The sequence below is a fragment of the Nitrospirillum goiasense genome, assembly GCF_034427435.1.
In the GTDB taxonomy this organism is placed as follows: domain Bacteria; phylum Pseudomonadota; class Alphaproteobacteria; order Azospirillales; family Azospirillaceae; genus Nitrospirillum.
In genome coordinates, this window is the sequence record NZ_JAXQNP010000003.1 from 1,658,637 (window position 1) to 1,715,712 (window position 57,076).

The window sequence follows — 57,076 nt, forward strand, 5'->3', positions numbered from 1 at the left end:
CCACGGCACCGACGGAGAAGCCGGCCAGGTCATAGTCGCCATCAGCGTACATGCCCGGCATTTCGGCCGTCTCGCCGCCCACCAGGGCGCAGCCGGCCTGGCGGCAACCCTCGGCGATGCCGGCGACGATGGCGCGGCCAGCGGCCACGTCCAACTTTCCGGTCGCGAAATAATCCAGGAACAGCAGGGGTTCCGCTCCCTGCACCACCAGGTCGTTGACGCACATGGCCACCAGGTCGATGCCGACCGTGTCATGGCGCTTGGCGTCGATGGCGACTTTCAGCTTGGTGCCGACGCCGTCGGTGGTGGACACCAGCAGCGGATCGGTGAAGCCGGCGGCCCGCAGGTCGAACAGGGCGCCGAAGCCGCCCAGGCCGGCGTCGGAACCGGTGCGCGCGGTGGACTTGGCCAGGGGCTTGATCGCCTCGACCAGGGCGTTGCCCGCGTCGATGTCGACACCGGCGTCCTTGTACGAATAGGTGCTTATGGCGTCCTCGCAGGGCCTGGGCTAAGAAGGGGCGTCCATCCGGGGGCCGCTGCGCGAAGGCCGCCGCCCGCCACCGTCGTTTCAAGACGGTTCCGTGACCCGCCCGGGTTTCGGCGCCGAACATAGCAATATCGGAAGGCTTTGCAATGCCGCACCGCTGCATCCCCCTCTTGCGCCGGACCGGGTTCCGGGGCGCCATTTTCCTGGCCCTGGCCGCCGGGGTGTGCGCCAGCGGGACCTTCGCCGGGCGGGCCCATGCCGAGGCCGGCGGCGCGACGGCGGCGGAGCAGGCCTTCGTGGAGCGGGGCGTGGACGTGGACGTCACCGCCGGCAACGCCAACCAGGCCCGCGACCAGGCCATTCTGCAGGCCCAGCGCGAGGCGCTGGCCCGCCTGTTCCGCAAGCTGACCCCCGCCGCCGATGGCCGCCAGCCCCCATCCGTGGGGCAGGGGGATCTGGAGGCCTTGGTGGCCGGGTTCGAGCTGGAGCAGGAGCGCGCGTCCTCCGTCCGCTATGTCGGCCGCTTCACCGTCCGCTTCCGCCCCGCCGCCGTGCGCCAGCTGCTGCAGCAGAATGGCGTGCGCTATGCCGAGATGGTGGGCAAGCCCGCCCTGGTGCTGCCGCTCGACGCCACCGGGACGGAACCCGCCCTGTGGACCGATGGTCCGTGGCGCCAGGCCTGGGCGCAGATGGGGCAGGTCGACGGGCTGGTGCCCGTGACCCTGGCGCCGCCGGACAACGCCGATCAGACCGACCTGCCGGCCAAGGCCGCGCTGGCGCCGGATGCCACCGTCCTGGCCCGCATCGCCGCCCGCCATGGCGCCGGCCAGGTGGTGGTGGCCCGGCTGGAGGGCGACGCCGCCAAGGGCTATCAGCTGACGCTCACCACCTTCATCCCCGGTGAGGGGCAGTCACCGCCGGAATCGGTGCCGCAAGGGGCCTTCGTCAGCCGCCCGCTGCCGTCGGCCACCCCGGATGCCCCGCCGGCCGCCGCCGTGCCCGCCCCGCTGGCCCTGGCCGTCGCCACCACCGTCGACCGGGTGGAGGAGGGGTGGAAGCGCCGCGTGGTGGTGGACAGCCACCAGTCCGGGCAGGTGTCCGTGCGGGTCCCCCTGACCGACCTCGCCACCCTGGTGGAGGTGCGGCGGCGGCTGGCCGGCGTGCCCATGGTGACGCAGGTGGACACCAGCGCGCTCAAGACCACGGAGGCGCTGCTGACCCTGACCGTGCTGGGGGATGTCAGCCACCTTAAGACCGCGCTGGCCCAGCGTGATCTGACCCTGTCGGAGGTGGACGCCGGAGCGCCCGCCGGCAAGGGCCCGGCCCCGGCCGGGCAGCTGCCGGGCCAGCCGGAGGCGCGCTACCAGATCGGCCTGGCCGGGACCCAGGCGGCCCCTCTGCCATAAGGCTGCCTGATTCCAGGGCCTTGTCTGCTACACTCCGAACTCGGTTTCGATTCAGGCACTATCGGGGGGACGATGGCGGAGACGCATGCGGGGCGGCAGACACGATTCTGGCTGATCGGTCTGGTTCTGGGGATCGCCCTCATCTGGCTGTTGCGCGGCATGTTGCTGCCCTTTGTCGCCGGCATGGCCATCGCCTATCTGCTGGATCCCGTGGCCGACCGGCTGGAGGGCTTCGGCCTGCCCCGCCTGGCGGCCACCTGCGTGGTGTTGCTGGTCTTCGTCGTCGCCGTGGCGCTCGCCATCCTGCTCTTGGTGCCGCTGATCCAGCAGCAGATCAGCCAGTTGATCGAAAGCCTGCCGGCCATCATCACCTGGGCGCGGGATGAGACCATGCAGCGCGTCCGCAGCCTGATGGCCGCCCTGCCGCCCGATGACATCGAGCGGCTGCGCGGCGCGGCCAGTGAGTATGTCGGGACGCTGGTCGGCTGGGGCGCGGACTTCATCAAAAACCTGTTCTCGGGCGGGGCCGCCCTGTTCGGCCTGGTCTCCCTGCTGTTCATCACCCCGGTGGTGGCCTTCTACCTGCTGCGCGACTGGGACCGCATGGTGGCGACCCTGGACGGGTGGCTGCCGCGGGAGCATGCCGAGGTCATCCGCGAGCAATTGCGCGCCGTGGACCGCACCCTGGCCGGATTCGTGCGCGGCCAGGCCACGGTCTGCCTGGCGCTGGGCGCCTTCTACGCCCTGACCATGACGGCGGTGGGCCTGAATTTCGGCCTGGTCATCGGCCTGATCGCCGGCGTCCTGTCCTTCATCCCCTATGTCGGCACGGTGGTGGGCTTCGGCGCCAGCGTGGGCGTCGCCCTGTTCCAGTTCCACGACGTGTGGCGCGAGGGGCTGGTGGTGGCACTCTACATCCTGGGCCACCTGCTGGAAGGCTATGTCCTGACGCCCAAGCTGGTGGGCGACAAGGTGGGCCTGCATCCCGTCTGGGTCATGTTCGCCCTGCTGGCGGGCGGCAGCCTGTTTGGCTTCACCGGCGTGCTGCTGGCGGTGCCGGTGGCCGCCATCATCGGCGTGCTGGTGCGCTTCGCATTGCGTCAGTACCTTTCCAGCAGCTATTACACCGGCGTCCCTCCCGAGGAGGTGACGCGCGTGGATCCGGCCCCGGAAGGCCGGGTCCCGTCGGGGATGGAAGCCGGGGCGCCGCCGCCGGTTCCCTGATCCGGCGCCCCTTTCTCTCGCCTACAGTGCCCGCTGCCGGTAAGACCCTGGAATCATGGCCGACTTGAGACAATTGCCCTTGGACCTGGGGCACCGTTCCGCCATGGGGGAGGCCGACTTCCTGGTGGCGCCGGGCAACGCCGACGCGGTGGCCTGGCTGGACGCCTGGCCGGACTGGCCGGCGCCGGCCCTGGTGCTGTACGGCCCGCCCGGCTGCGGCAAGAGCCACCTGGCCCAGGTGTGGCGCGCCCGGTCGCGGGCGCCGCTGCTGGGGCCGGAGGATCTGGACCCGGCGGAGGTGCCGCACCTGCTGGGCCCCACCCGCACCGCCGTCATCGACCGCACGCACGAGATCTCGGGCGACACGACGCGGGAACGCGCCCTGCTGCACCTCTACAACATCACCAAGGAGGCGGGCGGGCAGTTGCTGCTGCTGGCGCACTACGCCCCCATCAACTGGACCCTGCGCCTGCCCGACCTGCGCTCCCGCTTGGTGGCGGCGCCGGCCGTGGGCATGGCCGCCCCCGATGACGCCCTGCTGATGGCCGTGCTGGTCAAGCTGTTCGACGACCGCCAGGTGCGGGTGGGCGAGGACGTCATCGCTTGGCTGATGACCCACACCGAACGCTCCTTCGATGGCGCGCGGCGCACCGTGGCCCTGCTCGACCGCGCCGCCCTGGCCGCGAAGAAGCCCATCACCGTGGCCTTCTGCCGCCAGGTGCTGGAGCCCAAGGACAAGCCGACGGAGGCGTAGGCACTCCTCCGGCCGCTACCGCCCGACGATCCAGAACATGCGCCGCCGGCTGTAGCCGCGCCAGGTCGCCGGCAGCTTGGCCAGCGCCACCGCCTCCTCTTGCGCCAGGCGGGACAGCAGGCGGGTGCTGCGGGCCTTGGGGCCGGTGGCCTTGGTCAATTGCGCCACCAACTGGGCTGCCTGGCGGGCCAGGGCGGGGGTGGTCACGGCGGCGTGAAGGCGGGTCAGGGGGGCCAGCGGATCGGCGGCGGGGCGCTTGCCGGCGGCGGCCTTGGCGCCCGTCTTGGCGCCCTTGGGCTTGGCGGCGGTCACGGGGTAGAGGCCGCGGCAGACCTCCGCCGTTTCATACAGGCGCTGGGCCCGGCGGCGCAGGCGTTCCAGCGCGTCGGTGTCGGGTGGGGTCTTCTGCCCGGGGGCAACGGCCTTGGCGCCCGGCGAGGGCGGGGGCGGCAGGTCCAGGCGGGCCAGGGCCTTGGCCACCTTGTCCTGCAAATCGGCCAGCAGGCGGGGCGCCACCGTCCTCAGCGGCTGGTCCAGGGCGGGAGAGGCCCAGCCGCCACCCTCGATCCAGGCCGCGAGATCCAGCATCAGGGCGGTGTGGCTGGCGCCGCGCAGGTGCTTCATCACCCGGCGGCGGCCCTGGTTGGCGGCGTGGTCCAGCGCCAGCCGCTGGCGCTTGCTGAGGCCAGCCGCCCCTTTGCGGTCGGGCAGCAGGGCGGCGCGTTCGGCCAGGCGGTCCCAGGCGCGGGCGGTTTCCAACAGGGTGCGCAGCGGGATCAGGCGCCGGCGCAGGGCGTCCGCCATATCCGCGTGCGGGTTGGCCGTGGCTTTGCTCCAGGCCAGCCCGGCGGCGGGCGTCAGGCCAATGACCACACGCAGCAGGCGCAGCGCCGTGTCCAACCGCCGGCTGGCGGCCGCCATCTCGCGCAGGGCCTGGGGATCGCCGCTTTCCAGCAGCACGGTGGCGTTTTCCAGCAGGTGGCCCACCGCCTGGCGGGTGGCATGGCGGAAGCCCTCCGCCACCGTCGTCACGGGGGTCAGGGCGGCGGGATGGGCGGGGACGGCCGCCGCCGGCTTGCCCGTCAGTAGCCGCAGGCCCGCGTCCGCCTTGCTGCCCGTGGTCAGGCGCAACGGGGCGTGGTGGTGCAGGGCGGCGGCCACCTCGAACAAGGCCGCGACCCGCCCGCCCTTCAGTTCCAGTTCCACCTCGGCCACCGGCCAGGTCGTCTCATCGCTCGCGCCGGGGACGGACAGGCGCACCTCCCCCTGGTCCAGCGCCAATTCCACCGAGGTGCGGGGGTCGGGGTGCAGCAGCAGGGCGGTGCGGTGGATATCGGTGGCGAAGCGGGCGGCGACCTGCGCCCACTGCTCCTCGTTCAGCAGGCCCGCGATGGTGGCCGGCAGCAGGGTGCGGTCCGGTCCGTCCCCATCCGCCGGCAACTCCCATTCCCATTCCCGCCGGCCGGCGGCGGCGGCGGTGCCGGCGTCGGATGCCCAGGTCTTGACCGTCTGCACCCGCCGGCCGCCCTGCCGGCGGACGCGCAAGGCCAGGCCACGGGCGGCCAGCGCCAAATCCGGCGTGTCATAGTAGGTGGTGACCTGATGGCGGTGGACGGCGGGGCCGTCCGCCATGCGCGCCAGCAAGGGCAGCGCTTGCAGCCGCTCCAGCGCCGCCGGCGTCGTCGCCAGCTTCACCTCCACCTCGCGCACGGCCAGCGCGCGCTTGGGCCGGGAACCGGACGGGGGGGCGGGTGGTTGTGCCGGGTCTGGTTCAAGAGCGGCGGGGGGCATGGCAACGGAGGGCGTGGCAACGCCGCCCACCGCCTCGGCCGGGGCGTCGGGACCACTGGGTGGGGAGCCACTGGGTACGGGGGTGGGGCGGTCGGGGCCGTTCGTCATCCCGAATGGATAACCGAAGATGGCGGCTGCGTTAAGGTCGTGTTGCGGAATTACATCGATTCGGCGCAAACGGTAAAATTCTTTCCCCCAGGTTGCTTTGCGACGCACAGTTGCGATAGTCTCAGCACTCCGTTGCGTCACAATAAGTCGCCACCCCGATCCCGCCCCCGTAAGCCCTCCGCCCCGGCCCCTCATTTCGCCTGTGCGAGGTAGGATAATGACTCACTGTCATACCTAACACCGGTGGAATGCGGATCGGATGGACAGGCGGTCCGGCGCGACAGGGATGAGCAACCAAACTGGGCACCGAATCATCATGACGTCATCGCTGGCAGCGTCGCGGGCTGCTGAAAAGTCCGCGGAAAAGTCCCCCGACTCCGGACAGCGTCCGGGCGAGACTGCGCTCACCCAAACCGGGACTCCGGCGACGATGTCCAAACCCTCTTCCGCCAAAACCGCCTCCACTAAAACCGGCTCCGCGCCGGCGGCCACCGCCACCCCGGGGGTGGACGTCAAGGCGGCCGATGCCGCGACCCTGGCGACCTTGGCCAAGGCTGGCGCCCTGCTGGCCCGGCCGGTGGCCAAGTTCGCCGCCACGGGCGGGGCCGCCACGGATGCGGTCGGGCTGACGGCGGATCTGGTGGCGCGCCTCAGCCGCTATACCGAACTGGCGGATGCCGACCCCTTCGCCAACCCGGTGTCGCTGCTGGCGCTGGATGTCTCCCGCCGCCTGCACTCGGGTGAGTTGGATTTGGCGGCGGTGGAGCAGGCCATCCAGTACCTGGGGGCGGAGGGCTTCCTGGCCCGCGCCCGCCGCCTGGGCGCCTATCTGGGGGAGGCCGATCCCGCCGCGAACGCCGCCCGCATCCGCGCCCTGATCGATGGGCTGGCGGTGGGCGCGGACGGCAAGGCCGTGCCCTTCGACGCCTTCCGCGCCCAGGTGGAGAAGGAGATTTTCGGCATCGTCATCACCGCCCACCCGACGTTCAACCTGACGGGTGAGCTGATGGACGCCATGGCCAAGCTGGCCACCGGGCGGGACGCGGCGGGCGTGCCCCTGACCGCGGAGGCGCGCAAGGCCTTGATCGCCGCCGTCGCGGCGACGGAGCTGCGACCCGGTGAGCTGTCGCTGGTGGATGAGCACCGCCTGTCGCTGGCGGCCATCACCAACATCCAGGCGGCGCTGCGCACCGTCTACGACATCGTGCTGTCGGTGGCCCAGGACCGCTACCCCGACCAGTGGGCAGAGCTGACGCCGCGCCTGCTGACGGTGGCCAGTTGGGTGGGCTATGACCTGGACGGCCGGTCGGACATCCGCTGGTCCGACACGCTGCACAAGCGCCTGGTGGTGCAGGTGGGGCAACTCCGCCACTACCTGGCCGAGGTGCAGGCCATCCGCAAGGCGGCGCCGGTGCAGGAAGACCTGCGCAACACCCTGGACCTGCTGGAATCCCGTCTGGCCCTGGCCATCGCCCAGGTGACGGATGAGGTGGCCGCCTTCGGTAGGGAGACGACCACTCAGAAAGATATCGAGGCCATCGCCCAGCGCATGCACGAGGGCCTGCCCCTGCGCCTGGTGGAGGCCGCGCACGCCATCGAGCAGGTGGACCGCGCCATCCGTCTGGCGACGGCGGCCGGGACTGGCAAGGACCGCAAGGGCGACGACGTGGTGCGCCGTCTGGCCATCCTGAAGGCGGAACTGTCCAACTATGGCCTGGGCCAGGCGCACACCCATGTCCGCATCAACGCCACCCAGTTGCACAACGCGGTGCGCAAGACGGTGGGCATGGAAACGGCGCCGGACGACCCGCGCTATCGCCAGTCCTACCTGAACGCCATCACCGGCCTGCTGGATGAGGTGCGGCCCGTCCGCATCAATTTCGGCAGCATCATCGCCGAACGCACCTCGGCCAAGCGGCTGTTCATGGTCGTGGCCCAGATGCTGAAGTACGCCGACGCCTCGGTGCCCGTCCGCTTCCTCATCGCGGAGTCGGAATCGGCCTTCACCGTGCTGACGGCGCTCTACTACGCCCGTCTGTTCGGCGTGGCCGACAAGGTGGACATCAGTCCCCTGTTCGAGACGGAGCGGGCGCTGGAGGTGGGCAGCCGCGTCATCGAGCAGCTGCTGGACAACCCGCATTACCGCGATTACGTGAAGCGGCGCGGCCGCCTGTGCATCCAGACCGGCTTCTCCGACGCCGGCCGCTACCTGGGCCAGACGCCGGCCTCCGCCAGTATCGAGCGCCTGCGCCTGCGCATCGCCCGCCTGTTCACCCGCCACCGCCTGGACGGCGTGCAACTGGTGATCTTCGACACCCACGGCGAATCCATCGGCCGCGGCGCCCATCCGGCGGGCTTCCCGGAACGCCTGGGCTATGTCGCGGCCCCGGCCACGCTGTCATTCATGGCCCACCACAAGATCGCCTTCAAGCAGGAGGTCAGCTTCCAGGGCGGCGACGGCTATCTCTACTTCGTGACCCAGCCCGGCGCCCTGGCCGTCGTGACGCGCATTCTGGAACACATGCTGGGCGGCAAGCACACCACCCTGGACGATGACCCGTTCTATGGCGACGCCGACTACATCCGCGAATTCTTCACCACGGTGAAGCAGTTCCAGGTGTCGCTGGTGGAGGATCCGAACTATGGCGCCCTGCTGTCGGCCCTGGGCACCAACCTGCTCTATCCCTCCGGCAGCCGGGCCATCAAGCGCCAGCACGACGGCAACGCCGACGATGTGGACCAGAGCCGCGCCTCGCAGTTCCGCGCCATCCCGCACAACGCCATCCTGCAGCAGATGGGCCTGCCGGCGAATACCGTCAGCGGTGTGGGCGAGGCCATCGACAAGGATCCGGAACATTTCGCCGAGCTGTACCGGACCTCGCCCCGATTCCGGCAGCTGCTGGGCATGGTGGAATACGGTGTGGCCATCGCCAGCCCCGATGCGCTGAAGGCCTACATCGATACCCTGGACCCGGCCTTCTGGCTGCTGCGCGCCGCCCACACCGCCGACCCCGCCCGGGTGGAGGAGATGCGGCGCCTGGCGGCCATCCTGGAGGACAACCCGCTTCACAGCCGCCTGATCCGTATCTTCCGCAAGCTCTACCGCGACTTCGACGTGCTGGAGGAGGGGTTGGCCCGGGTGGAGCGTCATCCGGTGCCGGGGCAGGTGGCGCCGCCGGATGAGGCGCTGAGCAACGGCCTCTTGGTGCTGCACGCCCTGCGCATCGCCCTGATCCAGGAGGTGTTCCTGCGGGCGACGCACATCCCTCAGTTCTCCAGCCAGCACAACATCACCCACCGCCGGCTGATGGCGCGCCTGATGCAACTGGACGTGCCCTGGGCCCTGGACCTGTTGTCCCGCATCTTCCCCGTGGCGGAGACGGCGGGCGAGGGCGATTTCGGCGAAAGCGCCACCTACGTCAGCGACGACAGCCAGAACTATGGGCAGGAGAACGAGCGCATCTTCAAGCCCATCGCCAGCCTGTACGACCTGGTGCGCCGGGTCGGCAACGGCATCACCCAGCGCATCGGCTTCTTCGGCTGACACGCGCCGAGAGAGAGGCGCCTTCCCCGGCGGGGGGAGGGCGCCCTTTGCCTTTTTACGGAGGGTTCACAGCCCGGTGACGGCCGTGCGTTCTTCCATCAGTTCCGCCACGGTGCGGTCCAGCATGCGGCGGGCGAAGGCGTCCAGCTCCAGGCCCCGCACCCGCTCGATCCCGCCGTTCCGGCACAGCGCGGGCACGCCGCAAACCAGGCCCTGGGGCAGGCCGTAGTCCCCTTCCGACGCCAGGCCCATGGAAACCCAGCGGTCGCCGCTGCCGTGCACCCAGTCGCGCATGTGGTCGATGGCGGCGTTGGCGGCGGACGCCGCTGAGGACAGGCCGCGCGCCTCGATGATGGCGGTGCCCCGCTGGGCCACCGTGGGGATCAGGGTGTCGCGATACCAGGCGTCATCGCCGATCACATCGGGCAGGGGCCGCCCTTGGACCAGGGCGTGCTGCCAGTCGGCGAACATGGTGGGGGAGTGGTTGCCCCAGACCACCAGCCGCTCGATGGCCGTCACCGCCACCCCGGCCTTGGCCGCCAGTTGCGCCTGGGCGCGGTTGTGGTCCAGCCGGATCATGGAGGTGATGGCGTCATGCGGCAGATCCGGCGCGTGCTGGATGGCGATCCAGGCGTTGGTGTTGGCGGGGTTGCCCACCACCAGCACCTTGACCGTGCGCTTGGCCTGCTCGTTCAGGGCGCGGCCCTGCGTCTTGAAGATGGCGGCGTTGGCGGACAGAAGATCGCGCCGTTCCATGCCCTTGCCGCGCGGGCGGCTGCCGACCAGGAAGGCGGCGTCGATGTCGCGAAAGGCGACGGACGGGTCATCGCTGGCGTCCATGCCGCGCAGCAGGGGGAAGGCGCAGTCCTCCAACTCCATCATCACGCCGCGCAGGGCCGGCAGCGCCGGCGTGATTTCCAGCAGGGAGAGGTGGACGGGTTGGTCCGGGCCGAAGACATCGCCCTTGGCCAGGCGGAACAGCAGGGAGTAGGCGATTTGGCCGGCGGCGCCGGAAACGGCGACACGCAGGGGGCGGGTGATCATGATCGGTGTCCTTGATGCTGCGGGATGTGCTTGCCCACAAGGCTGCGCCCGATTGGACGATCACTCAAACAGAACGTATAGAACGGAATGATCTAATAATGGGATGATTTGCGCGCCCGGCGCAGCCTGCGCCGGGCGATGCGTGGATGGCCGCTCAGCTTTGGCCGGGCGGATTGTGGACCAGGACGCCGTACCAGCCCAGCCCCCGGTACGTCTCATACCCCGGGGTGCGGGCGAAGCCGATCAGCCGGCCGTGGCGGTCCATGTAGTGGCCCATGGGTTGGCCCTGGGTCACCAGGTGGAAGCTCTCCGTCAGTTCCCCCCGGCCGTCGCTGGCGGCGATGATGCGGCCGGCGGCGTCCAGCAACAGGCAGCGGGTGTTGGTCCGTTCCGACGTTTCCAGGCGGACACCGGTTACCACCGCGCGGGCCTGCGGCGCCCAGTCGAAGAAGATGCCCAGCGCGCCCAGCACCTCGCCATCCTGGGCGCCGTCACGGCGCACGGCCGTGGAATAGGTGGCGACGGTGCGATTCTCCAACACCGGGTTGGGGCTGACATCCTCCACCGCGAAGTCACCGCCGTCGCGGGTGCGCAGGGCGTCGATGAACCAGGCCTCGTTGGCGACGTTGGCGCCGATGGCATGGGGGAAGCGGTCGGGGCGCCCAGTGGCGATGACGCGGCCGTTGCGGTCGGCCACCCACAGGTCGAGATAGACGGTGTAGCTTTGCAGGATGACGTTCAGCCGCTCGCTGGCATGGCGGGCCGCCTCGTGCGACGGGTTCTGCAGGCCCGCGACCACGGCGCTGTCGGTGGCCCACCAGCGCACGTCGCAGGAACGCTCATAGAGGTTGCGGTCGATGATGTCGATGCTGTTCAGTGCCAGGTCGGCCAGGCGCTGGCCGCGGAAGCGGGTCATCAAATCCTCGCCGACCGTGGTCATGCGGTCGACCAGTTGGCCGATCTCGCTACGCAGTTCGCCCGCCACGACGCTGACGCGTTGGGAGATGGAATTGACCTCGTTGGCCACCACGGCGAAACCCCGGCCGGCGTCGCCGGCACGGCCGGCCTCGATCAGGGCGTTGAAGGCCAGCATCTTGGTGGTCCGGTTGATGTCCTCGATCACCGAGACCTTCTGGCTGGCCACGTCCAGAACGTTCTTCGTCAGGTCGATCAGGCTGTTGTCCATCGGCTCCCCCACTCTCTTGATTAGCTTTTGTGCGGCGCAACAATTACGTCACGTCATGACGCTATCGCAAAAGGCGTGCCGACCCGTCGCCGCGATGCAGCGTCGTTAATAAGTCGTTAAGAAATATAGGGAATGGGGGTGTCTCTCACGTCAGGGGTGCTGCCGTGTCCCTAACCCAAAGGACAGGGGTGGCGAAAATCAGGGCAAATGGCTGCTCAGTCGGTGTGCAACCAATAGGCGGTGATCGGAAGTGAAATCGGTTTCGTTTTCGTCCTTGCGTCGCGGAGATCCAGATGCTGCCGAAAGCCTGGAATAGCTTGCTGTTACTTACTTTTTTGATGAACTTTCCGGATTTGAAATGAAGGTGGTTTAGTCTTCATGCGCGCCGCATGATGGTATTAATTATACAACCGCAAGATGGGATGGCGCCTTCAGCCCGGGCCCACCCCGCGCGGGGTGGCGAATTCGGCCAGATGGCCCCGGCCGGGAGCCAGATCGGCCCATCGGTCCAGGGCGAACTCCAGCCGCGCCAGCCCGCCGGTCGGGTATTTTTCCATGATGCGGGTGCGAAGGGCGGGGTCCGCCTCGGCCCCCGCCAGTGACAACGCCAGCTCCTCCAGACCCGGATTGTGACCGATCAGCAGGACGGTGGCGGTCGGGTCGGGCAGGGCCCGCAGCCGGTCGGCCAGCGCCGGGGCCGACGCCATGTAAAACGCCCGGTCCACACACAGGGGCGGCGGCTCCCGCCACAGGGGAAGCAGGCCGGCCAGGGTCGCCCGCGTGCGGACGGCGGTGGAGCAGAGGATCAGGTCGGGCCGGGGTGTTCCACCCTTGCGGTGCCGGAAATAGTCGGCCATGGTCGCAAGCGCGCGCTCCCCCCGTGCCGACAAGGGACGCTCATGATCGGGGACGCTGTCGTCGTCCCAGGAGGATTTCATATGCCGCAGCAGGAAAAGGGTTTTCACGAGACATCCCCCAGGGTGGACCGGCTGCCCGCGCCCGCTGTCGACCTGGCGACCCCTGAGGCGGACAAGAACACGACCGGCACGGAAGCGAAATCAACGGGATCGGCGGCACCGGAACCAGAAACGGTAACGTTGGCTGTTTATGATGAACGACCCGATACCCATGCTGCGAATGAGGCGACCATGTCCACGGCGGTGGAAACCCCGACCCGCGAAGTTGATCCGGCCCCCTTCGATATGACGTCGCCGGATCGGTTCATCAATCGCGAACTGTCGTGGCTGGCCTTCAACCAGCGCGTCTTGGAAGAGGCGTACAACGCCCACCACCCGCTGCTGGAGCGGCTGCGCTTCCTGTCCATTTCCGCCAGCAACCTGGATGAGTTCTATACCGTCCGCGTCGCGGCGCTGAAGGCGCAGGTGACCGCCGGGGTGGCCACCCCGTCCGACGACAACCTGACGCCGGCGCAGCAGTTGGCGGCCATCAACGCCCGCGCCGCGGAACTGATGCGTGAACAGCAGGCCTGCTGGCTGATGATGCGCGCCGACCTGGCCAAGGCCGGCATCGCCGCCATCGATCCCACCGAGCTGACGCCGTCCGAAACAGATTGGCTGGAAGCGAAGTTCCTGGACGACATCTTCCCGGTGCTGACGCCCATCGCCGTCGACCCGGCCCATCCCTTCCCCTTCATCGCCAATTCCGGTTTCTCGCTGGCGGTCCAGCTGTTCGACCCGGCGCGCAACATCCACCTGGACGCCCTGGTGCTGCTGCCGGCGCAGCTGGATCGCTTCGTGCGCCTGCCGGGCAGCGACGTGCGCTTCATCCTGCTGGAAGAGCTGGTGCTGCTGTTCATTGACCGGCTGTTCCCGCCCTTCACCCTGAAGGGCCACGGCTTCTTCCGCGTGCTGCGCGACAGCGACATCGAAATCGAGGAAGAGTCGGAAGACCTGGTCCGCACCTTCGAAAGCGCCCTGAAGCGCCGCCGCCGGGGCAGCGTCATCCAGTTGTGCGTCAACGCCGGCATGTCGCGCGACCTGCGCGACTTCCTGGCGGGCCAGCTGCATGTGCCCACCGACGACGTCTTCGTCCTGGACGGCCTGATCGGCCTGGCCGAGACCAAGCAGCTGATCATCGATGAGCGGCCGGATCTGCTGTTCCAGCCCTACAACGCCCGCTTCCCGGAGCGCATCCGCGATTTCGGCGGTGATTGCTTCGCCGCCATCCGCCACAAGGACATCATCGTCCACCACCCGTTCGAGAGCTTCGACGTGGTGGTGCAGTTCCTGCGCCAGGCGGCGCAGGACCCGTCCGTCCTGGCCATCAAGCAGACGCTGTACCGCACCTCCAAGAACTCCCCCATCGTCGCCGCCCTGATCGAGGCGGCGGAGGCGGGGAAGAGCGTCACCGCCATGGTGGAGCTGAAGGCCCGCTTCGATGAAGAGGCCAACATCCGCTGGGCCCGCGACCTGGAACGGGCGGGCGTGCAGGTGGTTTATGGTTTCGTCGACCTGAAGACCCACGCCAAGGTGTCGCTGGTGGTGCGACGGGAACAGAAGGGCCTGCGCTCCTACGTTCATTTCGGCACCGGCAACTACCACCCCATCACCGCCAAGATTTACACCGACCTCAGCTTCTTCACCTGCGATCCGGCGCTGGTGCATGACGCGGCCCACATGTTCAACTACATGACCGGCTACGCCACGCCCAAGGCGTTGGAGAAGATCGCCATCGCCCCCATCGGCCTGCGCGACCGGCTGGTCAGCCTGATCGACGCCGAGATCGCCCACGCCCGCGCCGGCCGCCCGGCGCAGATCTGGGTGAAGCTGAACTCCCTGGTCGACGCCCGCATCATCGACAAGCTGTACGAGGCGTCGCAGCAGGGCGTCAGCATCGACATGATCATCCGCGGCATCTGCTGCCTGCGCCCGGGGGTCAAGGGCCTGTCGGAAAACATCCGGGTGAAGAGCATCGTCGGCCGCTACCTGGAGCATGGCCGTGTGGTCTGCTTCGGCAATGGCGTGGGCCTGCCGCACCCCGGCGCCAAGGTCTTCATCTCCTCCGCCGACTGGATGCCGCGTAACCTGGACCGTCGCATCGAAACGCTGGTGCCCATCGAGACGCCGTCCTGCCATCGCCAGGTGATGGATCAAATCATGGTCGCGAACCTGAAGGACGAGGCGCAAAGCTGGCAGCTGAGCCCCGATGGCGAGTATCATCGGGTGGAAGCTCCGCTGGGCGCCTTCAACGCCCATACGTTCTTCATGACCAACCCCAGCCTGTCGGGGCGGGGCAGCAGCGCGGTGACCGATCCCAAGGGGCCGGCCAAGCTGTTGCTGAAGGCGGCCGCCAAGGCCGCCAAACGCGCCGACTGAACCGCTTTGCCTTGAGCCCGCGCCGGATACCCATGCCCGTAAAGTTCGACCGACCCGCCCCAGAACGCCATGTTGGCTCCGACCGGTTGGCGGTCATCGACATCGGTTCCAACTCCATGCGGGTGGTGGTGTACGATCGCCTGGAGCGCTCGCCCATCGCCATCTTCAATGAGAAGATCATGTGCGGGCTGGGCCGGTCGGTGGAAAAGACGGGTAAGTTGCACCCTGAGGGCGTGAAGCTGGCCTTGGCCAACTTGGCCCGCTTCCGCCGCCTGATCGAGGGCATGCAGGTCGGCCGGGTGGACATCCTGGCCACCGCCGCCGTGCGCGACGCCAAGGACGGCGCCAAGTTCGTGGCGGATGTGGAGGCCTTGACCGGCGTGCCCGTCACCGTGCTGGCGGGGGAGGAGGAGGCGCGGCTATCCGCCATGGGGGTGCTGTCCGGCACGCCTGGTGCCGATGGCCTGATGGGTGACCTGGGCGGCGGCAGCCTGGAACTGGTGACCCTGGACAAGGGCGTCATCGGTCGCCAGGCCACCTTGCCGCTGGGCCCCCTGCGCCTGATCGAGGCGGTGGACGGCAAGCCGGGGTCGGCCGCCAAGCTGATCGATGCCCAACTGGCCAAGCTGCCCTGGGCCCTGGAAGGCCGGGGGCGCGACTTCCACCCTGTGGGGGGCGGCTGGCGCGCCTTGGCCAAGATGCATATGGAGCAGATCGGCCACCCGCTGCACATCATCCACCATTACGTGGTCGACGCCCGGGTGATGGCCGATTTCGCCGGCCTGGTCGGGCGCCAGAGCCGCGCGTCGTTGGAAAAGATGCCGGGCGTTTCCCGCCGCCGGCTGGAGACGCTGCCCATGGCGGCGCTGGTCATGGAGCGCCTGCTGCGCGCCGTCCAGCCCTCCAACGTGGTTTTCTCCGCCTACGGCTTGCGGGAAGGGTTCCTGTTCGACCAGTTGTCGGCGGAGGAGCGCCGGCGCGATCCGTTGATTGACAGCTGCACCCAGGTGGCGGAGCGCCTGGGCCGCTTCGGCGAGGCCGCGACGCTGACGCAGTGGACGTCCCCCCTGTTCGCGGGTGAGGACGAGGCCGCCGCCCGGCTGCGCACGGCGGCTTGCCTGTTGTCCGACCTGGGATGGTCGGAGCACCCGGACTATCGGGCGGAGCATGCCTACCTGCGGGTGCTGCGCATGCCCTTCGCCGGGGCCGATCATGCGGAGCGGGCCTTCCTGGCGCTGGCCTCCTTCGTGCGGTACGCGGGTACGGCCGATGGCCAGCCCCTGGGGCTGACCCGGACCCTGCTGTCGGAGGCGCAGCTCAGCCGCGCCGTGATCGTGGGCCTGGCTCTGCGGCTGGCCCACACCTTGACCGGCGGCGCCGCCACCCTGCTGCAGCGGACGGCCCTGCGGCTGACGCCGGATACCTTGACCCTGCTGCTGCCGCGGGATGCCGCCATGCTGGACGGTGATGCCGTGCAGCGGCGCCTGGATGCGCTCGCCAAGACCTTGGGCCGCAAGGGCACGGTGGTGGTCCAGCAGGCCCCGACGCTGGCCGACACCGGCGCGTGAGGTCTGGCTTTCGGTTGGAAAGTGCGGCGGTGGCCTCATATAATATTAACGGCACGAGATGTTGACTGGTGCCGCTGTCGTCCGCGACTGCGGGCGCCGGGGCGGCATTTGAGCGAGCACGCTAAAATGCCGCGCGTATAAGTTTGACGCCGTTTTCCCCTGTTCGGATCGCAGCCATGGCCTTCATGACCCGCCTTGCCCTTGTCCTGGGTGTCCTGCTGAGCGCGGCGGGGGGCATGATGCCGGCGCGGGCCGATTTCCTGCCCCCGGGCCGCCCCGGCGATACCGACCCCATCATTCAGCAGGTGCTGAATTGCTGGAGCTATGGTCATCGTCCCAATGCCAAGGGGGCCGGTGTCGGGGTGGGCGGGCAGAAGCTGGTTTGCGCCCATGGCGAGGCCAAGACCGCCGTCATGAAGGACGCCATCGCCCGCATCACCGCCCTGGACGCCCAGACCCTTGTCATCTGGTCGCAGGGCGGCGGCGACCCCCAGGCCGCTGCCGAGCTGGCGCAGACCATCGTCGACAGGGGCATCACCGTCATTATCGACGGCCCCTGCGCCGGCCCCTGCGTCTGGTGGCTGGCCGCGTCGCCCAAGCGCCTGGTGACGCCCGAGGCGGTTTTCGATTTCAGCGCGGGACCGGAGGCGCCGGAGGCGGTGGCCGACCGTGTTCGCCAAGCGAACGGCATCGACCTCAACGCCTTGCGCCAGACCGGTGGCCCGGCCCAGCGGCGGGATGAGGCGGCGTTGCGGGCGCTGGGCCTGGGCGTTACCGTGCTGCCGCCCATCGTGGCGGTAAAGCCGACGCCGACCTGACCGTCCTACCGCCCGGTGGGCGGCGCTTCCGCCAGATCCTCCCGCGCTTGGTCCAGCGCATACCGCAGGGCGCCCCGCCGCTCCCGCTCGTCCGGGATGGCGATTAACCGGTCATAGATGCGGCTGATCAACTGTCCCTGGGACGCCGGACTGGCTTGCAGCCCGTCCTGAGCCTGAAGGGTCAGCACGCCGTCAATGATCTGTCCCAGAAGGTGCGCGTCCAGTCCGGGGCGGTTGCCGGTCATATGCATGTCGCCGTGGCCGGTCAGCAGCCAGTCCACCGAAATGTCCAGGTTCAGCAACTGGGCCAGGGTTTCGCCCTTGGGCAGTTTGCCCAGGCGTTCATACCCCTGCCAGGTGTTCACCCCCAGGTCGAACCGTGCGGACATGCTTTTCTGGGTTTCCCCCAGATATTCACGAACCTGGCGCAGCCTATCCTTTAGCCCCCTCATGGTGCGGCGCGCAGCCTCGATACAGGGGCGGCGATGGACGACCAATGGCACGGAATTTTGTGCTTCATTGGCACGAAAAAACGTGCCATGTTCAATCTCGCGTTCAGTCGGAACACTCCGTGACCACTCCTGATGTCATGGGGGCCGCACAAGGGCGCCGGCATCCAGGCGCTGATTGGCGCCCGGGTTCCGTCTCTGGTGGGATTTGGCGGTTGAAAAGGGGCGTCTAGGCACACTCCACCCCGTGCGTGGGGCAGGTGCGTGTTGGTGATCCCCGGGGCTTTAACGATGCCTGTCCGGCCGGCAATCCTCCATGGGCTTAGCCCCAATATCCAAGTAAGCGAGCTTTCCACCTGAGCGATAACGCCGCGCAGGTAAAAGTTTAATTAAGATCTGATAGAATAAAGCTCCCTGACCTGATCGCAACGTCCAATCCGTATCAAGACAGTCAGCCGGAGCTTTTGTCTATCGCGGCAGGACAGGGCTTATGCACAAGGCTGATTACCAGCTTTTCCCGAAATTGCGTCTGATATGCATCATCTATAGTGGCGATGTGGACGGGAATGAAATAGCCGATCATATATCTGGCCTGATCCAAGATGGCAGGGTGGACCCGTCCTGGAATTGCCTGGTTGATCTGCGCTCATTTATCGGAAATGTTCACCACTCATCCTTGGAGAGGATGTCAAAGCTGCTGAACAAGAAGCAAATTCCTGGTTTTTATAGTCGAAAAGAAGAAAATAACCAAGGTAGGGTGGCTATCGTAAGCTACAATGCGGGTCAAAAGTTCTTGATCAATCTGGCCCGTGTCTACATCCGGGAATACGAACTTCAGCACTTCTCTGATATGCGGCAAGGTTTCGCCTGGGCGTCTGGGCGGGATGCCTTGCCCCGGCACATGATATCATTGGACTGGCATTTGGAGATGGCTCTGCAAGATGAGGACAGTGACCCTGGGCGCTAGATCATGAACAGGTCAAGCCGTCGCGAACAGACCGGGGGCGCGCCATCTGCGTCTGTTTAACGCAGATGGCTCAAGCCCCGGGAAAGCATCCCGCGAGAATCGAAACGCCCCCGGAAGGCCGTCTTCCGGGGGCGTCACGACGGTGGAAAGAAGGGACAGGCCTCAGGCGCGCCGCTCAGCCAGGAAAGCGACTTCGCCGCCGGGCGTGCCTTCATAATCGGTCAGCGGGATCGGATAGTCGCCGGTGAAGCAGGCGTCGCAATATTGCGGACCGCCGGTGTCACGGCCGCTATGCCCCAGCGCCTTGTACAGCCCATCGTTGGAGATGAAGGCCAGGCTGTCGGACCCGATGTAGCGGTTCATTTCCTCGACCGACAGCTTGTGGGCCAGCAGCTTTTCCTTTTCCGGGGTGTCGATACCGTAGAAGCAGGAATGACGGGTCGGCGGGCTGGAAATGCGCATGTGCACCTCCTTGGCGCCGGCGGCCCGCATCATTTCCACGATCTTCACCGAGGTGGTGCCGCGCACGATGCTGTCATCCACCAGGATGACCCGCTTGCCCTGGATATAATGGCGGTTGGCGTTGTGCTTCAGCTTCACGCCCAGGTGGCGGATCTTGTCGGTCGGCTGGATGAAGGTGCGGCCGACATAGTGGTTGCGGATGATGCCCAGCTCGAACGGAATGCCGCTCTGCTCGGCGTAGCCGATGGCGGCGGGCACGCCGCTGTCCGGCACGGGGATGATCACGTCGGCGTCCACATGGCTTTCCTGGGCCAGGTGCGCGCCGATGGCCTTGCGCACCTTGTAGACGCTGGACCCCTCGACCAGGCTGTCGGGCCGGGCGAAGTAGATGTACTCGAAAATGCAGAAGCGGCTCTTTTCCGGCTGGAAGGGGCGCAGACTCTGCACGCCGGCGGCGGTCAGCACCACCATTTCACCCGGCTCGATGTCGCGGACGAAGTCGGCGCCGATGATGTCCAGGGCGCAGGTTTCCGACGCCAGGACCGGCGCGTCGCCCAGCATGCCCAGCACCAGCGGGCGCACGCCGCGCGGATCGCGCACGCCGATGATCTGGTCCTTGGCCATGGCGACCAGGGAGTAGGCGCCCTCGACCTGGCGCAGGGCCTCGACCATGCGGTCGATGACGCTGCCGCCGCGGGCGGTCGCCATCAGGTGGACGATGACTTCGGTGTCGGTGGTGGACTGGAACAGGCAGCCACGGCGCACCAACTGGCGGCGCAGCGTCATGGCGTTGGTCAGGTTGCCGTTGTGCGCCAGGCCGAAGCCGCCGAACTCGAAGTCCGCGAACAGCGGCTGCACGTTGCGCAGCGCCGTGTCGCCGGTGGTGGCGTAGCGCACATGGCCGATGGCGGCGTTGCCCTTCAGCGGGCGCATGACCGCCTCGGAACTGAAGTTGTCGCCGACCTGGCCCAGCGCGCGGTGGACGCCGAAATGCTCTCCGTCAAAGGCGACGATGCCCGCCAATTCCTGGCCGCGGTGCTGCAGGGCGTGCAGGCCCAAGGCCACCAGGGCGGCCGCGTCCGTGGCACCCAGGATACCAAAGACGCCGCATTCCTCGCGCAACTTGTCGTCGTCGAAGGGGTTCGTGGTCAGCATGAGCGATCACCGGGCGCCTTTCGCGCTAGGTTGGTACGTTGCGGTCCGTTGCGAAGAAGCGGTTATTCCGGCTTCTTCTTGTCGACGGAATTCTCGATCAGCTGATCAAGGCCCGTGCGTTCGCGGTCGTTATAGCCCTGTTCACCAGGCTTCGCACCCGCATTCACCGCAGGGGTGATCGCCGGGGTTTGAAGCCGCTCCAAATCCTGCTTGGCGGCCAGGGCCCGCTCGGCTTCCATCCGGGCGGCATCGATTCGTCCTTCACCCTCGTGGCGCAGGTCGGACGGCGCCAAGGTGCGCAGCATGTCCGCCCCGGCCTCCAGCGCCGGCCGGGTGCGCGCGTCGCGCAACCAGTCCGGCTTGTTGTCCGGCCAGATATAGCCCATGAGCATATAGCCCAGGCTGACCAACACGGCGCCGCGCAGCACCCCGAAACCGAACCCCAGCGACCGGTCGATAGCCGACAGGGCGCTGTCGCTCACGCGGCCGGCCAGGGTGTGGCAGATCATCTGCAGCACCAGCAAGGCCGCCACGAACAGGGTGATGATGGCGACACCGTCGGCAATCATCTGCCGCTCGATATGGGCGCGGACGAAGGGCTTGACCAGGGGGAAGGCATACAGCGTGACCAAGGCAGCCCCGACCCAGGCGCCGATCGACAGCACCTCGCGCACGAAGCCGCGGGCGAAGGCCAAAAGGGCCGACAGCACGACGATGACGACGACGGCGATGTCCAGGGGGTTCAAACCGTTGATATCCATGATGCCTCAGCCCCGCCCGCCGCCAGAGACGGCCTTGGGTGTGTTCTTGGACGGCGCGCTTTTCTGGGCGGGGGCCGCCTGGAACAGGGGCAGCAGATCCGACAGGTGGTGCAGTTCGATGCGCCGCAGGCCGGCGTCCCCGCCGGACCCCTTGCGCCGGGTGGGCACCAGGGCCGTGCCGAAGCCCAGCTTCGCCGCCTCCTTCAACCGTGTCTCGCTCTGGCTCACCGCCCGGATTTCCCCCGACAACCCGATCTCTCCATAAACCACGGCGTCGGCCGGCACCGGCTCCCCCGTCAGGGAGGAGACCAGGGCCGCCGCCACCGCCAAATCCGCCGCCGGTTCCGTGACCTTCAGGCCGCCGGCGACGTTCAAATATACATCATTGGCGCCGATGGCGAGGCCGCACCGCGCCTCCAGCACCGCCATGACCATGGCCAGGCGCGCCGTGTCCCAGCCCACCACCGCGCGGCGGGGCGTGCCCAGGGGCGACGGCGCCACCAGGGCCTGCACCTCCATCAGCACGGGGCGGGTGCCCTCCATCCCGGCGAAGACGGCGGTGCCGGTCACATCGCCGCGCCGTTCCGCCAGGAAAATCTCCGACGGGTTGGCGACCTCGCGCAGGCCGTCCTCCGCCATTTCGAACACGCCGATCTCATCGGTGGCGCCAAAGCGGTTCTTCACCGCGCGCAGGATGCGGAACTGGTGGCCGCGCTCGCCCTCGAAATACAGCACGGTGTCCACCATGTGCTCCAGCACGCGGGGGCCGGCGATCTGGCCATCCTTGGTGACGTGGCCCACGATCAGCAGGGTGATGCCCCGGCGCTTGGCCACGCGGATCAGTTCGGAGGCCGAGGCCCGGACCTGGGCCACCGTGCCGGGCGCGCTGTCCAGCGTATCGACGAACATGGTCTGGATACTGTCGATGACCGCCACGCGCGGGCCGTCGGCCGTGTCCAGCGATGCCACGATGTCGCGCACATTGGTCGCGGCCGCCAAATTCACCGGTGCCGAGGCCAGGCCCAGCCGCAGGGCGCGCATGCGCACCTGGTCCACCGCCTCTTCACCGGAGATGTAGGCGCAGGACGTGCCTTGGGCCAGGCGGCAGATGACCTGCAGCAGCAGGGTGGACTTCCCGATGCCGGGGTCGCCGCCCACCAGCAGGGCGGAGCCATGCACCAGGCCGCCGCCGCACACCCGGTCGAATTCCTGGATGTGGGTCATGCGCCGGGGCGCCTGCTCCGACACGCCGGACAGTTCCACGAACTCCAGCCGGCGGCCCTGCACCTTGGTGCCCAGGCCACGGGGCGCCGCTTCGGGGGCGGCCTCCTCCACCAGGGTGTTCCAGGCGCCGCATCCCTCGCACCGGCCACTCCATTTGGGATGGGCCGTGCCGCAACTTTGGCAGACATAGCGGTTCGTGTTTCGGGCCACGGGAATACGATCCTGAGGGGGTGATGAGGCGTGACGTATCATAACAGCTTGGGTGACCGAACCGCCACCCCGGCGCCGGTTATACAGCCACCAGATTTAGGGGGTAGGGCCCCGCCGGACGCACGACAGAATGGTGCGCGGCCCGTGGCGTGATGGTGCGGCCGGCGGCCGGCGAATTGACAGCCGCCGGTGCCGCGCCCACAGTCGCCGCCTGCCGTTTCCCTCAGGATGTTCCGCCTTGAAAAGCACCATGACCATGGCGCGTCGCGCCTTGACGATCCTGACGCTGCTCGCCGGCGCGGCGGGGGTGATCCCCGCCCGCGCGGCCGACGGGGGGCGGCGCCGGTCGCGGTGGTGATTTATCGCGGGGCCACTGTGATCGACGGCACCGGTGCGGCGCCGCAGGCAGGCATGGACGTCGTGACCCGGGGGCAGGACATCGCCCTGGTGGCGCCCACGGGGCAGGTCCCGTCAGGCCTGGCCACGGGGGCGGTGGTGATCGATGTCCGGGGCCTTTACGTGCTGCCGGGACTGATCGACACCCATGTCCACCTGGCCACCGTGCCCAACCGCCGTGCGGAGGAGGCGCTGCTGCGCCGGGCGCTGTACGGCGGCGTCACGGCGGAACGGGACATGGCGGGTGACACGCGCGTCCTGGCCGATCTCGCGCGCGCTGCCCTGCTGGGGGATATCCCGGCGCCGGACATCCATTACGCCGCGCTCATGGCCGGCCCCAGCTTCTTCAAGGACCCGCGCACCGCGGCATCCGCCCAGGGCGCCACGGCGGGGCAGGTGCCCTGGATGCAGGCCATCACGCCGGATACCGACCTGAAGCTGGCGGTGGCCTTGGCGCGGGGCACCGGCGCCAGCGGTGTCAAGATCTACGCCAACCTGCCGGCCGACCTGGTGGCGGGCATCACGCGGCAGGCGCACGCCCAGGGCTTTCGCGTCTGGGCCCACGCCATGGTGTTTCCGGCCACCCCGGCGGAGGAGATCGAGGCGGGCGTGGACGTGCTGTCCCATGCCTGCATGCTGGCCTATCAGGCGCTGCCGGTGAAACCGACGCAGTACCATGATCGCGCGCCCGTGGACCCGGCGCGCATCGCCAATCCCGATCCCGTCATGGCCGGCCTGTTCCAGGCCATGAAGCGCCACGGCACGATGCTGGACGCCACCCTGCGGGTCTATGCCGAGGGCGACGCCCGCTGGGCCGGCAAGCCCAACCCGCCGGGCTCCTACTGTCTGGGTGAGCTGGCGGCGCGCATCACCCGGCAGGCGCATGACGCCGGCGTAGGCGTCTCCGCTGGCACGGATGGGGAAACACCCGCCGCCGACGCCTACCCGGCCCTGCATGAGGAACTGGAACTCCTGGTCCACCGGGCGGGATTCTCGCCCTTGGCCGCCATCCAGGCCGGCACCCAGATGGGGGCCCGCGTCCTGGACATGGAGCAGCGCATGGGCACGGTGACGGCGGGCAAACTGGCCAACCTCGTGTTCGTGGCCCAGGATCCGAGCCAGGACATCGCCAACCTGCGGAGCGTCGTCTACACGGTGAAGCGGGGCCATCGCTACAACCGTGCGGACTTCCAGCCCATTGCACCGGATGAGGCGGGCGACGTCGACTAAGCGGTGGGGGACGGGGGCCTCTGGTCTAGATGATCCCCAGGCCGTGCAGCCAGGTTTCCACCAGACGCGGCCACGCCGATACGGCGGACGCCGTCGGCCGCAGTCCGAAGGCGTGGCCACCCAGGGCGTAGGAGTGCAACTCCACCGGCACGCCCGCCTTCTTCAGCGCCATGTAGTAGCTCAGCGCGTCCTCGACCCTGTCCACATGGTCATCCTCGTTCTGCAACAGGAAGGTCGGGGGCGTGTCGCGCGAGATGTGGCGGTCAATGTCTGGATTGAGCGCGATGGTGTTCTCCGCCTCGGACAGATGGCCGGGATACATCGCGATGGCGAAATCCGGACGGCTGCTTTCCATGTCCGCCGCGTCCACGGCGGTATAGGCCCTGTCGCGGAAATGGGTGCTGACGGCGGCGACCATGTGCCCGCCCGCGGAAAAGCCGATGACACCGATCTTGTGCGGATCGACCTGCCATTCCGCGGCATGGTGGCGGACCAGGCTCACAGCCCGCTGGGCGTCCTGCAAGGCCATCGGCACCGGGGGAACGACATGGCAATGGCATAGGCCGTCCCAATAGGGCCCCGAATGCGGTACGCGGTATTTCAGCAGGACGCAGGTAATGCCCCGGCCTGTCAGCCAGTCGCAGATCTCCGTGCCTTCCAGGTCCATGGCCAGGATCTTGTAGCCCCCGCCGGGGAAAACGATGACGGCCGCGCCCGTGTTCGGCCCTTTGGGCGCGTAGACCGTCATGGTGGGGCGGGAGACGTTTTCCACCACCACCACGTTACCGTCCGTGCGCATCATCTCCGGTGCCATGGAGGCCGGCATGCCCGGGGCCGTCCCCGGCCAGAGGGGAATCTGCGCGTGGCCCGGGGTGGGCTGCCAGACGGACGCCCACGCGGGACCCTGGGGACCCGCGATCAAGGACAACAAGCCAAGGATCAGCAAGGCGCGACGGCCCATGCGCGACTGTCCTTTGCGGTGGCGGCCTTACCCCAGCTTGACCTGCATCTGGATCGGGCCGTCGGCGCGGCCGTGGATGAACTGGTCGACGTAAGCGTTGCCGCTGTTGTCGATGGCGTCCGTCGGCCCCTGCCAGATCAGCTTGCCCTGGTACAGCATGCCGATGCGGTCGGAGATTTTGCGGGCGCTGGCCATATCGTGGGTGATGGTCAGCGCGGTGGCGCCCAGGTCGCGCACACACTTCACGATCAGGTCGTTGATGACGTCGGCCATGATGGGGTCCAGACCCGTCGTCGGCTCGTCGAAGAAGATGATTTCCGGGGTGGTGGCGATGGCGCGGGCCAGGCTCACGCGCTTTTGCATGCCGCCTGACAATTCCGCCGGGGACAGGTTGGCCACGTCCGGGCCAAGGCCCACCGCGGCCAGCTTCTCGATGGCGATCTCGCGTGCCTGCGACCGCTTCATGCCCTGGCCCTGGATCAGGCCGAAGGCCACGTTCTGCCAGACGGGCAGGCTGTCGAACAGGGCGCCGCCCTGGAACAGCATGCCGAACTTGGTCATGACCCGGTCGCGGGCGCGGCCGCCGATGTGGGTGGTCTCCTCGCCATCGACCTTGATGGTGCCGGCATCCGGGCGCAGCAGGCCCAGGATGGATTTCAGCATCACCGACTTGCCGGTGCCCGACCCGCCGATGATGACGAAGGACTCGCCCTTGGCGACGCTGAGGTCCACGCCGTCCAGCACCTTCTTGGGGCCGAAGGCCTTCTTGACGCCAACCAGCTCGATTTTGGGGGTCGCGGTGCTCATGAGAAGAACAGCCCCGTCAGCAGATAGTTGATCATCAGGATCATGATGGAGGCGGAAACCACGGCGTGCGTGGTGGCCGCACCCACGCCCTGGGCGCCGCCCTTGGAATGGTAGCCGTTGTAGCAGCCCATCAGCGCGATGATGAAACCGAAGGCCGCCGCCTTCGCCAGGCCCGAGACCACGTCGATGGTCTCAAGGTACTGGGCCGTGCTGGTCAGGTAGGCGGCGGGGTTGAAGCCCAGGCGGTAGATGCTGACGACGTAGCCGCCGAAGACGCCGATGATGTCGGCCACCAGCACCAGGCAGGGCAGCATCAGCGTGCCCGCCAGCAGGCGGGGCGCCACCAGGTATTTGAACGGGTTGGTGGACAGGGTGGTCAGCGCGTCGACCTGTTCCGTCACACGCATGGTGCCGATCTCGGCCGCCATGGCCGCACCCACGCGGCCCGCCACCATCAGCCCGGCCATGACCGGCCCCAGCTCACGGGTGATGGACAGCACCACCACGGTGGCGATGGCGCTGGATGCGTTGAACCGGGCGAAGCCCGTGTAGCTCTGCAGCGCCAGCACCATGCCGGTGAACAGGGCGGTCAGGCCCACCACCGGCAGGCTGTTATAGCCGATCTCCCGCATCTGCTGCAGCAGCAGGCGGGGATAGAAGGGGGGACGGACGCAATGCGACAAGGCGCGCGCCGTGAACAGGGCCAGCCGCCCGGTTGCGGCCAGGAACACCAGGGTGGCCCGGCCGATCCCGCTCAAGAACCCCATCCGCTCCGCTCCTCAGTCATTCAAGGGACTTATCATACCAACCGCTGACGTGCCCAACGGCTCCACATCCGGGTGCGCCGCAAAAGGTCACGCCCCCTGATACACGCGGCAAAACCTCCGGCCAAGCCCTGTTAGGATCTCATAGCCTATCGTTCCCGCGTCGGCCGCCACGTCATCCAGCGGCCGGTCGGGCCCGATCAGCTCAGCGAAGACGCCGGGAACCAGGGCGGCGGGCGGCACGTCGCTGGCATCCACGCTCAGCAAATCCATGGAAATGCGGCCGACCACCAGGGCCCGCACGCCGGCGATGGTGACATGGCCGGATGAGCCCAGGGCGCGGAAATAGCCGTCGGCATAACCTACGGCGATGGTGGCCAGCCGGGCCGGCGCCCGGGTGCGATAGGTGGCGCCGTATCCCACGGTGGTGCCCGCCGGCACGTCGCGGACCTGCAGGACCCGCCCCAGCAGCCGCAGCGCCGGGCTCATGGGGTTGGGGGCCTCCGGCGTCGGATTCACCCCATACAGCGCGGCACCCGGCCGCACCATGTCGTGCAGCAGCGACGCCTCACGGAAGATGCCGGAGGAGGCCGCAAGGCTGGCCGGTGCCGCGGGCAGGCGGGCCAGATGGTCCCGGAACCGGGCGTCCTGCTCGGCATTCAGGCCGTCACCCGCCACGTCGGCGCTGGCCAGGTGGCTCATCCAGCCCGCCAGGGCGATGCCGGACAGCCGGGCCGTGTCGCCGACCAGGCGCCGGACGTCGCCATCATCCAGTCCCAGGCGGTTCATGCCGGTGTCGATGTGGATGACGGCGGGCAATGCGCGGTCCAGCTCTCTCCCCAGGGCGCGCCAGCGGTCGATATCGTCCAGGCTGTTCAGGACCGGTATCAGGCCCAGGGCGGCCAGTTCCCGCTCCGTGCCCGGCGTCGGGCCGTGCAGGACCAGGATGCGGGCGTCAGGGCCGGTGCCCGGGGGCAGGGCGGCGCGCAGGGCCGCGGCCTCCTCCAGGTCGGCGACGAAAAAGGTCCGGCACCCGGCCTTCAGCAGCGCGCGCGCCACGGCAACGGCGCCCAGGCCATAGCCGTCGGCCTTGACCACGCCGGCGCATTCCACCACCCGGCCCGCCCGCTGGGCATGGTCGCGCAAGGACCGCCAGTTGCCGGCGATGGCTTCCAGGTCGATGGCCAATACGGCGCCGGCACCGGCCGGCACCTGATCTAGGAATCCCATGGGCGACACGCCTGATTCCTCAGTAATCGTCGCCCGCGCCCGCCAGGGCATGGTGGGTGTCGAGGTCGGAGAAGCGGGTGAATTCGCCGTGGAAGTGCAGGCGCACGGTGCCCACGGGGCCGTGACGCTGCTTGGCGATGATGGCCTCGGCGGTATCGTGCACCTCTTCCAGCCGCTGCTGCCAGCGCTGGTAGCGGTCGTTGAACTTGTCTTCCGCTTCTTCCGGGCGGCGGGAGGGTTCGGCGCGTTCCAGGTAGTACTGTTCGCGGTAGACGAACATGACCACGTCGGCGTCCTGCTCGATGGAGCCGGATTCACGCAGGTCCGAGAGCTGCGGGCGCTTGTCCTCGCGGTTTTCCACCTGTCGCGACAGCTGCGACAGGGCGATCACCGGCAGGTCCAGTTCCTTGGCGATGGCCTTGAGGCCGCGGGTGATCTCGGAGATTTCCTGCACGCGGTTGTCGGTCTTGCTGATGCCGCCGCCGCGCAGCAGCTGCAGATAGTCGACCACGATCATGCCCAGGCCGTGGGTGCGCTTCAGCCGGCGGGCGCGGGTGCGCACAGCGGTGATGGACAGGGCAGGGGTGTCGTCCACGAAGAACGGCACCTTGGAGATATAGTTGCTGGCCTCGATGAAGCGGGGGAAGTCGCTGCCGTGGATTTCGCCACGGCGGATCTTGTCGCCGCTGACCTCGGCCTCATCGGCCAGGATACGGGTGGCCAGCTGTTCCGCCGACATTTCCAGGGAGAAGAAGCCAACGGGCGCCCCCTCCTTGCCGCTGCTCTTCATATGGGCGCGCGCGGCGTTGAAGGCGATGTTGGTGGCCAGCGCCGTCTTACCCATCGAGGGGCGGCCGGCCAGGATGATGAGGTCGGACGGATGCAGGCCGCCCAGCTTGCCGTCCAGGTCGCGCAGGCCGGTGGTGACGCCGGTGACATGGCTGGACCGCTTGTATGCCGCCTCCGCCATTTCGATGGCGGCCTTCAGCGACCGTTCGAACGGGACGAAGCCGCCCTGGGCGTCACCGGTGGAGGCGAGGTCGAACAGCCGCTTCTCCGCCTCCTCAATCTGGTCGGTGGCGACCACGTCCAGGTCGTGTTTGTACGCGGCGTTGACCATGTCCTCGCCCACGTCGATCAACTGCCGGCGCAGGTAGGCGTCGTGGATGATGCGGCCGTAGTCCTCCGCGTTGCTGACGGTGACGACACCGGCGGCCAGGCGGGCCAGGTACTCGGTGCCGCCGATCTCCTTCAGGTCGGCATCCTGCTCGAAATAAGCCTTCAGCGTCAGCGGGCTGGCGATCTGGCCGCGCTCCACCAGCTTGGCGATGGCGGCGAAGACGCGGCCGTTGGCCGGGTCGAAGAAGTGCTCCGGCCGCAGGAACTCGGCCACCTTTTCCAGGGCCTTGTTGTTGACCAGGGCGGCGCCCAGCAGCGCCTGTTCCGCCTCCAGGTTATGGGGCGGCGTGCGGTAGGGCAACGCACCGGTGGAGGCGGCCGGGTCGGTCAACTTGGTGTCCATGGGCATGAGTTTAACAGCGGGGGAGGCATGGCATAGCCGGACGCTGCGGCCACGGCAAGTGCAACATGCGGATGGATTTTATCCACAGGGGGATAAACGCGGGGATAAGGGCGGGGCCGCGCCGGCAGGCCCCGCCCTTAAGGCTTGATTTCCCGCTATTCCGCCACCATCGCCGGGCTGCGGGAGCGGGGGGCCATCGCCTCCTCCGCCCTGTGGATATAATCGCGGGTCAGGGGCACCGTCGCCAGCGCGTTCGACAGTTGGATTTGGAACACCATGTGCCCCTGATAGCGGAACGCGCACTCCGACCCCGCCAGGTAGAATTCCCACATGCGGACGAAGCGGTCGTCATACAGGGCGGCGGCCTCGTCGGCGCGGGCCATGAAGCGGTGACGCCAGGCGCGCAGGGTTTCGGCGTAATGCAGGCGCAGGATCTCGATATCGGTGGTGACGACGCGCGCCTTCTCCACCGCCGGCATCACCTCCGACAGGGCGGGAACATAGCCGCCGGGGAAAATGTACTTGCGAATCCATGGGTTGGTGGCCCCCGGCCCGTCCAGCCTGCCGATGGAATGGATCAGGGCCACCCCTTCGGGCGTCATCAGGTCGCGCACCGCCGCGAAATATTCAGGGTAGTGGGGCAGGCCCACATGCTCGAACATGCCGACCGAGACGATGCGGTCGAAATGCCCGGCATAGCCCTGGGCCGCCAGGTGGCGGTAATCCACCAGCTCGAACCGCACGCGGTCGGCCACGCCCTCATCGGCCGCGCGCTGCCGGGCCACCGCCAACTGTTCCTCAGACAGGGTGATGCCCATGATCCGGGCGTCGGGAACCTGGCGGGCGATCTCCAGCGCCATGCCGCCCCAGCCGCAGCCGATGTCCAGCACCTTATGGCCGGGTTCCAGGCGCAGCTTGGCGATGATATGGCGCTTCTTCAGGCTCTGCGCCTCTTCCAACGTCGTTTCCGGCGTCGGGAAATAGGCGCAGGAATATTGGCGGTCGCTGTCCAGGAACAGGGCGTAGAGCTTGCCCGAGAGGTCGTAATGGTGGGCGACGTTGGCCTTGGACCGGTGCGCCGGGTTGAACTGCTGGGCGTAGCGGGTGAGGGTCTCGATGGGACCCATCAGATGGTCGGGCCAGCCGATGTGCTGCCAGCCGCTGTTGCGGGTGACCAGGGCCAGCAGGTCGTAGATGCTGCCCTCCTCCATCACCAGCGTGCCGTCCATATAGGCCTCGCCCGCGTACAGGCGCGGCGCCAGGGCCAGCTTCCAGTGCAGGGCCGGGTCGGTGATCCGCATGGTGATGGGGCCGTAGGCGGACGGGCCGCCATCCACGGTGCCGCCGGGGCTGAGCCCGCCCGGCAGCGCGTCCGGGTCGCGGCGGCCGAATTCGTAGCGGCGCTGATAGGCGTCGATCAGGGTCATATGACCGGTCTTGATCAGGGACCGGAACAGGCTGGCCAAGAGCATGCCGAAGGCTCCCTCGTCTCAAATCACCTGCATATCAAAGACATGTAGGTAGTCTGGGAGCAGGGAGCCAAGGGGTCTATTAGCTCTAAGATTTACGCAAAAGGGCAGGGGTTGCCCTTTCGGGCGTCTTACTTCCCGTGGGCGATGAAGGGGCCGTTACGGAACCCCGCCTTGCCGTAGCGGAAGGGGTCGCCCTCGGGGGTGGTCATGCCGCCGCCGGCGGCCAGCAGCACGGCGTGACCGGCGGCCGTATCCCACTCGCAGGTGGGGCCGAAGCGGGGATAGAGGTCGGCGACGCCCTCGGCGATGCGGCAGAACTTGACCGAACTGCCGCAGGCCAGCGTCTCGGCCACCGAATAGGCCTTGAGATAATCCGCCAGCGCCGCGTCGTTGGCGTGGGAGCGGGAGGAGACGACGGTCACGCCGGCGCGGGGCTGCGGCCGGCAGGCGATGGCCTCCCGCCCGGCGCCGTTGCGCTGGCGCCAGGCCAGGGGCTTGGGCGCCAGCACGCCGGCGAACAACTCGCCGCTGGCCGGGGCGTACACCGCGCCCAGCACCGGCTGGCCCTGGTCCACCAGCGCGATGTTCACCGTGAACTCGCCATTGCGCTTGATGAATTCCTTGGTGCCGTCCAGGGGGTCCACCAGCCAGAAGGGCTGGCGCGCGGCCACGGCCGGGATCTCCCCCGCTCCGCCGCCTCTTCCGACACGGCGGGGATGGCGGGCGTCAGCCGTGCCAAGCCGGGCAGGATGATTGCCTCGGCGGCATGGTCGGCCAGGGTGACGGGGCTTCCGTCGGCCTTGGACGTGGCGCCGTCGTCGCCTTCGTAGAACGGTAGGGTGGCATGCCCGGCCTCCACCGCCAGCGCCGCGACATCGTCCAGCAGGGCAACAAGGTCCATACGGGCGAGGACGGCGGCGATGATCATGGGTCCAGCCTATCTATGTAGTCAGGGGTGGAAGGGTCGGCGGACGGCATAGTGCATCCGCCCCCGGCTCAGCAACAGTCCAGGTCCGCTTGGACGCGCGCGGCTCTCATGCGCGTCAGTCCGGACCCGCTTCCCTCATTCCGCTTGAGTGGCGGAATAAGGGTCAAGGGGCGCGATAATGGGCGGGCTCTCGCCATCCCGCAACCCGCACAATGGGGCAGGGCCAATGGGGCGGGGCCAATGGGGCGGGGCCAATGGGCCGGGGGCAGTGTGGACGGACCTTCGGGGACGGACCAGTGGGAAAGGAAATGCTATACTCCGCCCATGATGAGACCGATGCCGCCCCGCTTCCTCCACATCCTGCTCCCGCTATGCGCCGTCCTGGCCGGGGGAACGGCCCTGGCCGCCCCACCGCCGCCGGTGGGCGGGGGCGGGGACGTGATCGAAGGGCACGCTCAGGCGACGGAGGGGGACACGCTGCTGGTGGATGGCGGGGAGATCAAGCTGTACGGCATCGATGCGCCCGACCCCGGCCAGACCTGCCAAAACCGGCGGGGCGCCAACTATGATTGCTTCGCCCAGGCGACGAAGGAATTGCAGGCCGTCGTCCAGGACAAGATCGTGCGCTGTACCACCAAGGAAAGCCCGCCCAAGCAGCGCCGCCTGGGCGTCTGCACGGTGGAGGGGCGGGACGTCGCTGGCATCATGGTGCGCGCCGGATGGGCCTTGGCCTACACCGCCCTGGCGCCGGACTATTACAGTGTCCAGGTCCTGGCCATGAGCCACCGCGCCGGCATGTGGGGCGGCCGGGTGGAGCCCCCCTGGCTGTGGCGCGATCGGCAGGCGGCATTGGAGGCGGACGCCACCGGCAAGCCCAAGAAAAAGCCCAGCGGCCAGCCATGAGGCCACCCACATCGTTGTCGCGGACCCGCCCCTTAGGGGAGCGTTGGGCGGGACACAGTGCCATGCAAACATGCCGGCCCTTCCCCCAGGCGCCTGGAAAACACTTGACCGCGACCGTTCGGGCCATCACCTATGTCGCCGAAATTGCGCGCATCCCGCAATCCACCCGTTTTTTCCTGAAAGGAAGTTATGTCGAAGGAGGATTTGATCGAGTTTTCCGGCACGGTGACCGAACTGCTGCCGAACGCGATGTTCCGCGTTAAGCTCGATAACGAACACGAAGTGCTGGCCCACACCTCGGGCAAGATGCGCAAGAACCGCATCCGCGTGCTGGCCGGTGACCGGGTCAACGTCGAAATGACGCCCTATGACCTGACCAAGGGTCGCATCACCTTCCGCTTCAAGTAAGCGGACGGTACCCCATGGTGCGTGTGCAAGCGGACGGGACGGGGCAAGCGCCGTGGCGGATCCCGCCGCTGGTGCTGGCGTCCAGCTCCCCGCGCCGCCGGGAACTGCTCGCCCAGATCGGGGTGACGCCGGCGGGTATCGACCCGGCCGACATTGACGAGACCCCGCTGGCCGATGAGCTGCCGGCCCATCACGCCCTGCGCCTGGCGAAGGCCAAGGCGGCGGTGGTGGCCGCCCGCAGCCCCGGCGCCGTCGTGCTGGCCGCCGATACGGTGGTGGGCTGTGGCCGCCGTATCCTGCCCAAGGCGGAAAGCGCCGATGATGTGCGCCAATGCCTGGCGCTGCTGTCGGGGCGGCGGCACCGTGTCTTCGGCGGCCTCTGCGTGGTGGACGCCACGGGCAAGGTGCGCACCCGCCTGGTGCAGACCGCCGTGTTGTTCAAAAAGCTCAGCCGGGCCGAGATCGACGCCTACGTCGCCTGTGGCGAGGGCGTGGGCAAGGCCGGCGGCTATGCCATCCAGGGGCGTGCCGCCCTGTTCTCCCGGGGGCTGGTGGGCTCCCACAGCAATGTCGTGGGGCTGTCCCTGTTCGAGACGGCGGCCATGCTGCGCGCCGCTGGGATAGACCCGCTGGCCGTGTCCCCCGTGGCCGCCTGACGGGCCGGCCCTGATGGCCCGCGAGCTTCACATCGATATCACCGCGCCGGCGCAGGGCCCCGCCCTGCGCCGCGCGGCTATCCTGACCGACGGCGTGCTGTCGGACCTGTACATTGATCGCATCGACCGGCCCACCCTGGCCGGTGCCGTGATTCGGGGCCGCGTCACCCGCATCGTCGCCGGCATGAACGCGGCCTTCGTTGACATCGGCACGGGGCGGGATGGCCTGCTGCCCGCCGCTGACGTCCGCTTGCCGCAGGCGGACAAGCATGGCGGGGGGACAAGAACGACTCCAAGGATCGTCCAGCCGTCCGTCCCCAGGGGCCCATTGGCACAGCGCTACGCGCGGGCCAGACGGTGATCGTTCAGGTCAAGGCCGACCCGGTGGCAGCCAAGGGCGCGCTCCTGTCCATGGACGTGGCGCTGCCGGGCCGTTTCCTGGTCCATACGCCCATGGCGGCCGGAATCCATGTGTCCAAGCGCCTGGGGCAGGGCGCCAGCGCCGCCGCCGAACGCGCCCGCCTGACCACGGTGGTGCGGGATGCCGTGCCCGCCGGGGGCCGGGGCGGGGCGGGCGGCTGGATCGTGCGCGCCGCCGCCGCCGCCGTGCCGGCCGAATGGCTGGCCCAGGAGGCGGAGGCCTTGGCGCTGGACTGGCGTGGTGTCGCGCGGGCCGGTGACGGGCCCCCGGGCGTGCTGCTGCCGGCGCCCCATGCCGGCATCCGCGCGCTGATGGAACAGACGGGGCAGCCGGTGGACGCCATCCTGGTGGATGACCGCGCGGGCGCCGGCCAGGACCTCTATGCCGAACTGCGCCGCTGGTGCGACGACCGCGCCGGCGACCTGCTGCCGGCCCTGCGGCGGGCCAGCACCGGCCTGCCGTTGTTCGAGGGCGGCGACCTGGACGGCGCCATCGCCAAGCTGCTGCGCCCGCGCGTGCCGCTGTTCGGGGCCAAGGCGGGCGGCGCCACCGGCAGCCTGGTGATCGAACGGACGGAGGCGCTGACCGTCATCGACGTCAATGGCGGGGAGAAGGGCGACCCCTTGGCCGTCAACCTGGCGGCGGTGCCGGAAATCGCCCGCCAGCTGCGCCTGCGCAATGTCGGCGGCATCGTGGTGGTGGACTTCATCAACCTGTCGCGTCTGCCGGACCGCGAGCGGCTGATCCTGGCGCTGACCGGGGCGGTGGCGGACGACCCCGGCAATACCCAGGTGTATGGCATGTCCCGCTTGGGCCTCGTGGAAATGACGCGCCAGCGGCGGGGCCCCTCCCTGCTGGATCTGGTGGCGCCGGACGCGCCGGCCCCGGGGGTATTCCCCGACGACGACGCCTTGATGTGAGTGATGGTGCCCGTGATGACCGACGAACCGATCCCCTTGAAGCCCCGCAAGTCCCGCGCCGCCTGCCCCATTTGTGGCCGCCCGCCAGCGCCGGAGGTCAAGCCCTTCTGCTCCCCCCGCTGCGCCGACGTCGACCTGGGCCGCTGGCTGAACGAAAGCTACCGCGTGCCCGTGACCGAGGAGACGGACGAGGACGGCGAAACCGCGCCCGGGGCCGAGCGGGATTGAGCCCAGGGGAGGCTTCGCACCCGCCAAAATCCATTCTGAATCAAAGAGTTAAAAAAAATCTGAAAAAGATCTAAACAACAGGCTGGACAAGCCCGCCGGACTTGTCTACATACAGCCACCTCGACGCGCCGCGGACGCCAACGCCACGGCAACGGGTCACAAAAACCCACGCGAGATCAGGGGCTTAGCGTCCGCTAAGTTCTTCTGGATGCCCAGGTAGCTCAGTTGGTAGAGCAGGGGACTGAAAATCCCCGTGTCGGTGGTTCGATTCCGCCCCTGGGCACCATTTTCCCCCATGCCATCGTTTCCGTGAGCCGCCGATAATACGCCGCGGTACGATCTAAGACCTTCTGACATATCGGGTATTTTGTGGAATATCGTGGCCCGGAGTGGCTGGGCGTATTCCTAGGATACCCGCGTCATTAAAACCGCCTGTTGGTATCCTATATCAACAGGAGCTTCAGTTCCGGGTGCAGCGCTCCCCCTCGTCACGTCGGCGGCGGCCCGCCCCGTCCAGCCCCGCATTGCTGGAAGAAGCCATCATCGGGTCTCGACGTGACCGAGCCGCCCTGCCTGGCCCTTGAGCGAGGCCCGCGCCTTTTCCCAGGCGTCGCTGCCCGGATGAAGTGCCGACCACAGCCAGGCCCAGGTCATATGCTGCACGAAGGCAGCCCGCTCCGGGTTCTCGTCGGTCGTTTCGCCCGCGTCATAGCCGGCAACGCCACCATAGCCGTGCTCGGCGTCCGTTACCGTCAAGAGGCTCTTGGGAGCCGGGCTGAGGCGGTAGGCATCGCTGCGCCAGTCCGGGTGGGTTGAGAAGTTGGGGTTGAAGTCCTTGTCCCCCGCCACGATGAGAGCAGGCGCCTTCATCGCGTCAAAGGTATTCTTCGTCAGTGCCGGGTAGCGCTGCCCAACGGGCCCATCCAGCCGGGCACCGAGGCCGGGGGCACCGATGAGGACGCCCGCCTTGATGCGGTCGTCCCGCAAGTCCAGCGTTTCTTCCCCATCGATGTCATGAAGTCGCATGCCGAGCAGCATGCCGGCGGTGAAGCCGCCCAGCGAGTAGCCGGCGACGGCGACCTTCTCTTGATCGAGACGTCCGGCCAGGCCGGGTACCGCCTTCACGATCAGGTCGAGCCGATCGAGGATGAGAGCCATATCCTGCGCCCGCGAGCGGTAGAACAGAGGGGCTTCGGGCGTCTCTGGACTCAACGTCGTGGAGTTGAGGTGCGTCGGCTGGATAACGACAAATCCATGTGAGGCCCAAAACTCCGAAAGCGGAAGCATGCCCCGGTTGGACGACAGATAGTTGGATGCCCCGTGCCCATGCGACAGGAGGATAATAGGCAGCTTGTCTCCCGTCGTTGGGGCGGACACGCGCAGTTCGATATCGACATAACGCTCGGGTGCGGGGACCGTAATCGGCGTCACCGCCATGAATGGGGTTGGCGCGGCGACCGGGATGAGGGCCGCATCCTTGATAAGTTTGTCAGCCATGGGTGTTCCTTTCGGTCTGGAGGCCGCGTCGCGATCGCGTTGGGTCCCGTTCACGCCGAGCTGTCCGGCCACGAATAAACGGAACAATATTCCGTTTTATACGAACGACTGTTCCGTTTAGCAAGGAGGTTCCCGATATGAACCCTCCGCGCGCCATCTAATAAGGGCGATCCCACAGGGCCGGGTTTTTGATGAGCACTTGCGAACGCCGGCAAAGCCGCCGGTTCCTCGCGCAGCGCGATCGCGGTCCCGCCTGCCGGTCAGAATTTAAATAGGTCAAACTTTCGCAAACCGTCGCGCTATAGTCCGCTGCCCGAACAGGGTATGGGAAAGTGATACGGGCAATGAACCTCGTCCAGTTGAAGCGTGTGATCGCGATCTATGAAACCGGCAGCCTGCGCAAGGCGTCGCAGGTCATTGGGGTGACTCAGCCGGCTCTGACCTCCAGCATCAAGCAGCTTGAGGAGGAACTGAACACCTCGCTCTTCGAACGCGGCCCCACAGGTGTGCGTCCCACCGGCATATGCGAAAAGCTGGTACAGCGAGCCCGCCTTCTGCTGAGCGAGGAACAGCGGATCATCAATGACATTGCCGAGGTGAACAAGGTCCCCAGGCTGGCCGTGGGCATCCACCCCATCATGATGAACGAGGGGTTGGCCAAGGTGATGGCTGCCTTCGTGGAGCGTTCTCCCAACGTCGATTTACGCATCCGGGAAGGTTATACCTCCCAACTCCTGAAATTATTGAGCATCGGCGAGCTGGACTTCGCCCTCTGCGGCTTGCCGGAAGACTATCGCGCCGAAGACTTTCAGTTTGATTCCCTGATCACGCAGGAATACGCCATCGTCGTGGTGGCGGGGCACCCTATCTTACGGCAGATCGCCGACGGCGCGCCCTTCTCCAACTTCACTTGGGCTCTGGTGAATGCCTACGACAGGCCGGAGGCGATAGACCAGAACCAGGACGTCCTGAACGTGATGCGCAAGTTCGGCTACACCGACACCAGCAAGTCCATCAAGTCATCGTCCATCGCCTTTGTGAAGCACCTGATCCTGCATGGCCAGATGATCGGTATGATTGCGCGCGAGGCGGTGGCGCAGGAGCTGAAGTCCGGTGCCATGCGGTGCCTGGAGGGGTCGGAAATACCCGCGCCCGCCTTCGGGTTCATAACGTTGCGCGATCGTTATGAACCCAAGATGGCGCGTCAGATGAAGTTCGTCATCCGGCAGTGGCTGACCCTGCCCACCCGGTGACGGTCGGCGTGACGCAGGTCAGGCCAGAAAGCCCTCGATCTCCGCGACCACGCGGTCGTGCTCCAGGTGCAGCACGCCGTGCTTCACCCCCGGCATGTCGACACGCCGGCCGTTAGGGTAGTGGTGGGAGACGTCCCGCGTCACCGCCCACAGGTCATCCTCGGGGTTGATGATCAGCACCGGCTGCTGCACCTCGGCCATCGCGCCCAGGAAATCATAGCGGTAAACGGCGATATACCCCCAGGTCATGCGGGCGCCCAGGCGCAGGCATTCGGCCATGCTGATGTGCCGCTGTTCGGCGCTCACGCGCGGATCGCTCAATTGGCCGATGATGGCCCAAAGCTTTTCCACATGGGCCAGGGTGGCATCCGGCGGCGGGAACAAGGTGGGCAGTTGCTCCAGCTTGGCCGCCCGGACGTCGGCGGGATAGGCCGCCAGGCCGAACACAACGAGGCGCCGGACGCGATCAGGCAGTGAGCGCGCCAACTGGGTGGCAAGAAGGGAACCGGTGTGGAAACCCAGGACGTCGAAGGGCCCCGCTGGCACCAAACCCTGCGCGGCCAGCTCGGTTATGAAGTCAGCGATGATCGCCGCGTATTCCTCTATGGTCGTGGGGGCCGGTGGCGGGTCGCTCATGCCGTAACCGGGCGTGTCCACCGCCACCACCGTGCGCGTCGCCCCCAGAGTGGGCAGCACTGGCAGCCAGTCCCCGCTGTGGCTGGGCGTCTGATGCAGGCACAGCAGGGGCGGGGCGCCCGTGGGCGCATCCGGCTGGACGATGCGATAATGCAATTGGCCATGGCGGCTGTCGGTGTAGCCGCGTTTCACGCTGGTCATCGCGACGAGGCTCCCTGTGGAGTGGTATGGGGGATGTGCCGGGCGGCTAGCCAGGCCAGCGCCGCCGACAAGGTCAGCGCCGCGATGCCGACCATGGCCATGGAGGTGCCGACCGAGGCCGGGTCATGGAAAACCGATTCCGTCAGGGAGGCCACGGCCAGCGGGCCCAGTGAGCCGCCGATCATGGTCATGACGAAGGCGTACAACGCCACGGCCAGACCGCGTACGCGCAGGGGCGCCACCTCGGCGATGATGGATAGCATGGAAGCGCCGTACAGGGCGCTGACCAACATTACCTCCGCCAGCAGGATGACGGCGGTGCCGCCCGCGGGGGCGGCGACGGCGACGACGGAGGGTAAGCCCAAAAGCGACAGCAGACCGGCGAAGCGCATCTTGCCGGCCGCCCCGTGGCGTCGCGCGATGCGGTCGACGACAAAGCTGGCGATGGCGGCGCCCAGGGCCGCCCAGATTATCTGGGCTGTCCCCAGGCTCTTGCCTGCCGTGCCGAGGCTGTAGCCGAACGCCCGGGTCAGCAGCACCGCCCCCCAGCCAGTCGCGACCGAGCCACCCATGGCGAACAGGGCCAGTGAGCCGTAAAGCGGCAGGAAGATGCGCCGGGCAGCCCAGAAATGCCCAAGGCCATCTCGGAAGCTGGCCCTGTCGGCGCTGGCCCCCGCCTTGCCGTGGCGCCCTGGTTCGCGCACCATGGCCAGCATCGCGGCGATGACGAAGCCGAAGGCGCCCACCAGGATGAAGGCGATGCGCCAGGGCGCCAGGGCGTTCAGCAGCGGTATGCCAGCGAAGGCCCCCAGGGGCGCCACCTGCAGGATGTAGCCGCTGACCAGGGAACCGATTCCATAGGCGATCATGCTGCCGAAGACGTAGACGGCCATGGGCCGACCCCGGCGGTCGGCGGGGAACAGGTCGCTGATGAGGGTGACGGCGCACGGACCCAGTACCGCCTCGCCCACGCCAATGAACAGGCGCGAGGCGAACATGCCCCCAAAATTCTGCGCCAGGCCGCCGCCGACAGTCGCCGCGCTCCAGACAAGGATTCCGCCGAGCAGCAGACGCTGCCGGTTCATTAAGTCGGCCACCGCCCCCAGTGGCAGGCCCACGGTCACATAGAAGACGGAGAAGGCGAACCCCTGCAGCAGGGCGATCTGGATCTCGCTGATGCCCAAGTCGTGGCGCACCGGGTCGATGACCAAGGCCAGCATGCCACGGTCGACGGTGGAAATGACCTGGGCGACGCATAGGGTGAAGACGGTGAACCAAGCGATGGCCGGACCGGCGCGAGGGGGGGCCGCCAGCGTGACCGGTGTGGCCTCATGACGTCGCAACGAGGTTTCGTACAACTGCTCTGCGCTCCTGTTTTCGGGGGCACACCGTTGGCTGTGGAACACACCGGGTGGGCGGCGGCATGTCCGGAGCGCTGCCTTCCGTCACATTTTTCGGCAGCGCCATCCCGATGATAGATCGCGCGCCGCATGGCCTATAGGCTGAATAATTCTGGAACTGATCAGATTTTCTTGGCACCCAGCAGGCCACCCGCTGGATCGTCCCGTTGGGCGACGGGGGGAACGACGGGCGGGACGACGGGTGCGGCGCTGGGCGCCAGGCGGTAGGCCCGGAGGAACAGGCAGGCCACGGTGGCCGTCAGGCAGGGCAAGATCCATAAGGTCACGTTAATGGCCATCACCACGCCCGCCGGCTGGGCCTGGATGCCCGCATCCTTGGCAGAGGTGAAACCCACCAGGCCGAGGGTGGTGCTGAAGAGGAAGGTGCCGAAGGCGGCCGTGGCTTTCTCCGTCATGACGAATACGCCGGCCAGGATACCCTCCCGTCCCCGATCGCCGGACAGTTGGCGGGCGTGATCCATGGTGTCGGTCAGTACCGTATAGAGACCCAGGAAAATGCCACCGCTCGACACGCCGGCCAATGCCCCCAGCATCTGCATCCATGGTTGAGGCTGGCCCACTGGAACCAGGCACCACGCCATCATGACGACGGCCTGCATGATGGCCGCGACCAACAGCCCGTTCCGCCGGCCGACGCGGCGCGCCAACCGCATCCAGATCGCCTGCGAGACCATCATGGCAATGGTCTGCGACAGGAAATAGCCGCCCAGGCTGGTGTCGGGGGCGTGAAGCACGTGCCGCGTATAATAGGGTATGGCGGCCATGTGGGTGGCCAGGGCCGCGAACATGGTGATCTTGAAGCCCATCAGGCACCGAAAGGGCTGGTTGGCGCGGACGGCCTCCCACGCCAGGCGGGGAGACAGGCCGTGCTTCTCCGGCAAACCGCCATCCTTCTCTTCGATCAGCAGGAAGCTGGCGATGGCGCCCAAGGCGATCAGGCTCGCCAGGATAAGCGCCACCAGGCCGTGGCCTTCCCGGTCACTTCCCATGTGCGCCAGCAGGAAGGGGGCCGCCGCCGTTGCCGCCAGGCCGCCGAGGGAAGAGCCGTAGACGCTGAAGGCCATCAGGCGCGAGCGTTCGTTGAAGTCCTGGGTGATGGACCGCCCGATGGCCAGATAGGGGATGCGGAACATGGTGTAGGCGGTGGAGAACAGCAGCAGGCTGAGCCCCGTGAAAACAATGACGCCGCTGCCGTGCAGGCTTCTCGGGACGTTGAACAGCAGCGCCATGGACAGGGCGGACAGCAGGCCCCCTGCCGCCAGGAAGGGGCGGTAGCGGCCAAAGGGGGTATGCGTGTGGCTGCTGATCAGCCCCATCACCGGGTCGATGGCAGCGTCATAGATCTTGGACACCACCACCAGCAGCCCGGCCAGGCTGATCGCGATTCCCAGGCTGTCGGTCATGAACCGCAGATGCAGCAGGCCCACGGCCCCCACCAAGGACGCCGAGGTGAAGGAGCCTATGCCCCAGCCGATCAACGTCCGCGATTTCATCCGATGTCCCCGTCCTGTCCCTGGTGTCCATGGGCCGGCCCCCGTCATGGGCATTCCGGCATGCCGCCCCTAATCCCGCCAAAGCTTGCTGATGTCCGAACCACCGACCGCGGGGCATCCCGCCTTGGGCAATTGCACCGATACCATCAGCGAGCCCTCGGGCCCGGAACGGGAGATGTGCCCCTTGCCGGTGCAATCCTCGGCGTAGGCCAGGTCGCCGTGGCGCAGCTCATGCCGCGTACCGTCGTGCAGCTCGATCACCATGCTGCCGAACAGGGGGATCAGAAGCGTGGGCTGGTTGGCGACGTGGAAGTCGAATCCCGCGCCGGCGGACGCGCCGCCGATGCTCACGCGTTCCGCCGTGCGGCGCAGCAGTTGGGCGATCTGCGCGCCGTCGGGCGGCTGCGTCGCCAGTTGTTCCGCCCGGGTCAGGCCATCCGGTCCGGTATAGAGATGGAAGATGCGCTTGATCCAAGGGATAGGGCCCGTTCCAGGGAAATCCAGCGGCACGCCGTTGCGGTGGGCATCGGCCGCCGGCTGGTCCGCCGCCTTTGCGCCACCCGTCAGCGCCAGGCCCGCCAGCAGCGCGGCGGCCGTGCCCAGGATATCCCGCTTGCTGAGCGTAAGATCGTCCATCATCGCGGCCTTAGGCGGCCGTATCGGTGCGGCGGATGAAGGCCCGCGGCTCACCGGCCGGCCGGTGCCAGATGACGGGCAGGAACTCGCTGGGCGGCGGGTGCACGCCCTCCGGTTGGCTCAGCAGGTCCAGGCCGGGCACCTTGGTCAGGCCCTCGCGCGGGCACCAGTAGCTGTCGTCACCGATGACGCGGATGGCCAGGCCGGTGCGGTCCAGGGTGGGGGACTCATTGCCCTTGGAATAGTGCGGGATGTCGACGTGGAACAGCACGGCGTCCCCCGGCTCCAGGTCCCAAGTCACGAAGCAGAAGGGGAAGGCCGGGTTGTTCCGCTCCGCCTCGAAATCAGGGAAACGGAAGGTGCCGTCGCCCGCGGGCCCGAAGCGGGAGCCGGTGCGCTGGCAGAAGTCGTGGTATCCCGCCACGAACTCGATGCGGCCATTTTCCCGGTTCACGGGCGACAGGGCCACCCACAGGTTGGGAACCATGCTGCCGGTGAACGGCCATAGGTGATCGGCATGCCACGGCATCACCTGGGGTGAGCCTGCCGGCTTATGGAACAGGTGATCGTGGAACATCTGGATGGTGTCGGCGCCGATCACCCGGCCAATGATCTCCCCCGCCGGGGAATTCTGGATGAAGTCGCGGAAAGCGCCGGACTTGCGCCACAGGAAGGCGACGGAGGTCATGGAACCATGTGAAGGCCCGGTCATGCCGAAATCCCCGGGCCTTTTCACCACCTCCGCCGCCGCTTCGCGCAGCAGCGCCACCCACCCGGCATCGAACATCTGGCGCAGGCAGACCACCCCGTCCCGGCGGTAATCCGCGATGTGTTGTTCGGTGATGGGGTTCAGCGGATGCTTGTTCATCGGGCACTGCTCCTGAAGGGTCGGCCGGCACCATGGCGAGGGCGCCGGTGGATGAGGCGTCGGAGCGGGGGAGGGGATGATAGCCGGTGGGGGACCACGGTCTGCCCGCCCGTGTTCGCCCATGGCCCGTTGATGTCCCTGTCCCAGCGGTCCACGCCGCGTAGGTTTGCCGGGCCAACTATGGGCAGAGGGACGGGGCGGGGTAAGTTCCCAATTCTATTGCGGTGATAAAGCTTCTCTTTAGCCCTGGCGGTCATTGCTTCGCGCCCGCTTGTGTTTCACGCGCGCCTGGTCCGCTGGTTGGTGCGGCGGTGGGATTGGCGCAGCACCGACTTGAAACGCCGCGTCGCCGCGGTCTCGTAGCTGCCGGTGAGGGTCAACAGCCCAATGGAGGACGCGGCGATGCGTGATCCCGGCACGCGCGCCAGATGGCCGGCCGCCACTTCCTCCGCCACGAACTCGTCCGCGATCATGGCCAGCAGCCCGCCCTCCTGTACCAGCAGCTTCAGCAGCCCCATGGAGGAGGAGAAGACCGTTCGCGTCGTGTCGCGATAACCGAAGGTCTCCAGCAACTGCGTGATCTCGTTCGCGTTGCGGTCGGGCGCCACCAGGTTGGGGATGTCCACCCGCGCCCAGACGTGGTCCCCCACCGGCTGGCCGGCGGCCAATTCCGCGAAGATGGGGTGTGCCGGATGGGCGATCACCGAATATTCCTGCGTCGCCACCGGTTCGAAGTCGAACCCCTCTTTCGCCAGGGGCCTGTCGGTGAAGGCGCAATAGGCGAAGTCGATTTCCCCCCGCTGCAGGCTGTCCAGAAGCTGTGAGCTGTAGCCTTCCTTGATCTTGAGGGTGACGTCCTTTTCCTGCTGGCTGAAGCGGGCGGCGCAGCGGGCGAAATCACCGTTCAGGATAATGGGATGCACGCCCACGGTGATCACCTGGCTTTTATTGCCGCTGTCGATTTCCGCCACTAGGCGATGGTGTTCGGAAACGATGAGCTTGGCGCGCACCATCAGCCGTTCGCACATGGCCGTCGGCCGGATGCCACGTGGCCCCCGCTCGAACAGCCGTGTGTTCAGGCTGTCTTCCAGTTGCTTGATGCTCCACGTCAAGGCGGGCTGCGACATGCCCAGGCCCTGGGAGGCCTTGCGGAAACTGCCGGCTTCGAACACGGCGATCAGGCGTTCAAGCTTGGTGATGTTCATGTCGGTTCCCGTCCGGCGTGGCGCATGGCCCGGCCTCCGGGGCCTAAGCCACTGCCCAGTCTGGGTTTTCCCAGCCAGACGATGCATGCCCCGAAGCGGTTCCCAGTCGCATGGTTGATCAAGGAACTCTTCAGCAGGAACAAATAATTTGAATTATCCGCAGGATGGTGGGGTGGCAGGGATTCCCACTCCAGCCGGCGTCGGCCTGGCGGCCCCGACAGGGGCGGGACCAAGGGCGCGGCGGCTCATCAGGTGTGAGGGGGTGGCATGAGCATCGAGGTTTTGGGCGTCCTCGTCCATCGGAACGGATCGGAGATCAGCCCGCCCAGCGGCCCCCTGTTCGATGTTCCCATGATCCAGCGCCTGGCCCACGACTTTGACGCCAACGGCTATGACCGTGTGCTGATCCTGCAGAATTCGTTCGCGCCGGACCCCCTGGTCATCGCCACGCATGCGGCGACGGTCACGCGGCGCCTGGCCTTCATGGTCGCGCACCGGCCGGGCTTCATCGCCCCCACCATGGCGGCGCGCATGTTCGCGACGCTGGACCATATCAGCGGTGGCGGCCGTGTCGGCGTCCACATCATCACCGGTGCCAACGACACCGAACTGCAGTGCGACGGCGATTTCCTGACCAAGGAACAGCGCTACCATCGCAGTGCCGAATACGTGCGGGCCATGCGGGCCGTCTGGTCGTCCACGACGCCGGTCGATTTCAACGGCGAGTTCTACCGGTTCAACAAGGCGCTGTCGGAACTGCGTCCGGTGACGGCCGCCGGCATTCCCATCTATTGGGGGGGCGCCTCGCCGTTGGCGATCGAAAAGGCGGCGGAATGCGCCGATGTCTACGCCTTCGGTGGGCTGAAGCCGCTGGACCAGATGCGCCAGGATGTGGCTGCGGTCCAGGCCCTGGCGATGAAGGCCGGCCGGACGGTGCGCCTGCAAACCTCCGTCCGCGTCATCCTGGGTGAGACGGAGGCGGCGGCCTGGGCCGAGGCGCGGCGCGTCGTCGACCGCCTGGGCGAGGTGGCGCTGGAACAGCGACGGGCGCTGGAGCGGGACGGGGGCGCGGTGCGCACCGGCATGAGGCTGGACAAGGCGCTGGCCACGACCAAGGGCGGAACGGGGCGCGGGGAGCTGGAACGCATCGCCACGGGGCCGGAGGTGCTGGACAAGCGCTTGTGGACGGGTATCACCCGCGCCTCCATCGATTTCGCGACGCCCACCTTGCCGCCCGCCCTGGTGGGCACGGCGGAACAGGTGGCCGATGCCATCATGGACTATCACGCCATGGGCATCACCGGCTTCCTCATCCGTGGCTTCGACCTGCTGGGCGATATCGAAACGCATGGGCGGGAGCTGATCCCGCGCCTGCGGATGCTGGCCGGCGCCGCCAAAAAGCCGGTGGGTGCAAAAAATTCCTGATCACTCACAAGATTAATGAAATTGCCAAAAAGCATCGGGTCGACATCCTTTTCCTCAGCGAACTGAGGGGAGAGTAAATGGCGCGCAAAACGGGTGGCGTGGCGATTTTCTGCCTTCTTCTGGGCGGCGTCCTGGGCGGAGCCTTGGGTGCGGGGCTGACCCAAGCCCAAGATGCCCCAGAGGCGCGCAACCCGGGGAGCGGACCCTAGGGAAGCGTGACCTGGGGCAGGACGCCGGTGCCATGTCGCCCCTGTCGCCAACCGGCGACGCGTTCCGGATCCTGCGCATGGCGGGCGGCGGCGATGGGGAATCCCATTTCGACATCGTTCCCCTGCCCAGGACCGGTGGCACGCCGGGACATAGTGTCCAGTCGCGGCTGTTCGCGACGGACGTTGAAATCAGCGACTCATTGCCGGGCGCCTTCGTCGACTGGCACGGCGTCTCCTCGCCACGACTGCTTGTCGTTCTCTCCGGCGAGCTTGAAATCGGGTTGGGCGATGGCTCCAGACACGTCCTGAGGAAGGGCGACATCGTCCTGGCCTCGGACGTCACTGGCCGGGGTCACACCTCCCGCCTCGTGGGGACGGAGCCGGTACGCATCATGACGGTGCGGCTGCCAGCGGAAAACAGCCTGGCGCCCAAACTCAATCCTTGCCCACCGGGGGTGGCCGACGCGCAGTGCGTCAGCGTCCGCCTGGACAAGGCCAAGGCTGTGGCTGGCGGGGGCCAGGGCGGGTGATCCGTCCTGGGGCCTGGCGTCCATGGCCGGCGCGTTTCAAGGGAGTTTCAAGGGAGCTTCGTGTGGTATGGCCGAACGGTTCGGCCATTTGATAATAAGATGGGCGCATGGATTGTCCAGCAGGCGGACACACCATCGGTATTTGGTGCGTGAGACAGCCGCTTCTGACAGCCTTCTAGTCGCTCCCCCAAATAGTCATATATGATCTGTCCCCCTGTAAATCTTGGGTGGATCATGGTGACGCTCGAATCTTGCCGCCATTTGGCGTCAGGAAGCCAAAAAACTCGACAATAAAAAAAATAATACCACTCGATTCTCGAACAGGGGGTACCATGGCTTTTGATTGTAAAGATCTGTCCTCGCTCCTTCGAGGAAGCACCTCTTTTGTCGTCACGATGGCGCTGCTCGTTGGCGCGGCTGTGACCGGCACGGCTTGGGCTCAGCAGGCGCCCGCCACCGCCCCGACCGCCGGCGCCGGCGATGACCTGCTTGAGGAAATCGTCGTCACCGCCCGCCGCAAGAACGAAGACATGCTGAAGACCCCGGTCGCGATCACCGCGCTGACCGGCGGTGACATCGAGGCGCGCGGCATCACCTCCACCCAGGACCTTGCGCAGTTCGTGCCTGGCGCCAACGTCGTGGGCCAGGCCAGCAATGGCGGCCGCGCCGACCGTTCGTTCCAGGCCATCGTGTTGCGCGGCATGGCGCCGTCCGCGGCGCAGTTGCAGACCGCGTCGCTGTTCATCGACGGCGCCCCGGTCAGCAACCCCGCCGCCATCCAGACCATCACCGATCCCGCCCGCGTCGAAGTGCTGAAAGGCCCGCAGTCGGCTTATTTCGGCCGCCAGACCTTCGCTGGCGCCATCAACATCGTGACCAAGGATCCGACGGAGGAATTCAACGGCTCCATCGATGGCATGGTGGGCACGCGCCATAACCAGGACTTCTCGGCGGAAATCTCCGGCCCCATCATCCCGGACAAGCTAGGATTCCGCGCCAGCGCGCGTGAGTTCAGCAAGGACGGGTCTTACGCCAACGCCGGCGTCCCCGGCCAGACCTTGGGCGACCAATCCACCAGGAACGCGTCGCTGGCGATCGAGATGAAGCCGAACGAAGACATCAAGGTCAAGCTGTTCGGCATGTTCACCGACCTGGACGATGGCCCCCCCGCCCAGGGCTTGATCGGCGCCTACGGTGTCACCAACAGTGCCGGCCAGACCCTGGTCGCCAACCAGTCGAACTGCACGCTGCCCACGGGCAACCGCTTCATCTGCGGGGTCACGCCGGGCCTGTCGTCCTTCACGCCGTCGGCCAACACGACCGACAGCGCCTACATCAAGAATTTCCTGGCCAACGGATCCGGCCGTGTCATCAATCCCGATGACGGCACCCAGGGTTATGGCCTGGTCGCGCGCGACTATCACGCCCACCTCTCCGCCGACTGGACGCTCGGCGACACCGGTGTGACCATTTCCTCGCTGAGCGCCTACAATAGCGTGTTCAGCAGCGAACTTGCCGACCTGGACAACTTCTACAGCACATCCATCAAGTCCAGCGGTGGTGAAGGCTTCTATAATTACCCCTACCTGGTCGAGGGTCGCTCACACGACTGGTCACAGGAACTGCGCGCCTCCTATGAGGGCGGCCCGCTGCACCTGACGGGCGGTCTCAGCTGGATGGACACCTGGTCGCAGGCCAGCAGCGGCGGCGGCACCGCCGTGCTGAGGTCGAGCATCAGCGGCGCCACGTCCGACACGACCTGGAGCGCGTTCTACGGTATCGGTTACGACTTCACGCCGTGGTTCACGCTGAACTTCGACGGCCGCTATCAGGTCGATGACATGGCGGCCTATGCGGCGCCCACCGGCGTCACCGCCACCACCAACACGTTCCTGCCCGCCGGCTTCTACAAGGGCGGCACCGTGTTGTTGGAGAAGTACTACCACAACTTCATGCCGCGCGTGATCGCCCAGTTCAACGTGGACGACGCCACGATGATCTACACCTCGTATTCCGAAGGCGTGAATCCGGGCATCTTCAACACTTCGTTCCTGACCGCGTCGGCGTCCGCCGTGGCCGTGGCCGAGAAAAACAACCTGAAGATCGCCGTCGATCCGGAAGTCCTGAAGAATTACGAAATCGGCACCAAGGGCAAGCTGTTCGGCAATCGCCTACGGTACGATCTGGCCGCTTATTACGCGGAGTGGACCAACCAGATCAACCAGCAGGCATTCAGCTATGTCGATCCCACGTTGGGCGCGCAGCAGGTCCTGGCGTCCACCAACGCCGGCGAGGTCCATATCAAAGGCGTGGAAGCGGAGATCAACGCCGCGCTGTCCAAGGAGTGGAGCCTGGATCTGAGCGGCGCTTACATCGACAGCGAGATCGTGAAGACGGCGAATTCGCAGGTCACCACCTTGACCGGTATGACCGACTTTTCCGGAAAGCAGGCGCCCTTCGTGTCGAAGTGGTCGGGCACGGCGTCGCTGTCCTACACCACGCCGCTGCCGACCCTGCCGATCCTGGGCGATGTGGACGGCTTCAGCCGCGTGGACTTCACCTACAAGTCCGGCGCGTATTCCGACGTGGCGAACCTGGTCCGCACGCCGGCCACCAACCAGGTGAACCTGCACATCGGCATCAAAACCGACAACTATTCCCTCGAAGGCTTCGCGACCAACCTGTTCAACGACAAGTCCTACTACAGCGCGGTGGACGGTTACGTCATCGACCCGACGTTCGCCCACCTGTCGACCAGTTCGGCCGTCATCGTCCAACTGCGTGAACTGCGTACCTGGGGCATTCGCGGCAGCTATCATTTCTAGAGCGCCATCGTCCGGGGCGCTTATGGCGGCCCGGACGCATTCGTTGTGCGGATGGCGGCCGGTCGGGGGGCCGCCATTCGGCATTTCACCAACGTATAAGAAGAAGTGGGGACTTCATGCTGACACGACGCGTGTTCGTGGCGGGGACGGCGGCGCTGGCCGCCCTGCCCAAGAGAGTGAACGCGGCCAAGGGGCCGGCGGCAGAGGCGGCGGACGTCATCATTCTCGGTGCCGGCCTGTCCGGTCTTTACGCCGCGTTGACCCTGAGGGACAACGGCTTGCGCGTCCTGGTGCTGGACGCAGCCGACCAGCCTGGCGGACGGGTCAAGACCGTGCACACGGCGGATGGTCCCATCGATGTGGGTGCCAGCCAGGTCGGACGCAGCTACGCCCGCGTGATCGACGCTTGCCGCGCCTTCGGGCTTAAGCTCGTGCCGGAAGACCGCGATTTGCTGCCCTTCGGCGCCCATTACATGGATAGCTGGATCGATCCCAAGACCTGGGCCTCCAACCCCCTGAACGAATGCGTGGGTGATGAGCGCGCCATCCCGCCCATGCTGATGGGCCAGGCGGTGGCGGCCAAGTACAATCCGCTGAAGGCCCTTGACGATTGGCTGGACCCGAAGTTCGGGGACTTCGACATCAGCCTGCGCCAACTGATGCGGGCCAAGGGCTACAGCGAGCAGGCCATTCGCCTGGCCGCCCTTTCGGCCCCGGGCATCGGCATTGATGAGACCTCACTGCTGCGCATGTGGCAGGAGGATACGCGGCAGGCCCTGGACAAGGCGTTCGCCGGCTCCGCCCCGGCGGAAGGTCACCGCGACCATCCCTTCGGCGAAGGCAACAGCCGCCAGATGGTCAACGGCCTGGCGCAGATTTCAAACATCGAGGGCGGCTGCCAGCGCCTGCCCTTGGCCATGGCCGACAAGCTGGGCGACGTCGTGCGCCTGAAAAAGAAGGTCGCGCGGGTGGAGATGACGGACAGCGCCGCGACCGTCACCTGCGCCGACGGTAGCCGTTACCAGGCGCGCTTCGTCATCTCTGCCTTGCCTTTCTCCATGTTGCGGGATGTGGTGATCGATGCCGCCCCCAACCCCGTGATGCGCGACGCCATCGGCCATATGCCCTACGCCAACACAGCCCGCCTGTACCTGACGGTGGAACGGCCTTTCTGGCAGGCGGACGGCCTGCCGGCGTCTTTCTCCACCGACGGTCCCATGGGCATGTTCTGGGCCATCGACAACCACACGGGCACGGGCCCGCATCGCGCCATGATCGTCATGGTGGGGAATGTCGCCCAGAAGGTGTCACGCATGGATGCCGTCACCGCCCAGGCCTTCCTGGTGGCCGAGGTGGAGCGGCTGCGCCCGGCGGCCAAGGGCCTCTTGAAGATCGCGACCTACAAGGACTGGCTGGCCGATCCCCTGCAGCGGGGTTGCGGTTTCAGCCTGGCGCCCGGCCAGGTCAACGCCTTCGCGCGCAAGATGGTTGACCCCTGGCAGGTGATGCATTTCGCCGGCGAACATACGCGGCGGATGGACTTTGGCATGGAATCCGCGCTGGAAAGCGGGGAGCGGGCGGCTGTGGAGGTACTGGCGCGCGCCTGAGGACGGGAAAGGAGTTATAGGAAATGAACCGCACTTTCCGGCATCTGCTGCTTGCCGCGTGCCTGGCGGCGACGCCCGCCCTGGGGGCCCCGGCCTTTGAGGAGCAGACGCCACCCCCGGCGCCCGACTACGCCCTGGCCGCCTCCTGGGCGGCCGGCCCCGCGGGGCCGGGTGCCAGCGCCGCCGTGCCCAAGGGCGCCAGCCCCGCTGCCAAGGATGCGCCGGCGGATGTCTTCTTCATCCACCCCACCACCTTCAAAAGCGACAGCCGCTGGAACCAGGACGTGGCTGACGGCAAAACCAACGCCTGGACGGACGCCAGCGTCATCGCCCGTCAGGCCAGCGTCTTCAACGCCTGTTGCCGCGTCTTCGCCCCGCGCTATCGCCAAGCCTCCTTCATGAACGACGGGCGGGGCGGCCGGGACAAGGCGCTGCTGCTGGCCTACGGTGATATCGAGCGCGCCTTCGACTATTACCTGGAACATGAGAACCATGGCCGTCCCTTCATCCTGGCGGGGCACAGCCAGGGGGGCTGGATGGTGGCGCGGCTGCTGGAAAAGCGCATCGACGGCACGCCGCTGGCCGCCCGCATGGTCGCGGCCTACACCATCGGCATGAACGTGGCGGAAGGGGAATTCGGCCTGCGCTACAAGAGCCTGTCGGTGTGTGACCAGCCGCTGCAGACGGGGTGCGTCCTGCAGTGGAACGCGGTCTTGCCCAGCACCGACCTGGCGGCCGTCGCCGCACGGTCGGAGAAGGTGTTCACCGATACGTATGGCGACGTGCCGGGCGCAACCGCCGTCTGCGTTAACCCGCTGACCTTCGACCGCGCCAAGCCGGTGGCGCCCGAAGGGGCGTCCAAGGGTGCCGTCCCGGGCGCGCCGGTGGAGGGCCCCCTGAAGCCGCTGATGCGGGGGGCGGTGGCCGCGAAATGCGACCGAGGCTTCCTGGTGGTGGAACCGCGGCCGGCCTTGGACCTGGCGCCCCTGCCGGGCGGCGTCATGCATTACCACGACTATGGCCTGTTCTACGCCGATGTGCGGGAGAATGCGAAGCGGCGGGTGGCCGCCTTCCTCAAGGCCCAACACGGGGCGGTGCCGTGAGGGATGGGGACACCGCCCCCGCCGTTTGCGTTCACACGACGGCGGACGGCATCTCTCGCCTGGCCGATGTGGGTTTGGACGCGGTGGCCCGGTTCCGCGCGCCGCTTCCCCGATGAGGAAGGCCGGGTGGCGACACCCGGCCTTGTCATTTCAGGCTTCGTTGACGAAACGCTTCAGGATTTCCGCCGTGGCCGCGGGGTTGTCCTGCATGACGAAGGCGCCCGAGTTGGGCACGACTTCCGTCCGGCTGTTCTTCAGCGCTTTTTCCGCATCGCTCCGGAACTTCACATAGGCTTTGTCGAATTCACCATAGACCAGCAGCGTGGGCGCCTGGATGCGCGGCAGGGCGCCCATGATGTCCGCGAAGGCGACGCCGCGTTCCGACGGTTGGATCCACCGGCCGGCCGCCTTGCGGCTGTCGATGCCGTCGGCGTTGATGGGGCCGGTGTTCACGATGCCGAAGATCTGGGTCAGCAGTTCCGGCTTCGTCGGCACCGGATAGCCGTTCCTGTCGTACAGGTTGGCCTGTTTGGCGTCGACGTCCTCGCGGATTTCCGCCAGCGTGCGGTGCCCGCCCAGGGCGCAGGACACCAGCGCCAGCTTGCGCACGCGCTCCGGCCATCGGACGGCCAGGGGCACGGATAGGCAGCCCCCCAGTGAGGTGCCGATCAGGTCGATCTGGTCGATACCCATCTCATCCAAGGCGCCGACCAGCGTCGCCGCCGTTTCCTCCAGCGTCTGGAGGTAGGGTGGCTCTCCCGACCAGCGCGATCCGCCGTGGCCCGGCAGGTCGAAGGCTATGATCTGCCGCCCCTCCGCCAAGGCGGGGGCGACGAAGCGCCAGTCGGACAGCCAGCCACCCAGCTTATGCAACAGGATGACGGGGGGCTTGTCGGTGGCGGAACCCAGCGTGGCGTAGTGCAGCACCCCGCCCGCGCGCTGGATGTCCCCCGTCCTGGCCCAGGGGCCGGCCGGCGGGACGGGAACCGCCGGGGCGGGCGGCATCTTGGCCCCCGCCCGCGCCGGGATGAAGCTGGCGCCGATCAGGGCGGCGGACAAGCCGGCCACTCTGGCGAAATTCCGGCGGTTGATGGTCAAAGCGCGGTCCCTCGGTTGATGGTTGCTTGGTCGATCATGGCCCAGGAAGGGGCCTCAGGCCCACATCGACGGTTCACGGCCCAGGGCGGGGTTGATGGTGAAGGCGTTCGGCGGCCGGGGCAAACCCAGGTTCTCGCGCAGGGTTTCGCCCTCGTAGTCCGTGCGGAACAGGCCGCGCTTCTGCAGGATGGGGATGACCTGGTCCACGAAATCCTCCAGCGCCCCCGGCATATAGTTTGGGGAAAGGGAGAAGCCGTCGGCCCCGCCCTCGCGGAACCACAGCTCACACATGTCGGCCACCTGCTCCGGCGTGCCGGCCAGGGAATAGCTGGCGCGGGAGACGACGACCCGGCGGGCCAACTGACCGATGGTCAGATCCTCGTCCCGCGCCATCTTGATGATCTGTTGCTGCACCCATTGCCCGCCATTGGTCAGGGGCAGGTCGGGCAGCTTGTCGTTGGGGCCGTAGGCCGACAGGTCCACGCCCAGCTGCAGTTGCAGGGTGCGCAGCGCCAACGCGGTGGGCACCAGGTCCAGCAACTCCTCTTCCGCCTGCCTGGCCTCCTTTTCCGTGGACCGGACCATCAGTTGGACCGAGGGGATGATCAGGACATGGTCCGGGTTGCGGCCGAAGCCGGCGGCGCGCCGCTTCATGTCGGCATAGAAGGTCTTGGCGGCATCCAGGGAGTTGGCGGCGGTGAAGACCATGTCGGCGGTGCGGGCCGACAAGGCGCGGCCGGCGCCGGAACCGCCGGCCTGCACGATGATGGGGTGGCCCTGCGGTGGGCGACCCACGTTCAGCGGCCCGGCCACCTTGAAGTGGGGCCCCTCATGATCCAACTGGTGCACGCGGTCGGGATCGATGTATCGGCCGGCGTCACGGTCGCGGATGTGCGCCCCGTCCTCCCATGAATCCCACAGGTTCTTGACCACGTCCACGAACTCCTCCGCCCGGGCGTAGCGGGCGTCATGGTCCATCAGCAGGTCGCGGCCGAAGTTGCGCGCCTCGCTGTCGCTGGCGGAGGTCACGACGTTCCAACCCGCCCGCCCGCCGGAGATATGGTCGAGGGAGGCGTAGCGGCGGGCGATGGAGTAGGGCTCGTTATAGGTGGTCGACGCGGTGGCGATCAGGCCGATGTGGCGGGTGGACACGGCCAGGGCCGCCAGCAGGGTGGTGGGCTCCAGCTTGCCGGCATAGTCGGTGGCGGCGAAGGCGTCACGGCCCTTGATATGGGGATAACCCTGGCTGTCGCCGGAGAAATAGCAATGCATCTTGCCCCGTTCGGCCGTCTGGGCCAGGTGGGCGTAAACCCTGAAATCGTGCTGGTCCACCGGGGCGGCGCTGGGATAACGCCAGCCGCCGGGGTGGGCGCCGCTATTGTGGATGAAAGTGGCGAGGATCATCTTCCGGGACGGGGCGGCCATGAGGGTGACTCCGGTCTTTGTGGTTAGCTTCTTATGGATTGGACGACGGCGGCCAATTCCCCATCCTCGGCGGCACCGCGATAGGCGCGCCGGGCCTGCAGGAAACAAAGGGACGCCAGCACCAGGCAAGGCAGGGCGACGATCAGGAAGGAATCCGCGATGCGGCCCGGATCGCCCAGGATGGTTTGGGACACGTAAGCGATGGCGAATGGCCCGCCGGCCCCTGCCGGCAGGGCGGCGGCGACGGTCAGCACGGCATAGGAGAAGCCGCGCATGTCGTTGGGCGCGATTTCCTGCACCGTGGCGTTGGTGGCCACGTTCAGCATGGGGGTGGCCAGGCTGATGGCGGCGAGCATGGCGATGGCCACGCCCACGCCCGGCGCGTGGCCGCTGAAGGCGCAAGGCAGGGCCACGATGGGCAGGATGGCCATGATCAGCATGCGCCCGCCGCGGGTGCGCGTGGCATAGCGCGAATCCGTGGCCAGGCCCCCCAGCAGATAACCCGACACCCCGGCCGCCAGCATGCCCAGGCCCATCAGGTTGGCGATGCCGGCCAGCGTGACGCCGAAGGTGCGCATCAGCAATGGCGTGGCCCAGGCGGTGACGCCGACGAAGGCGATGTAATGGAGGCAGAAGCCACCGAACAGGGGAACGACCACGTTACGTTGGCGCCACAGGTAGGCCAGCTTGTCCGCCACCTTGGTGGGGCTGGCTGGGGTGGCGCCCATTCCACGCCGGTGCGGTTCCTTCACGGTGAAGAACAGCAGGCCGATGAAAGGCCCAGCCATGCCGCACAGCAGGAAGGCGGTACGCCAGGGTATGATGCGGCCGAAGCCCGGGATGTTGAGGTGGAGATCGGCGCCCACGATCCAGCCGGGCACGATGGAGGACAGCGCCGTTCCGATGGTGGCGCCGATCAGATAGGTGCTGAGCGCGCGGCCGCGCCGGCTGGGCGGGAACATGTCGGCGATCAGCGACAATGCCGCCGGTCCCACGGTGGCCTCCCCCAATCCCACCAGGGCGCGGAAGATGAAGAACCAGGCGAAATCCGGGGCGAAGGCGCCGGCGGCGGTGGACAGGCTCCACAGGATGATGGCGGCGCCCAGCACGGTGCGGCGCTTGCCCCTGTCCACCAGGGTGCCCAGCCACAGGCCGCACAGCCCGCTCAGCAGCGTATATGCCAAGCCCATCAGCAGGCCCATCTGGACGTCCGTGATGGCCAGGTCGGCCTTGATGGGTTCCGCCAGGACACCGATGATGGCCTTGTCGATGCTGTAGATATTCGCCGCCAGGAACAGCAGCAGCATCGGCCACCAGCTTTGGCGTATCGGCGGGTAGGGGGGCGCGGCGTCAGTCGACACGGACAGTCCGCCCGTCGATGCAGGCCAACAGGCGGCCATCGGCGTCGTTCAGAATCTCCACGGTGTCGCCGTGTAGATGGATGATGTCCTCGAAATGGAACTTGCCGATGGACGGTCCTATCCAGGGCAAGTCGCAACTCAACACCATGCCGTCCACAAGGTCGAAACTGTGCATGCCGCCGCCGGGGTGGGGATGGTCGGTATGCTCCAGCCCCACCGAGTGAAGGCCGCAGGCGCGGAACTCGGGATTGCCGGCGGCCTGTATGCAGGCCACCACCGCTTGCTCCACGTCCGTCGACAGGGCGCCGGCCTTGAAATGCGGCAGGGATTGGCGCCAGCCCAGGCGGGTGGCGTTGTAGCGGCGCAACTGCTCCGCCGATGGCTCGCCAATGATGGCGGTACGGCCGATGTCGCTGGTGTAGTGATTGAATTCCGTGGTGGCGTCGAAGGTCACCGTGTCGCCAGGCAGCAAGACGGCGTTCTTGGACAGGCGGCCGTGATTGGGGCGATAGGGGGTGATCAGCAGGAACACGGGGCGCCCGCCGGCCATGGCCGCCGCCGACCAGAACACGCGCTCGGCCTCCGCGCAGGTGGCGCCGGCGGCCACCGCCTCGGCGGCGATCTGCAAGGCTAGTTCCGTCTTACGCGCGGCGGCACGCATGAGAGCCATTTCCGCCGGCGTCTTCACCATGCGAATATCGCGCAGCAGGTCGCGGGCCGCCACGACGTCCAGCGTGCCCCCCAGGATGCTGTTCACATCCTGGCCCAGGCCGCGATCCTCGAACGCCACACGGCCCCTCTGCAGGCCCAGTTCGCGCAGGTACTGGGCGACCGCCTCCTGGTGGTTCTGGGGAAGACCTTCGGCCGTCATCACGCCCTGCACGCCGCCGGCGCCGATGCCGGGTTTGCGCGCATAGCCACGCACGATCTTCATCCAGGTGCCC

At 67.4% G+C, this 57,076-nt stretch carries 49 protein-coding genes and 1 tRNA gene (2 of these 50 only partly in view); 22 read left to right on the plus strand and 28 right to left on the minus strand.

The window, feature by feature from the left end:
• On the minus strand, window positions 1-487 hold the 5' end (the start) of the coding sequence (gene purM, locus ULB03_RS21565; RefSeq protein WP_322485246.1) for a phosphoribosylformylglycinamidine cyclo-ligase. Its footprint begins 581 nt before the window's first position; 487 of the gene's 1,068 nt are visible here — the first part of the coding sequence; it begins with the start codon at window positions 485-487; its stop codon lies off the left edge, out of view.
• 146 nt (window positions 488-633) lie between these two features.
• Between purM and ULB03_RS21570 the strand changes: the two genes are divergently transcribed.
• The 3 genes from ULB03_RS21570 (at window position 634) to ULB03_RS21580 (ending at window position 3,871) form a co-directional block, all read left to right on the plus strand.
• Complete coding sequence (locus ULB03_RS21570; RefSeq protein ID WP_322485124.1) at window positions 634-1,893, plus strand: DUF2066 domain-containing protein; 1,260 nt, start codon at window positions 634-636, stop codon at window positions 1,891-1,893.
• Window positions 1,894-1,965: 72 nt separating this feature from the next.
• Window positions 1,966-3,117: an AI-2E family transporter gene (locus tag ULB03_RS21575; RefSeq protein ID WP_322485125.1), complete on the plus strand. Its 1,152-nt coding sequence runs from the start codon at window positions 1,966-1,968 to the stop codon at window positions 3,115-3,117.
• A 55-nt stretch (window positions 3,118-3,172) separates the two neighbouring features.
• Complete coding sequence (locus tag ULB03_RS21580) at window positions 3,173-3,871, plus strand: HdaA/DnaA family protein (protein ID WP_322485126.1); 699 nt, start codon at window positions 3,173-3,175, stop codon at window positions 3,869-3,871.
• 15 nt (window positions 3,872-3,886) lie between these two features.
• Here ULB03_RS21580 and ULB03_RS21585 read toward each other — a convergent pair whose 3' ends face one another.
• Window positions 3,887-5,770, minus strand: coding sequence for a CYTH and CHAD domain-containing protein (locus ULB03_RS21585; RefSeq protein ID WP_322485127.1), 1,884 nt, complete (start codon window positions 5,768-5,770; stop codon window positions 3,887-3,889).
• Window positions 5,771-6,200: 430 nt separating this feature from the next.
• Between ULB03_RS21585 and ULB03_RS21590 the strand changes: the two genes are divergently transcribed.
• Window positions 6,201-9,314 carry a phosphoenolpyruvate carboxylase gene (locus tag ULB03_RS21590; protein WP_322485128.1) on the plus strand — a complete coding sequence of 1,038 codons (3,114 nt, stop codon included), beginning with the start codon at window positions 6,201-6,203 and terminating at the stop codon, window positions 9,312-9,314.
• 66 nt (window positions 9,315-9,380) lie between these two features.
• Here the strand turns inward: ULB03_RS21590 and ULB03_RS21595 are convergent, their stop codons facing one another.
• From ULB03_RS21595 to ULB03_RS21605, 3 genes are all read right to left on the minus strand, one after another.
• Window positions 9,381-10,358, minus strand: coding sequence for a malate dehydrogenase (locus ULB03_RS21595; RefSeq protein WP_322485129.1), 978 nt, complete (start codon window positions 10,356-10,358; stop codon window positions 9,381-9,383).
• Window positions 10,359-10,512: 154 nt separating this feature from the next.
• Window positions 10,513-11,544, minus strand: coding sequence for a methyl-accepting chemotaxis protein (locus ULB03_RS21600; RefSeq protein ID WP_322485130.1), 1,032 nt, complete (start codon window positions 11,542-11,544; stop codon window positions 10,513-10,515).
• 431 nt (window positions 11,545-11,975) lie between these two features.
• Window positions 11,976-12,509 carry a SixA phosphatase family protein gene (locus ULB03_RS21605; protein ID WP_322485131.1) on the minus strand — a complete coding sequence of 178 codons (534 nt, stop codon included), beginning with the start codon at window positions 12,507-12,509 and terminating at the stop codon, window positions 11,976-11,978.
• A gap of 183 nt (window positions 12,510-12,692) precedes the next feature.
• Here ULB03_RS21605 and ULB03_RS21610 point away from each other — a divergent pair, with 183 nt between their 5' ends.
• From ULB03_RS21610 to ULB03_RS21620, 3 genes are all read left to right on the plus strand, one after another.
• Entirely contained in the window at window positions 12,693-14,879 is a 2,187-nt protein-coding gene (locus tag ULB03_RS21610; RefSeq protein WP_322485132.1) for an RNA degradosome polyphosphate kinase, read from the plus strand.
• 32 nt (window positions 14,880-14,911) lie between these two features.
• The gene (locus ULB03_RS21615) at window positions 14,912-16,447 is read left to right on the plus strand and encodes a Ppx/GppA family phosphatase (protein WP_322485133.1); all 1,536 of its coding nucleotides are present in this window, start codon (window positions 14,912-14,914) and stop codon (window positions 16,445-16,447) included.
• A gap of 176 nt (window positions 16,448-16,623) precedes the next feature.
• Entirely contained in the window at window positions 16,624-17,265 is a 642-nt protein-coding gene (locus ULB03_RS21620; protein ID WP_322485134.1) for a hypothetical protein, read from the plus strand.
• A gap of 5 nt (window positions 17,266-17,270) precedes the next feature.
• Here ULB03_RS21620 and ULB03_RS21625 read toward each other — a convergent pair whose 3' ends face one another.
• Complete coding sequence (locus tag ULB03_RS21625; protein ID WP_322485135.1) at window positions 17,271-17,654, minus strand: hypothetical protein; 384 nt, start codon at window positions 17,652-17,654, stop codon at window positions 17,271-17,273.
• A 550-nt stretch (window positions 17,655-18,204) separates the two neighbouring features.
• On the opposite strand from ULB03_RS21625, the gene ULB03_RS21630 reads away from it, so the two are divergent.
• Window positions 18,205-18,681, plus strand: a complete 477-nt coding sequence (locus ULB03_RS21630; RefSeq protein ID WP_322485136.1) for a hypothetical protein — start codon at window positions 18,205-18,207, stop codon at window positions 18,679-18,681.
• 162 nt (window positions 18,682-18,843) lie between these two features.
• Here ULB03_RS21630 and purF read toward each other — a convergent pair whose 3' ends face one another.
• The 3 genes from purF to radA form a co-directional block, all read right to left on the minus strand.
• Window positions 18,844-20,298 carry an amidophosphoribosyltransferase gene (gene purF / locus ULB03_RS21635; protein ID WP_322485137.1) on the minus strand — a complete coding sequence of 485 codons (1,455 nt, stop codon included), beginning with the start codon at window positions 20,296-20,298 and terminating at the stop codon, window positions 18,844-18,846.
• Window positions 20,299-20,360: 62 nt separating this feature from the next.
• Window positions 20,361-21,059, minus strand: coding sequence for a CvpA family protein (locus ULB03_RS21640; protein WP_322485138.1), 699 nt, complete (start codon window positions 21,057-21,059; stop codon window positions 20,361-20,363).
• 6 nt (window positions 21,060-21,065) lie between these two features.
• The gene (gene radA / locus ULB03_RS21645) at window positions 21,066-22,493 is read right to left on the minus strand and encodes a DNA repair protein RadA (protein WP_322485139.1); all 1,428 of its coding nucleotides are present in this window, start codon (window positions 22,491-22,493) and stop codon (window positions 21,066-21,068) included.
• A 375-nt stretch (window positions 22,494-22,868) separates the two neighbouring features.
• On the opposite strand from radA, the gene ULB03_RS21650 reads away from it, so the two are divergent.
• Window positions 22,869-24,119, plus strand: coding sequence for an amidohydrolase family protein (locus tag ULB03_RS21650; RefSeq protein WP_322485140.1), 1,251 nt, complete (start codon window positions 22,869-22,871; stop codon window positions 24,117-24,119).
• Window positions 24,120-24,144: 25 nt separating this feature from the next.
• On the opposite strand, the gene ULB03_RS21655 is transcribed toward ULB03_RS21650, so the two are convergent.
• The 8 genes from ULB03_RS21655 to ULB03_RS21690 all read right to left on the minus strand — a co-directional run bounded on the left by ULB03_RS21655 (window position 24,145) and on the right by ULB03_RS21690 (window position 31,803).
• Window positions 24,145-24,945, minus strand: a complete 801-nt coding sequence (locus ULB03_RS21655) for an alpha/beta hydrolase (RefSeq protein ID WP_322485141.1) — start codon at window positions 24,943-24,945, stop codon at window positions 24,145-24,147.
• 162 nt (window positions 24,946-25,107) lie between these two features.
• Window positions 25,108-25,887 (minus strand): ABC transporter ATP-binding protein, encoded by a 780-nt coding sequence (locus ULB03_RS21660; protein WP_322485142.1) that lies wholly within the window; start codon window positions 25,885-25,887, stop codon window positions 25,108-25,110.
• On the minus strand, window positions 25,884-26,654 hold the full coding sequence (locus ULB03_RS21665) for an MlaE family ABC transporter permease (protein WP_322485143.1): 771 nt from the start codon (window positions 26,652-26,654) through the stop codon (window positions 25,884-25,886). Before ULB03_RS21665 ends, ULB03_RS21660 begins: the two co-directional genes overlap by 4 nt.
• 87 nt (window positions 26,655-26,741) lie before the next feature.
• Window positions 26,742-27,881 (minus strand): alanine racemase, encoded by a 1,140-nt coding sequence (gene alr, locus ULB03_RS21670; RefSeq protein WP_322485144.1) that lies wholly within the window; start codon window positions 27,879-27,881, stop codon window positions 26,742-26,744.
• Between the two features lie 19 nt (window positions 27,882-27,900).
• On the minus strand, window positions 27,901-29,403 hold the full coding sequence (locus tag ULB03_RS21675) for a replicative DNA helicase (protein WP_322485145.1): 1,503 nt from the start codon (window positions 29,401-29,403) through the stop codon (window positions 27,901-27,903).
• A gap of 155 nt (window positions 29,404-29,558) precedes the next feature.
• Window positions 29,559-30,875, minus strand: a complete 1,317-nt coding sequence (locus tag ULB03_RS21680) for a cyclopropane-fatty-acyl-phospholipid synthase family protein (protein WP_322485146.1) — start codon at window positions 30,873-30,875, stop codon at window positions 29,559-29,561.
• 128 nt (window positions 30,876-31,003) lie between these two features.
• Window positions 31,004-31,546: a 3'(2'),5'-bisphosphate nucleotidase CysQ family protein gene (locus ULB03_RS21685; protein ID WP_322485147.1), complete on the minus strand. Its 543-nt coding sequence runs from the start codon at window positions 31,544-31,546 to the stop codon at window positions 31,004-31,006.
• Window positions 31,462-31,803 (minus strand): hypothetical protein, encoded by a 342-nt coding sequence (locus tag ULB03_RS21690; RefSeq protein WP_322485148.1) that lies wholly within the window; start codon window positions 31,801-31,803, stop codon window positions 31,462-31,464. Before ULB03_RS21690 ends, ULB03_RS21685 begins: the two co-directional genes overlap by 85 nt.
• 336 nt (window positions 31,804-32,139) lie before the next feature.
• Here ULB03_RS21690 and ULB03_RS21695 point away from each other — a divergent pair, with 336 nt between their 5' ends.
• The 7 genes from ULB03_RS21695 (at window position 32,140) to ULB03_RS21725 (ending at window position 35,625) form a co-directional block, all read left to right on the plus strand.
• Window positions 32,140-32,706 carry a thermonuclease family protein gene (locus tag ULB03_RS21695; protein ID WP_322485149.1) on the plus strand — a complete coding sequence of 189 codons (567 nt, stop codon included), beginning with the start codon at window positions 32,140-32,142 and terminating at the stop codon, window positions 32,704-32,706.
• Between the two features lie 189 nt (window positions 32,707-32,895).
• Entirely contained in the window at window positions 32,896-33,114 is a 219-nt protein-coding gene (infA, locus tag ULB03_RS21700; protein ID WP_044559220.1) for a translation initiation factor IF-1, read from the plus strand.
• A 14-nt stretch (window positions 33,115-33,128) separates the two neighbouring features.
• A complete protein-coding gene (locus ULB03_RS21705) occupies window positions 33,129-33,770 on the plus strand; it encodes a Maf family protein (RefSeq protein WP_322485150.1) in 642 nt (213 codons plus the stop codon).
• A 13-nt stretch (window positions 33,771-33,783) separates the two neighbouring features.
• Window positions 33,784-34,131, plus strand: a complete 348-nt coding sequence (locus ULB03_RS21710) for a hypothetical protein (RefSeq protein ID WP_322485151.1) — start codon at window positions 33,784-33,786, stop codon at window positions 34,129-34,131.
• The gene (locus ULB03_RS21715; protein WP_322485152.1) at window positions 34,128-35,111 is read left to right on the plus strand and encodes a ribonuclease E/G; all 984 of its coding nucleotides are present in this window, start codon (window positions 34,128-34,130) and stop codon (window positions 35,109-35,111) included. Before ULB03_RS21710 ends, ULB03_RS21715 begins: the two co-directional genes overlap by 4 nt.
• A gap of 15 nt (window positions 35,112-35,126) precedes the next feature.
• Window positions 35,127-35,339: a DNA gyrase inhibitor YacG gene (locus ULB03_RS21720; protein WP_322485153.1), complete on the plus strand. Its 213-nt coding sequence runs from the start codon at window positions 35,127-35,129 to the stop codon at window positions 35,337-35,339.
• A 210-nt stretch (window positions 35,340-35,549) separates the two neighbouring features.
• Window positions 35,550-35,625 (plus strand) — tRNA-Phe (locus tag ULB03_RS21725).
• A 254-nt stretch (window positions 35,626-35,879) separates the two neighbouring features.
• Here ULB03_RS21725 and ULB03_RS21730 read toward each other — a convergent pair.
• Window positions 35,880-36,836, minus strand: coding sequence for an alpha/beta hydrolase family protein (locus ULB03_RS21730; protein WP_322485154.1), 957 nt, complete (start codon window positions 36,834-36,836; stop codon window positions 35,880-35,882).
• Between the two features lie 344 nt (window positions 36,837-37,180).
• Between ULB03_RS21730 and ULB03_RS21735 the strand changes: the two genes are divergently transcribed.
• Window positions 37,181-38,089 (plus strand): LysR family transcriptional regulator, encoded by a 909-nt coding sequence (locus ULB03_RS21735; RefSeq protein ID WP_322485155.1) that lies wholly within the window; start codon window positions 37,181-37,183, stop codon window positions 38,087-38,089.
• A gap of 18 nt (window positions 38,090-38,107) precedes the next feature.
• Here the strand turns inward: ULB03_RS21735 and ULB03_RS21740 are convergent, their stop codons facing one another.
• The 6 genes from ULB03_RS21740 to ULB03_RS21765 all read right to left on the minus strand — a co-directional run bounded on the left by ULB03_RS21740 (window position 38,108) and on the right by ULB03_RS21765 (window position 44,549).
• Window positions 38,108-38,926: an alpha/beta fold hydrolase gene (locus tag ULB03_RS21740; protein WP_322485156.1), complete on the minus strand. Its 819-nt coding sequence runs from the start codon at window positions 38,924-38,926 to the stop codon at window positions 38,108-38,110.
• Window positions 38,923-40,284 (minus strand): MFS transporter, encoded by a 1,362-nt coding sequence (locus ULB03_RS21745; RefSeq protein ID WP_322485157.1) that lies wholly within the window; start codon window positions 40,282-40,284, stop codon window positions 38,923-38,925. Before ULB03_RS21745 ends, ULB03_RS21740 begins: the two co-directional genes overlap by 4 nt.
• A gap of 164 nt (window positions 40,285-40,448) precedes the next feature.
• Complete coding sequence (locus ULB03_RS21750; RefSeq protein WP_322485158.1) at window positions 40,449-41,840, minus strand: MFS transporter; 1,392 nt, start codon at window positions 41,838-41,840, stop codon at window positions 40,449-40,451.
• 69 nt (window positions 41,841-41,909) lie between these two features.
• Window positions 41,910-42,479 (minus strand): cupin domain-containing protein, encoded by a 570-nt coding sequence (locus tag ULB03_RS21755; protein WP_322485159.1) that lies wholly within the window; start codon window positions 42,477-42,479, stop codon window positions 41,910-41,912.
• A 7-nt stretch (window positions 42,480-42,486) separates the two neighbouring features.
• Entirely contained in the window at window positions 42,487-43,344 is an 858-nt protein-coding gene (locus tag ULB03_RS21760; protein ID WP_322485160.1) for a phytanoyl-CoA dioxygenase family protein, read from the minus strand.
• Between the two features lie 278 nt (window positions 43,345-43,622).
• Window positions 43,623-44,549 (minus strand): LysR family transcriptional regulator, encoded by a 927-nt coding sequence (locus tag ULB03_RS21765; protein WP_322485161.1) that lies wholly within the window; start codon window positions 44,547-44,549, stop codon window positions 43,623-43,625.
• Window positions 44,550-44,816: 267 nt separating this feature from the next.
• Between ULB03_RS21765 and ULB03_RS21770 the strand changes: the two genes are divergently transcribed.
• From ULB03_RS21770 to ULB03_RS21790, 5 genes are all read left to right on the plus strand, one after another.
• Entirely contained in the window at window positions 44,817-45,974 is a 1,158-nt protein-coding gene (locus tag ULB03_RS21770) for an LLM class flavin-dependent oxidoreductase (protein ID WP_322485162.1), read from the plus strand.
• Window positions 45,975-46,215: 241 nt separating this feature from the next.
• Window positions 46,216-46,713 carry a cupin domain-containing protein gene (locus ULB03_RS21775; RefSeq protein ID WP_322485163.1) on the plus strand — a complete coding sequence of 166 codons (498 nt, stop codon included), beginning with the start codon at window positions 46,216-46,218 and terminating at the stop codon, window positions 46,711-46,713.
• A 395-nt stretch (window positions 46,714-47,108) separates the two neighbouring features.
• Window positions 47,109-49,538 (plus strand): TonB-dependent receptor, encoded by a 2,430-nt coding sequence (locus ULB03_RS21780; protein WP_322485164.1) that lies wholly within the window; start codon window positions 47,109-47,111, stop codon window positions 49,536-49,538.
• 116 nt (window positions 49,539-49,654) lie between these two features.
• Complete coding sequence (locus ULB03_RS21785) at window positions 49,655-51,145, plus strand: flavin monoamine oxidase family protein (protein WP_322485165.1); 1,491 nt, start codon at window positions 49,655-49,657, stop codon at window positions 51,143-51,145.
• A 23-nt stretch (window positions 51,146-51,168) separates the two neighbouring features.
• The gene (locus tag ULB03_RS21790) at window positions 51,169-52,248 is read left to right on the plus strand and encodes a DUF3089 domain-containing protein (RefSeq protein WP_322485166.1); all 1,080 of its coding nucleotides are present in this window, start codon (window positions 51,169-51,171) and stop codon (window positions 52,246-52,248) included.
• A gap of 150 nt (window positions 52,249-52,398) precedes the next feature.
• Here the strand turns inward: ULB03_RS21790 and ULB03_RS21795 are convergent, their stop codons facing one another.
• The 4 genes from ULB03_RS21795 to ULB03_RS21810 all read right to left on the minus strand — a co-directional run.
• Window positions 52,399-53,316, minus strand: a complete 918-nt coding sequence (locus ULB03_RS21795) for an alpha/beta fold hydrolase (RefSeq protein WP_322485167.1) — start codon at window positions 53,314-53,316, stop codon at window positions 52,399-52,401.
• Between the two features lie 84 nt (window positions 53,317-53,400).
• Complete coding sequence (locus tag ULB03_RS21800; protein WP_322485168.1) at window positions 53,401-54,771, minus strand: LLM class flavin-dependent oxidoreductase; 1,371 nt, start codon at window positions 54,769-54,771, stop codon at window positions 53,401-53,403.
• A 23-nt stretch (window positions 54,772-54,794) separates the two neighbouring features.
• The gene (locus tag ULB03_RS21805) at window positions 54,795-56,132 is read right to left on the minus strand and encodes an MFS transporter (protein WP_322485169.1); all 1,338 of its coding nucleotides are present in this window, start codon (window positions 56,130-56,132) and stop codon (window positions 54,795-54,797) included.
• Window positions 56,122-57,076, minus strand: partial view of a M24 family metallopeptidase gene (locus ULB03_RS21810; RefSeq protein ID WP_322485170.1) — the 3' portion only. The gene runs 221 nt beyond the window's last position; 955 of the gene's 1,176 nt are visible here — the last part of the coding sequence; its start codon lies off the right edge, out of view; its stop codon occupies window positions 56,122-56,124. The genes ULB03_RS21805 and ULB03_RS21810 overlap by 11 nt, the downstream gene beginning before the upstream one ends.

Bases quoted from the DNA above. Each gene is read 5' to 3' on its own strand.
- ULB03_RS21570 (WP_322485124.1), top strand. From the start codon at position 634: ATGCCGCACCGCTGCATCCCCCTCTTGCGCCGGACCGGGTTCCGGGGC.
- ULB03_RS21575 (WP_322485125.1), top strand. From the start codon at position 1,966: ATGGCGGAGACGCATGCGGGGCGGCAGACACGATTCTGGCTGATCGGT.
- ULB03_RS21580 (WP_322485126.1), top strand. From the start codon at position 3,173: ATGGCCGACTTGAGACAATTGCCCTTGGACCTGGGGCACCGTTCCGCC.
- ULB03_RS21585 (WP_322485127.1), bottom strand. From the start codon at position 5,770: ATGACGAACGGCCCCGACCGCCCCACCCCCGTACCCAGTGGCTCCCCA.
- ULB03_RS21590 (WP_322485128.1), top strand. From the start codon at position 6,201: ATGTCCAAACCCTCTTCCGCCAAAACCGCCTCCACTAAAACCGGCTCC.
- ULB03_RS21595 (WP_322485129.1), bottom strand. From the start codon at position 10,358: ATGATCACCCGCCCCCTGCGTGTCGCCGTTTCCGGCGCCGCCGGCCAA.
- ULB03_RS21600 (WP_322485130.1), bottom strand. From the start codon at position 11,544: ATGGACAACAGCCTGATCGACCTGACGAAGAACGTTCTGGACGTGGCC.
- ULB03_RS21610 (WP_322485132.1), top strand. From the start codon at position 12,693: ATGTCCACGGCGGTGGAAACCCCGACCCGCGAAGTTGATCCGGCCCCC.
- ULB03_RS21615 (WP_322485133.1), top strand. From the start codon at position 14,912: ATGCCCGTAAAGTTCGACCGACCCGCCCCAGAACGCCATGTTGGCTCC.
- ULB03_RS21620 (WP_322485134.1), top strand. From the start codon at position 16,624: ATGGCCTTCATGACCCGCCTTGCCCTTGTCCTGGGTGTCCTGCTGAGC.
- ULB03_RS21625 (WP_322485135.1), bottom strand. From the start codon at position 17,654: ATGTCCGCACGGTTCGACCTGGGGGTGAACACCTGGCAGGGGTATGAA.
- ULB03_RS21630 (WP_322485136.1), top strand. From the start codon at position 18,205: ATGCACAAGGCTGATTACCAGCTTTTCCCGAAATTGCGTCTGATATGC.
- purF (WP_322485137.1), bottom strand. From the start codon at position 20,298: ATGCTGACCACGAACCCCTTCGACGACGACAAGTTGCGCGAGGAATGC.
- ULB03_RS21640 (WP_322485138.1), bottom strand. From the start codon at position 21,059: ATGGATATCAACGGTTTGAACCCCCTGGACATCGCCGTCGTCGTCATC.
- ULB03_RS21655 (WP_322485141.1), bottom strand. From the start codon at position 24,945: ATGCCGGCCTCCATGGCACCGGAGATGATGCGCACGGACGGTAACGTG.
- ULB03_RS21660 (WP_322485142.1), bottom strand. From the start codon at position 25,887: ATGAGCACCGCGACCCCCAAAATCGAGCTGGTTGGCGTCAAGAAGGCC.
- ULB03_RS21665 (WP_322485143.1), bottom strand. From the start codon at position 26,654: ATGGGGTTCTTGAGCGGGATCGGCCGGGCCACCCTGGTGTTCCTGGCC.
- alr (WP_322485144.1), bottom strand. From the start codon at position 27,881: ATGGGATTCCTAGATCAGGTGCCGGCCGGTGCCGGCGCCGTATTGGCC.
- ULB03_RS21675 (WP_322485145.1), bottom strand. From the start codon at position 29,403: ATGGACACCAAGTTGACCGACCCGGCCGCCTCCACCGGTGCGTTGCCC.
- ULB03_RS21680 (WP_322485146.1), bottom strand. From the start codon at position 30,875: ATGCTCTTGGCCAGCCTGTTCCGGTCCCTGATCAAGACCGGTCATATG.
- ULB03_RS21690 (WP_322485148.1), bottom strand. From the start codon at position 31,803: ATGATCATCGCCGCCGTCCTCGCCCGTATGGACCTTGTTGCCCTGCTG.
- ULB03_RS21695 (WP_322485149.1), top strand. From the start codon at position 32,140: ATGCCGCCCCGCTTCCTCCACATCCTGCTCCCGCTATGCGCCGTCCTG.
- infA (WP_044559220.1), top strand. From the start codon at position 32,896: ATGTCGAAGGAGGATTTGATCGAGTTTTCCGGCACGGTGACCGAACTG.
- ULB03_RS21705 (WP_322485150.1), top strand. From the start codon at position 33,129: ATGGTGCGTGTGCAAGCGGACGGGACGGGGCAAGCGCCGTGGCGGATC.
- ULB03_RS21710 (WP_322485151.1), top strand. From the start codon at position 33,784: ATGGCCCGCGAGCTTCACATCGATATCACCGCGCCGGCGCAGGGCCCC.
- ULB03_RS21720 (WP_322485153.1), top strand. From the start codon at position 35,127: ATGACCGACGAACCGATCCCCTTGAAGCCCCGCAAGTCCCGCGCCGCC.
- ULB03_RS21730 (WP_322485154.1), bottom strand. From the start codon at position 36,836: ATGGCTGACAAACTTATCAAGGATGCGGCCCTCATCCCGGTCGCCGCG.
- ULB03_RS21735 (WP_322485155.1), top strand. From the start codon at position 37,181: ATGAACCTCGTCCAGTTGAAGCGTGTGATCGCGATCTATGAAACCGGC.
- ULB03_RS21740 (WP_322485156.1), bottom strand. From the start codon at position 38,926: ATGACCAGCGTGAAACGCGGCTACACCGACAGCCGCCATGGCCAATTG.
- ULB03_RS21750 (WP_322485158.1), bottom strand. From the start codon at position 41,840: ATGAAATCGCGGACGTTGATCGGCTGGGGCATAGGCTCCTTCACCTCG.
- ULB03_RS21755 (WP_322485159.1), bottom strand. From the start codon at position 42,479: ATGATGGACGATCTTACGCTCAGCAAGCGGGATATCCTGGGCACGGCC.
- ULB03_RS21760 (WP_322485160.1), bottom strand. From the start codon at position 43,344: ATGAACAAGCATCCGCTGAACCCCATCACCGAACAACACATCGCGGAT.
- ULB03_RS21765 (WP_322485161.1), bottom strand. From the start codon at position 44,549: ATGAACATCACCAAGCTTGAACGCCTGATCGCCGTGTTCGAAGCCGGC.
- ULB03_RS21770 (WP_322485162.1), top strand. From the start codon at position 44,817: ATGAGCATCGAGGTTTTGGGCGTCCTCGTCCATCGGAACGGATCGGAG.
- ULB03_RS21775 (WP_322485163.1), top strand. From the start codon at position 46,216: ATGTCGCCCCTGTCGCCAACCGGCGACGCGTTCCGGATCCTGCGCATG.
- ULB03_RS21780 (WP_322485164.1), top strand. From the start codon at position 47,109: ATGGCGCTGCTCGTTGGCGCGGCTGTGACCGGCACGGCTTGGGCTCAG.
- ULB03_RS21785 (WP_322485165.1), top strand. From the start codon at position 49,655: ATGCTGACACGACGCGTGTTCGTGGCGGGGACGGCGGCGCTGGCCGCC.
- ULB03_RS21790 (WP_322485166.1), top strand. From the start codon at position 51,169: ATGAACCGCACTTTCCGGCATCTGCTGCTTGCCGCGTGCCTGGCGGCG.
- ULB03_RS21800 (WP_322485168.1), bottom strand. From the start codon at position 54,771: ATGGCCGCCCCGTCCCGGAAGATGATCCTCGCCACTTTCATCCACAAT.